Origin of the sequence: Pseudomonas mangiferae, from assembly GCF_007109405.1 — a bacterium.
GTDB lineage: Bacteria > Pseudomonadota > Gammaproteobacteria > Pseudomonadales > Pseudomonadaceae > Pseudomonas_T > Pseudomonas_T mangiferae.
Window position 1 is genome coordinate 1 of record NZ_VJOY01000009.1, and the last position, 57671, is coordinate 57671.

The following is a 57671-nucleotide window of genomic DNA, read 5'->3' on the forward strand; positions in this document are numbered from 1 at the left end:
AGGCCCTGTCGGTGGGCCAGGAGCTGGGCTGGGACGCGGCCAAGGTCAACGTCAACGGCGGCGCCATCGCCCTGGGCCACCCCATCGGGGCGTCCGGCTGCCGGGTGCTGGTGAGCCTGCTCCACGAGATGATCCGCCGCGACGCGAAGAAGGGCCTGGCGACCCTGTGCATCGGCGGCGGCCAGGGCGTGGCCCTGGCCATCGAACGCTGAGTCGCGGCCTGCTAGACTGCGCGGCCCTCCTGCCCGAGCTGCCGCGCATGTCCACGCTCCACCAGGCGCTGCGCGCCGCCCTCCTCGCCCGTCGCCCGCTGCTCGCCGAGCTGCATGGCCAGGGCACCGATTGCTACCGGCTGTTCCATGGCAGCCAGGAGGGCGCGCCGGGCCTGACCGTGGATCGCTACGGCCGGCAACTGCTGGTGCAGAGCTTCCACCAGCCCCTGGAGCCGGACGACCTGGCCGGCGTGGCCAGCCTCTGCGACGAGGCGCTGGGCTTCGCCAGCCTGCTGGTCTACAACGACCGCTCCCGGGGTAATTCCCGCATCGACCGGCGCGATCCGATCCATATGCCATCGGCAGACGCCCTGGCCGACTTGGTGGGCCGGGAGTGGGGCCTGAACTACCGGGTGCGCGGCCGTCACCCCGGCCAGGACCCGCTGCTGTTCCTCGATCTGCGCAACGCCCGCGGCTGGGTGAAGCGGCACAGCGCCGGCCGCCGAGTACTCAACCTGTTCGCCTACACCTGCGGCGTCGGCCTCTGTGCCGCCGCCGGCGGTGCCCAGGAGGTGTGGAACCTGGATTTCGCCGAGGGCAACCTGGCGGTGGGCCGGGAGAACGCCCGCCTGAACCCCGACCTGCCGCCCATGCATTTCGTCCAGTCCGATTACTTCCCGGCGATCCGCCAGCTGGCCGGGCTGCCCATCGCCCGCCGGCACGGGCAGAAGCTTCCTGCCTACCCGCGCCTGGAGCCGAGGGACTTCGACCTGGTGGTGCTGGACCCGCCGGCCTGGGCCAAGAGCGCCTTCGGCACCGTGGATCTGGCCCGGGACTACCAGAGCCTGCTCAAGCCGGCGCTGCTGTGCACGGCCGAGGGCGGCACCCTGGTTTGCTGCAACAACCTGGCGAAGGTGGACCTGGAGACTTGGCGCGAGCAGGTGCTGCGCTGCGCCGAGCGGCTCGGCCGCCCGGTACGGGACGTGCAGGTGCTGGCCCCGGCCGCCGATTTCCCCTCCCAGGACGGCCGCCCGCCCCTGAAGACCCTGGTCCTGCAGCTCTGATGGCCCGGCGCCGCCTCGGCCGCTGACAGCGTGTCGGCGGCGGTGTAGGCTGCCGCCTTTCCCCTCTCGGATGGCCGCCCCGGTGAAACTGTCGCTTCTCTTGAGCCTGCCGCTGTCGCTGGCGGCCTTTTCCGCCCAGGCCTCCTCGACCATGCGCTGCGAGAGCAGGCTGGTCAGCGTCGACGCCACCACCCAGGAAGTGGCCGCCAAGTGCGGCGCACCGGCCAGCCAGCAGTCCCTGGGCTTTCGCCAGGTGGTCGACTACTACGGCATGGTCAGCGACGTTCCGGTGGAGGAATGGGTGTACGGGCCGATGCGCGGTGGCATGACCTATTACCTGCGCTTCGAAGGCGGTCGCCTGGTCAACGTCGACAGCAAGCGCAACTGATCCCGCCACGGAACACGCCCCCATATGGTCATCCTGCCCGCCGAGCAGGCGCTGGACTGGAAGCGCCCGCCTCTGGTCACCCTGCTGCTGATCCTGCTCAACACACTGATCTACCTGGGTTACCAGGGCGGCGACGCGCACCGCCTGGAAAGCGCGGTGCAGGCCTACCTGAACGCCGGCCTGCTGGACCGCGAACGGCCGCTGTACCAGGAACGCCCCGAGGCACCCGCCGGACGAGACATGCCGGCCCGCCTGCCCCGAGAGGCGCAGGCCGCCCTGATCCTCCAGGACCTGGCCTTCGAAGCGCGCCTGCATCGCGACCCGGGTTACCTGGCCGACCCCGCCTGGGGCCAGGCGCGGCAACGGGTGGAACAGGTGCGGGACACCCTCAGCGTGTTCCGCTTCGGCTTCATCCCGGCCCGCTTCACCCTGCAGGGGCTGTTCGGCGCGATGTTCCTCCACGGCAGCTTCGACCACCTGCTGGGCAACATGGTGTTCCTGTTCGTCTGCGGCTTCGCGGTAGAGTTGGCCCTGGGCCGCTGGACCTACCTGGCGCTGTACCTGGGAGGCGGCCTGGCCTCGCACCTGCTGTGGTGGCTGTGCGATCCCTCCTGGCTGCCGGGCATCGGCGCGTCCGGCGCGGTGGCCGGGGTGATGGGCATGTACCTGGGCCTGTACCGGCTGCGGCGTATCCGCTTCTTCTGCTGGCTGGGGCCGATGATCGGCTACTTCCGGGCGCCGGCGCTATGGATTCTCCCGGTGTGGATGGGCAAGGAGCTGTACGGGCTGCTGCGAGCGGCGGATCACGTCAACTACTACGCGCACCTGGGCGGCCTGGCCTTCGGTTGCCTGGCGGTACTGGCCCTGCGCGGCAGCGGCCGCCAGCGGGTGGATGACGCCTACCTGGAGAAGGTCGACCCGGATGCCGCGTTCAAGCGTGAACTGGCCGGCCTCGACGGGCTGATCGGCACGTTCGAACTGGATCGCGCCACCGAGCGCGGCACTGCCCTGCTGGAACGCTATCCCCATCGCCTGCCACTGCTGGAGCGTCTGTACGGAGTCGCCAAGGGTCGGGGCGATCGTGTGCTGATGGGCACCGTGCTGAAGCAGGTGTTCGCACTGGCGCCCAGCGAGGGAGCGACGCTTCTGCGCCGCCTGGCGGATGATGGCGACGGTTCTCAGCAGGCGCTGGCGCGACACCCGGCCATCCAGCAACGACTGTTGCCCGCGCTCCTGCGTCTGGAGGACACCACCCGGGCGCTTTCCGTCTGGCGGCGGCTGGCGAAGCAGCAGCAGTTACCTGCAGACATGCCTCAACTGACCTTGCGCCTGGCGCGCCAGCTGGCGCAGCGGCAAGACGCACGCAGTGTAGCGGAGTTGAATCAATCCATGCGCACCCACTGTCCCGACAGCGAAGCGGCCAACCAGGTGGCGATTCTCCACCAGCACCTGTCGGGATGACGTCTAGCTCCTGAATGTAAAAAGCCCCGGCGATCCTGGCCGGGGCTTTCGTGCGGGGTCGGCGTCCTGCCGGTCCATCATTTCGGCAACACGCTCAGAGTGTGCTGCTGAAATTCCGGACTTCTTCCTTGGCCTTGTCCTTGGTCCAGCCGTAACGCTCCTGAAGCTTGCCTTCCAGATAGTCGGTGTGACCTTCGGCCACGTCGAGATCATCGTTGGTCAGGTCTCCCCAGCGTTCCTTCATCTTGCCGGTGAGCTGCTTCCATTTACCTTTGATCACATCGGAATTCATCGTGTCTTCTCCGTTATCCGCGTTCACGGGCCGCCCTATCCACGGGCTTAGCCTCCTTGAAAAACGCGCTGGGCAGTAGCAGCGATTCCCGGCTCAGCGCGTTTGCAGCGAATCAGTCAGCGGACTTCAGGCCATCGGCGGAAACGGCTTTCACGCCTTTGATGGTCTTGGTCTTGGCAACGGCCAGTTCGCGCTGAGCGTCGGTGGCCACGGTGCCGGACAGGGAAACCACGCCTTTGTTGGTCTCGACCTTGATGTCCAGGGCGCTAAGGTCTTTCTCGGCCAGGAAAGTGGATTTCACTTTGCTGGTGATCCAGGTGTCGGACACAGCTTCTTCAGTCTTGTCGACGGTGTTGGCGGCGACAACCATGGGCGCCTGGGTGTTCTGTTGAGCAGCGAACGCGCCGTTGGCGGAAAGGGTCAGGGCAGCGGCAGTCGCAAGGGCAAAGATGTTGAAGGTCTTAGTCATGGTCGTACTCCTGTGATGTCCTAAGTGCTGCGCCGTCTGGCGGCAGGCTCCCCGGTATGATCGCAAGCGGTGTGCCAGACTCGGTTTAGAAATAAATCCTTTTAAATCAATAGCTTGAAATCGAACTAGCGTTTTACTTTCGTGCAACTTGCATGTTCACGAGGTAAATCGCATGCAAGTTGCACGCTGTAATCAGGTTTCAGGGGCCAAGCGCGTCAGCAGCGCTTCCAGCTGACGCGCCTCTGGGGACTGGACGTTGCGCGGGTAGCGCGCCTGGACAAATGCGAGCAGCTTGCGCGCCTGCTCCACGTCCCCCGGGCCTTCCGCTAATAGGCGCGCGGCCAATAGGTAAGCGCGGGCCAGGAATGGATAGTCCGGGGCGCGCCGGTGCAGGTTGCGCAGCAGGCTGAGGGCCTCGCGGTGCTTGTGCCGCTCGCTCAGGGACACCGCCAGCGCCTCGCAAACCGCCGGGTCGTCCGGCAGGTAGTCGGCCTGCAGCGCCCGGCCATTGAGGAAGGCAGTGGCCGCCTGGGCGGGGTTTGCACGTACCGCCAGGGGCAGGTAGTGAGCCAGGTGGCGCAGGCAACGCTCCCGGGCCCGCAGGGCGAAGAGCAGGCGATGGAAGCGCTCGTTGAGCTGAAAGTCCTCCGGGGTCCGCTCCAGCGCACTGGCCAGCGTGTCCAGCGCACTGTCGCCCTGCCCTTCCTTCAGCCGTACTTCCGCCTCGATTAGCGCCACCCGCCGCCGCCATTCGGCCTCCGGGTAGGCATCTGCCCCGTCTTCGGTGGCGACGATGTAGCCCAGCGGGCCCTGGTACTGGAACACGGCATAGCCCATCAGGGCGCACATCACCACGCTGAAATAGCCGGAGAAGAACAGCATCACCGGCAGCAGCACCGCCTTGGGCACCCCCTCGCCGAGGAAGAAGGCGAGGTAGGCCGGGGATTGCCAGAGGGCGAAGAGAAAGGCGAAGAGGATCAGGTAGCGCCAGCCCATGGCACCGATCACCTGCCCTACCTGCACGGGGCTCAGGGCCGCCGACAGCTCCTTGTCCAGGGCCAGGCGGATGATACTGGCGGGAAGCACCAGCATGATCGCCAGGTCCACGAGCAAGTACAGGGTCTCGCTGCCCCGCGCCAGCCACAGGGGGATGGCGGCGACGAGCAGCACCACCAGTTGCTTGAAGAACAGGCTGTAGCCCTCGCCGAAAAAGGCGCTGGTCAGGCTCGGGGCCCGGCTTTCCGCCTGGCTGCAGGCTTCGATCACGCCGTACAGGTACTTGGTGGCCAGGCTGAACAGCAGGAACCACAGCAGCAGCGAAGACGGCATGAACATCCCGGCCAGCGCCAGCACGGCACACAAACTCAGGGGTCCGGGTTGCAGGCCGTAGCGGAAGAAGCTTGGCAGGCGCTCCCAGAATGGCTGCGCGCTGTTTGCCGCGCCGAGGAAGGTCAGCTCGCGCCGACACAGTGGGCAACCGGGCGTCTGATCGGGCGCGTCGGCATTCAGCGGCACGCAGCAGTCGCCGTATGGCCGCCGGCAGGGTGCGCAGTGCCAGGTAGCCGGCTCGGCAGGGTGATAGTGGCAGTGAGTGATATCCATGACCGGGGGTATCCAGGGCGAACGCGACGAGCGGGCCGGCGGCCCGGGGCGATGGTACGTCACGCGGCGGGGGGACCGCGCGAGGCACCGCCGGAACCGCCGATCCGCGGCACGAACGGCAGTCCCGCGGGCAAAAAAAGAGGGCCCCCGCAGGGGCCCTCCTTGTACGACCGTCGAGGGATCAGACGCCGGAGCTTTCCGCGGCGGCGACGTCCTTGATGGAGAGCTTGATGCGGCCGCGGTTGTCCACGTCCAGCACCAGGACCTTCACTTCCTGGCCTTCCTTGAGCACGTCGGTGACCTTCTCGATGCGTTGGTCGCTGATCTGCGAGATGTGCACCAGGCCGTCCTTGCCCGGCAGGATGTTGACGAACGCGCCGAAGTCGACGATCCGCTCCACCTTGCCGACGTAGATCTTGCCGACCTCGGCTTCGGCGGTGATGCCCAGCACGCGCTGGCGGGCCGCCTCGGCCGCTTCCTTGGTCTCGCCGAAGATCTTGATGCTGCCGTCGTCCTCGATGTCGATGGACGCCTTGGTCTCTTCGCAGATGGAGCGGATGGTGGCGCCACCCTTGCCGATGACGTCGCGGATCTTGTCCTGATCGATGCGCATGGCCAGCATGGTCGGGGCGTTTTCCGACAGCTCGCTGCGGGACTGGGCGATCACCTGGTTCATCTGGCCGAGGATATTCAGACGCGCGTCCAGGGCCTGGTTCAGCGCGATCTCCATGATCTCTTCGGTGATGCCGTTGATCTTGATGTCCATCTGCAGCGCGGTGACGCCCTTGGCGGTACCGGCCACCTTGAAGTCCATGTCGCCCAGGTGGTCTTCGTCACCGAGGATATCGGTGAGGACGGCGAACTTCTCGCCTTCCTTGACCAGGCCCATGGCGATACCGGCCACCGGCGCTTTCATCGGCACGCCGGCGTCCATCAGTGCGAGGGACGCGCCGCACACCGAGGCCATGGAGCTGGAGCCGTTGGACTCGGTGATCTCCGACACCACGCGAACGGTGTAGGGGAATTCGTCGCCGGTCGGCAGCATCGCCTGCACGCCACGACGGGCCAGGCGGCCGTGGCCGATTTCGCGGCGACCGGCGCTGCCCATGCGGCCGCACTCGCCCACCGAGAACGGCGGGAAGTTGTAGTGCAGCATGAAGCCGTCTTTCTTCTCGCCTTCGAGGGTATCCAGCAGTTGCGCGTCGCGGGCGGTGCCCAGGGTGGCGACCACCAGGGCCTGGGTTTCGCCGCGGGTGAACAGCGCGGAACCGTGAGTCTTGGGCAGCACGCCGACTTCGATCTTCAGCGGGCGCACGGTGCGGGTGTCACGGCCGTCGATGCGCGACTTGCCGTTGACGATGTTTTCGCGAACGGTGCGGTACTCGATCTCGCCGAAGGCGTCCTTCACCTCGGCCAGGCTCGGCAGCCCTTCCGGGTTGGCGAACTTGGCGACCACCTGCTCGCGCAGCTCGTCCAGGCGGCCGTAGCGCTCATGCTTGAGAGTGATGGTGTAGGCCTGGGAAATGGCCTCGCCGAACTCGCTCTTGATGGAGGACAGCAGCGCGGTGTTCTCGGCCGGCGCGCTCCAGTTCCAGGTCGGCTTGCCGGCTTCGGCGGCGAGTTCCTTGACGGCCTTGATCACCACCTGGAATTCATCGTGGGCGAACAGCACGGCGCCCAGCATCTGGTCTTCGGTGAGCTCCTTGGCTTCCGATTCCACCATCAGCACGGCGGTCTCGGTACCGGCCACGACCATGTCCAGGCTGGAGGCCTTGAGCTGTTCGTAGGTGGGGTTGAGCAGGTAGCCGGTGCTCTCGTGGAAGGCAACGCGGGCAGCGCCGATGGGGCCTTCGAAGGGAATGCCGGAGATGGCCAGGGCGGCCGAGGTGCCGATCATGGCGGCGATGTCCGGATCGGTCTTCTTGCTGGTGGACAGCACGGTGCAGACCACCTGCACTTCATTCATGAAGCCGGACGGGAACAGCGGGCGGATCGGGCGATCGATCAGGCGGGATGTCAGGGTTTCCTTCTCGGAAGGACGGCCCTCGCGCTTGAAGAAACCGCCGGGGATGCGGCCGGCGGCGTAGGTTTTTTCCTGGTAGTGCACGGACAGGGGGAAGAAGCCCTTGCCCGGGTCGGCCTGCTTGGCGCCGACCACGGTGACCAGCACGCTGACGTCGTTGTCGACGCTGACCAGCACGGCGCCGGATGCCTGGCGGGCGATGCGGCCCGTCTCGAGGGTGACCGTCGACTGGCCGAACTGGAATTTCTTGATGACCGGGTTCACGGTGTCTTTACCTTCTCTGTTGCCTTGGGGAAATGGTCAGGAACGCGGGTATCGGACCCGGGCCTATTCCTGAAAAGCTCGAAGCTGGCAGCCCGACGCGGGGAACCGGTACTTGACCGACTCTCCGCTCCGAACTGCCAGCTTCTCGCTTCAAGCGGCGTGGCGCGAGCGTCTTAGCGACGCAGGCCCAGACGGCCGATGAGGGCGCTGTAACGAGTGGTGTCCTTACCCTTGAGGTAATCCAGCAGCTTGCGGCGCTGGTTGACCATACGGATCAGGCCGCGGCGGGAATGGTGATCCTTGCCGTTGGCCTTGAAGTGATCCTGCAGCTTGTTGATGTTGGCGGACAGCAGTGCAACCTGCACTTCCGGGGAACCGGTGTCGCCTTCGGCTTGCTTGTACTCGTTGACGATCTGGGCTTTTTCTTGAGCGCTGAGTGCCATGGTGGCTTTCCTCTATCGAACAGGCCAGGAATCGCTTCCCGTGTTTGGAGAAGAGGTATGACCGTGCCTGCCGACAGCCACCCTCGTAGCGCGATCCGCGCACCTGCGCGGACCTGCATTCACTGATCGTTGCCGACCGAATTCGTTGTATACCTTACTGCGCCCGAATCAGGCGCTTGGGCGCGACGAGCCCATCCTCGCTGACCTCGCCGATGCCGATGAAGCGGCCTTCATGGTCCTGCACCCGCACCATGCCGAAGCGCGGTGCATCCGGTGCGCGGACCGGCTGGCCGTGCAGCCAGTAGTAGGCGCTGTGTTCGGAGAAGCGCAGCAGGGGCCAGTGCTCCAGGCCGCTGTCCACCGGCAGCAGGAACGGGTCCAGTGCCTCGCAGCCGCCTTCCGCATGGGCCTGCTCCAGAGCCTCGAGGCTCACCGAGCGCGCGATCCCAAAGGGACCGGCCTGCACCCGGCGCAGCTCCGCGACGTGGGCGCCGCAACCGAGTAGCGCGCCGAGGTCCTCCACCAGGGTCCGGATGTAGGTCCCCTTGCTGCAGGCCACGGCCAGCCTGGCCTGGGTCTCGTCCCAGGCCAGCAGTTCCAGGCGCGCAATAGTAACAGAACGCGGCGCCCGCTCCACTACTTCGCCGGCGCGTGCCAGCTTGTACAGCGGCTGCCCGTCCTTCTTCAGCGCCGAGTACATCGGCGGCACCTGCTGGATCTCGCCGCGGAAACGCGGCAGCAGCGCCTCCAGGTCTTCACGACCGACGGTCACCGGGCGCCGCTCCAATATCTCGCCCTCAGCATCGCCGGTGGCGGTGGTGACACCGAGCTGCATCAGGGTCTCGTAGGCCTTGTCCGCGTCCAGCAGGTACTGGGAGAACTTGGTCGCCTCGCCGAAGCACAGCGGCAGCACGCCGGTGGCCAGGGGATCGAGGCTGCCGGTGTGGCCAGCCTTCTCCGCGTTCAGCAGCCAGCGCACCTTCTGCAAGGCCGCGTTGGAGGTCAGTCCCCGGGGCTTGTCCAGCAGCAGCAGGCCATTCACCGGGCGACGAATGCGTTTTACCTGGGCCACGGATCAGTCCTCGGCATCGTTCTGATGCTTGCGGTCTTCGGCCACGGCCCGCTCGATCAGCGCCGACAGCTCGGCGCCGCGGCGGATGCTGGCGTCATAGTGGAAATGCAGGTTCGGCACGCTGCGCAGCTTCATCGACTTGCCCAGTTGCATGCGCAGGAAACCCGCCGCGTCCTGGAGGATGTCCAGGTTCTGGGCGATGTGCTCGCGGTCGTCGTCGCGGCCCATGACGGTGATGTACACCTTGGCATGGGACAGGTCGCGGCTCACGTCGACGGCGGTAATGGTGATCAGGCCCAGACGGGGGTCCTTGATTTCACGCTGGATCAGTTGCGACAGCTCGCGCTGCATCTGATCGCCGATGCGTTGGGTACGGCTGAATTCTTTGGCCATTTCGTCACTCGCTCCGGCCCGCACGAAAAGGGCCGGAAAAGGAAATAAGCAGAAAAGCGAACGGCAAGCCCGGGCGGAACGCTAGCGTTCGCCCGAGGCCTGCCGCCTGGTAGCGTGGAGCGTCGCTTACAGCGAACGCGCCACCTGGACCTTCTCGTAGACTTCGATCTTGTCGCCGACCTTGACGTCGTTGTAGCTCTTCACGCCGATACCGCACTCCATGCCGGCCCGCACTTCGGACATGTCGTCCTTGAAGCGGCGCAGGGATTCCAGTTCGCCTTCGAAGATCACCACGTCCTCGCGCAGCACGCGGATCGGACGGTTGCGGTGGACGATACCCTCGACCACCATGCAACCGGCGATCGCGCCGAACTTCGGCGAACGGAACACGTCGCGGACCTCGGCCACGCCCAGGATGTTCTCCCGCACGTCGCTGCCGAGCATGCCGGTGAGCGCTTTCTTGACGTCTTCGATGATGTCGTAGATGACGTTGTAGTAGCGCATGTCCAGGCCTTCCTGCTCGACGATCTTCCGCGCGCCGGCATCCGCCCGCACGTTGAAGCCGAACAGTACGGCATTGGAGGCCAGGGCCAGGTTGGCGTCGCTCTCGGTGATGCCACCGACCCCGCCGCCGACCACGCGCACCTGCACTTCGTCGTTGCCCAGTCCGGACAGCGAGCCCTGCAGTGCTTCCAGGGAACCCCGCACATCGGACTTGAGCACGATGTTGAGGGTCTTCTTCTCGTCCTGGCCCATGCTCTCGAAGATGTTCTCGAGCTTGCCGGCCTGAGCACGCGCCAGCTTGACCTCGCGGAACTTGCCCTGACGGAACAGCGCGACTTCGCGGGCTTTCTTCTCGTCGGTCACCACGCTCAGCTCGTCACCCGCATCCGGGGTCCCGTCGAGACCGAGGATCTCCACCGGGATCGACGGACCGGCTTCCTTGACCGGCTTGCCGTTCTCGTCGAGCATCGCACGGACACGGCCGTAGTTGACGCCGACCAGCACCATGTCGCCTTGACGCAGGGTACCGTCCTGAACCAGCACGGTGGCCACCGGACCGCGGCCCTTGTCGAGGCGCGACTCCACCACGACGCCGCGACCGGGCGCGGTCGGCATGGCGGTCAGTTCGAGCACCTCGGCCTGCAGCAGCACGGCCTCCAGCAGCTCGTCGATACCGGTCCCCACCTTCGCCGACACCGGGACGAACTGGGTGTTGCCACCCCACTCTTCCGGGATCACGTCGCGTGCGGCCAGGTCGTTCTTGATCCGGTCGAGGTCGGCACCCTGCTTGTCGATCTTGTTGATCGCCACGACCACCGGTACGCCTGCCGCACGAGCGTGCTGGATGGCTTCCTCGGTCTGGGGCATGACGCCGTCGTCGGCCGCCACCACCAGGATGACGATGTCGGTCGCCTTGGCACCCCGGGCACGCATCGCGGTGAACGCGGCGTGACCGGGGGTATCGAGGAAGGTGACCATGCCGCGGTCGGTTTCCACGTGGTAGGCGCCGATGTGCTGGGTGATCCCGCCGGCTTCGCCTGCGGCGACCTTGGCGCGACGGATGTAGTCCAGCAGCGAGGTCTTGCCGTGGTCGACGTGACCCATGACGGTCACCACCGGCGCGCGGTGGATTGCCTCGCCCTCGAACTTCAGGGATTCGGCCAGTTGATCTTCCAGGGCGTTCTCGTTGACCAGCTTGACCTTGTGGCCGAGCTCTTCGGCGACCAGTTGGGCGGTGTCGCGGTCGAGCACCTGGTTGATGGTGACGGGCGTGCCCATCTTGAACATGAATTTGACGACTTCAGCGCCTTTCACTGCCATCTGCTGGGCCAGTTCGGCCACCGTGATGGTTTCGCCAATGCTGACTTCGCGCACGATAGGTCCTGTCGGGTTCTGGAACCCGTGCTGGTTGCGTTTCTTCAGCTTCGATTTGCCGCCACGACCACCGCGGCGGTAGCTGTCGCTCTCGTCCTCGGTGCTGCGCGGGGCCACGCGAGGAGCCGGCGCGCGCTCCTTCTCCTTGACGGAGGGACGGTGCTGGGCATGCTTGCGATCGCGGCGATCGTCTTCGTCGCGGGCCTTGTCGGGACGACGCGGCTCTTCCTTCTTGCGATCGGCAGTGGCCGGCGCAGGGGCGGCAACCGCAGCCTCGGGCGTCTCGACGACGCCGGCCGGAGCAGACTCGACGGCCGGCTTGACGGCCGCAGCCGCGGCTTCCTGGCGCTTGGCGTCTTCCTCGGCACGACGCCGGGCTTCTTCCTCGACCTTCAGCCGCGCCGCTTCCTCGGCCACTCGCTGCTCTTCCAGCTCACGCTGACGCTCGGCCTCGATCTCGTCCGGGCTGCGCTTGACGTAGGTCTTCTTCTTGCGCACTTCGACACTGATGGTCTTGCTGCCAGCCACCCGCAGGGTGGTGGTGGTCTTGCGCTGCAAGGTGATCTTGCGGGGTTCTTCCAATTTCTCGCCGTGGCTGCTCTTCAGGTGGGCCAGCAGCGCCTGTTTCTCGCTATCGGTCACCGCTTGATCGGCGCTCGTATGCGGTAGGCCAGCCTCACGCATCTGCTGCAGCAGGCGCTCCACCGGTGTGTCGACCACTTTGGCCAGTTCTTTCACCGTGACTTGCGTCATCCACTTCTCTCCTCAGGCCGCGATGTTTACTCGAACCAATGGGCTCGGGCGGCCATGATCAGCTTGCCGGCACGCTCTTCATCCATGCCGTCGATGTCGAGCAGGTCGTCGATGGACTGCTCTGCCAGGTCTTCGCGGTTCACCACGCCCCGCACGGCCAGTTCCACGGCCAGGTCCTTGTCCATGCCTTCCAGGGAAAGCAGGTCTTCGGCAGGCTGGGCGTCGGCCAGTTTTTCTTCGGTGGCGATGGCTTTGGTCAACAGACGATCCTTGGCGCGTGCCCGCAGCTCGTTGACGATGTCTTCGTCGAAACCGTCGATGTTGAGCATCTCTTCCATCGGTACGTAGGCGATCTCTTCCAGGCTGGTAAAGCCCTCGTCTACCAGTACCTGGGCCAACTCTTCGTCGACATCCAGCTCGTCGATGAAGCCCTGGAGAATGTCGCCAGTCTCCGCCTGTTGCTTGGCCTGGATGTCCGCCTCGGTCATCACGTTCAGCGTCCAACCGGTCAGCTGGCTGGCCAGGCGCACGTTCTGGCCACCACGGCCGATGGCCTGGGCCAGGTTGTCTTCGCCGACCGCGATGTCCATGGCATGGGCATCCTCGTCGACGATGATCGCCGCCACTTCCGCGGGCGACATGGCATTGATGACGAACTGGGCCGGGTTGTCGTCCCACAGCACGATGTCGACGCGCTCGCCACCCAGTTCACCGGACACGGCCTGGACCCGCGAGCCGCGCATGCCGATGCAGGCGCCCTGGGGGTCGATGCGCTTATCCTTGGACCGCACGGCGATCTTCGCCCGTGAACCCGGGTCGCGGGAGGCAGCCATCACTTCGATGAGCTCTTCGGCGATCTCCGGGACTTCGATGCGGAACAGCTCGATCAGCATCTGCGGCGCGGTGCGCGACAGGATCAACTGCGGGCCGCGGTTCTCGGTGCGGATTTCCTTCAGCAGGGCGCGGACGCGGGCACCGACGCGGAAGGTCTCGCGGGGGATGATGTCTTCCCGGGCCAGCAGCGCCTCGGCATTGTTGCCCAGGTCGACGATCACGCTGTCGCGGGTAACTTTCTTCACTGTGCCGGAAATGATGTCGCCCAGCCGCTCTCGGTAGGCGTCCACCACCTGGGCGCGCTCAGCCTCGCGCACCTTCTGCACGATGACCTGCTTGGCGGTCTGGGCGGCGATGCGACCGAACTCGATGGATTCGATGCGCTCCTCGACCACGTCACCGACCTTCGCACCGTCCTGCTTTTCCTGGGCCTGTTCAACGGTCAGTTGGGCGGCCGGATTCTCGAGGTCGTCCTCGTCCACCACGGTCCAGCAGCGGAAGCTGTCGTAGCTGCCGCTGTTCCGGTTGATCTGCACGCGCAGATCAACGTCGTCTTCGTAACGCTTTTTGGTAGCGGTGGCCAAGGCCAGTTCCAGCGCCTCGAAAATCACGCTGGCCGGTACGCCCTTCTCGTTGGATACCGACTCCACAACCAGCAATACTTCTTTGCTCATCGTACGCCTCGCCTTTCGCAATCCATTGGATCCGCGGGATCCGCGTCTCAGTCAAAACGGGGAATGATGTTGGCTTTGTCGATCGAGTCGATCGGCAACAGGTACTCGTGGTCTTCCATCAGGATCACCACGTCCTGCTCCTCCACCCCGCGGAGAAGGCCCTGGAAATTGCGCCGCCCTTCGTAAGGCGCCCGCAGCTTGATCTTCACTTGCTCACCGATATGGCGAACGAACTGATCGAGCGTGAACAATGGCCGATCCATGCCCGGCGACGACACCTCCAGGGTGTACTCGCTGCTGATCGGATCTTCCACGTCCAGCACGCCACTGACCTGGCGGCTGACTTTCTCGCAGTCCTCCACCAGGATTCCGTTGGCATGATCGATATAGACGCGAAGCAGCGAATGCCGCCCTTGAGACAGGAACTCGACGCCCCAGCATTCGTAGCCAAGGGCCTCGACCACTGGGGCCAGCAAGGCCTGCAACTGTTCTAGCTTGCTCGACACCTGGGACCCCCTCGCGTATGCCGTACAAATAAAAAATGGGCGAAACGCCCATCATCAATGCCAATCGACAGACGTCGTCGGCGACTGTCCAGCCAGCAAAAAGCCCCTAATAAGGGGCTCCGCTAAAACTGGTTGCGGGGGCTGGATTTGAACCAACGACCTTCGGGTTATGAGCCCGACGAGCTACCAAGCTGCTCCACCCCGCGTCAAAGCTGGAGCGGAAGTATACGGCCAGCCCATCCAAGGGGTCAACCGAACGCTTCCTGAAGAAGAAGGCCCGCTAATGCGGGCCTTCTTGTATGGTACCGAGGAGGGGACTCGAACCCCTACAGCCTATGGCCACTACCACCTCAAGGTAGCGTGTCTACCAATTCCACCACCTCGGCAAAACTTGCTCTTTTACTTCTGCTCCGCAGGCGCTTGCGCCGGAGCATCCTGAGGAACATCACCTGCCTTGTCCGCAGGCTTCTGCTCTTCGAGAACAGGCACATCACTTGCTGCCGGCTTGGGCTGCTGGACCTCGATTGCGGCGGGGTCTGGCAAACCAACCTGGCTCATCGCGCTAGATTTCTCTTTAGCGAGGTAGCCTAAACCCAAGCTGGTCAAGAAAAAAACCGTGGCGAGTATAGCAGTAAAACGACTCAGGAAGGTAGAGGAACCTTGGCTTCCGAAGACAGTGGCCGAAGCGCCCGAACCGAACGAGGCCCCTGCGTCCGCACCTTTCCCCTGCTGCAGCAAAACCAGGGCAACGACCCCGATGGCAACCAGCAAGTGGACTACGATAATGACGGTTTCCAGCATCTCAACACCCTGCAGCGCGACAGATCGCACCGAAATCATCTGCGTTCAGAGAGGCACCACCAATCAGCCCCCCATCGATATCTGGCATACCGAACAGCTCCGCGGCGCTGGACGGCTTGACACTACCGCCGTACAGGATCCGCATAGCGCCCGCCACACTTTGGCTCTTCGACGCAAGCTGCGCACGAATGGCCGCATGTACTTCCTGGGCCTGCTCTGCCGTAGCGGAGAGCCCGGACCCAATAGCCCACACCGGCTCGTAAGCGATCACGGCGCGGGCAAAATTCTCGACACCCACTTCATCGAGCACTCGCTCGACCTGGCGACCGACGACGGCCAGGGTCTCGCCAGCTTCACGCTCCTGCAGGGTTTCGCCGACACACAACACCGGCACCAGCCCCCCTTGCAAGGCCGCGGCAAACTTACCCGCGACAACGGCATCAGATTCCCCCAACAGGGAACGACGCTCGGAGTGCCCTACCAGCACCCACCTGCACTGCATGTCCGCCAACTGGCTGGCCGACACCTCACCCGTGCGCGCTGCCTGCCCCGCCTCGACGGAACAATCCTGGGCACCCACTTCGACCCGTGAACCCCGGAGCCCCGCCTCGACTGCTGCGAGATGAACGAAGGACGGCATCACTGCCACTTCTACCGCATCCGACAGCTGCAATTGGCGAAGGCCTTCGACGAGCTCAGCGACGCTGGCGCAGGTACCGTGCATTTTCCAGTTACCGGCAACCAAGGGGCGACGCATGGGATACCTCGTCGATCAAAGTGGGCGCAGATATTACCCAAGGGCCTGAGGACTGGCAAGCCAAATCAAGCACATACCTCAGTCACGACCTTGGCCAGCTCTTCGGCGTACCCGCGCACCTGGGTCTCGTCATCGCCTTCCACCATCACCCGCACCAACGGCTCGGTGCCGGACTTGCGCAGCAGGACGCGACCGCGGCCAGCCATATGGGCATTCACCCGCTCGCAGGCGTCCTGGACGGCCGGATGGGACACGGGATCCCGGCCCCCGGCAAAGCGCACATTGACCAGTACCTGAGGGCACTTGCGCATGCCTTGGCGCGCCTCGGCGAGGCTCTGGCCTCGGCGTTTCAGCGCCATCAGCACCTGCAGTGCCGCGATGATCGCGTCACCGGTGGTGGTGTATTGGCAGCAGACGATATGCCCGGAATTCTCCCCACCCAGCTGCCAGCCTCGGGAAGCCAGCTCGGACATGACGTAACGGTCCCCGACCCGGGCGCGGACGAAGGGAATGTCCAGCTCCTGGAGGGCGAGTTCGAGCCCCAGGTTGCTCATCAGCGTACCGACCACGCCGCCCTTCAGGAGGCCCTGCTCCTGCAGATCCCGGGCAATCAGGAAAAGCAGCTCGTCGCCATCCACCACCGCGCCGGTATGGTCGACCATCAGCACCCGATCGCCATCGCCATCGAACGCGATGCCTAGGTCAGCCTGCTGGGCGATGACCTCCGCCTGCAGGCTTTCCACATGGGTAGAGCCACACTCATCGTTGATGTTGAGCCCGTTAGGCTGGGCGGCCAGCACGGACACCTGGGCACCCAGCTCACGGAAGACGTTGGGCGCTACCTTGTAGGTCGCGCCGTGGGCGCAATCCACCACCAGCTTCAGCCCGGCGAAGCTAGTACTCGACGGCACGCTGCTCTTGCAGAACTCGATGTAGCGGCCCGCAGCATCGTTGATCCGCGACACTTTGCCCAGTTGCGCGGACTCCACCACCGTCATGGACTGGTCGAGTAGCTCCTCGATCATCAGTTCCACTTCGTCCGGGAGCTTGGTGCCCTGGCCCGAGAAGAACTTGATGCCATTGTCGTAGTGAGGATTATGGGACGCGCTGATGACGATCCCCGCCTCGGCGTGGAAGGTGCGCGTGAGGTAAGCGATCGCCGGGGTCGGCATCGGGCCCAGCAACATGACATCCGCACCGGCAGCGGAGAGGCCTGCCTCCAGCGCGGACTCGAACATGTAACCGGAGATACGCGTGTCCTTGCCGACCAGGATGCGGCACTTGCCCTGCTTGCGGAACGCCATACCGGCGGCCCAGCCAAGCTTCAGCATGAAATCGGGGGTAATGGGAAACTGACCGACCTGACCGCGGATGCCGTCGGTACCGAAATACTTCCTACTCATAGCAGACCTTCTATTTCGCCGTCTCGACCGCGGCGATCATTCGAACCACATCGACTGTTTCGGCCACGTCATGCACGCGCAGGATACGGGCCCCTTTGGTAATGGCCAACGCGGCCAGTGCCAGGCTGCCGGAAAGACGCTCATTCACGTCGCGCTGCAGCACCTGGCCGATCATGCTCTTGCGGGAAACGCCGACCAACAAGGGTCGACCGAAGGCCAGCAACTCGGGCATATGCCTGAACAGGCCGAGATTATGCTCCAGGTTCTTGGCGAAGCCGAAACCCGGATCGAGGATTATACGCTCGACGGGCACGCCTGCCGATGCACACGCCTCGACGCGCTCGGCGAGAAAGGCACGAACCTCGCCCAGCAAGTCATCGTAATGGGGATTCTGCTGCATGGTCCCGGGCTCGTCGCGCATATGCATCAGGCAAACCGGAAGCGCGCTCTGCGCCGCCGCCTCCAGCGCGCCGGGCCGTCGCAATGCACGAACATCGTTGATCAGGCCGGCGCCCAGGCGAGCGGTTTCACGCATGACTTCCGGCGTGGAGGTATCCACCGAAACGATCACGTCCAAACGGCTGGCGATCGCCTCGACCACGGGCGCCACACGCTCCAGTTCCTGCTGGGGGGTGACCGGTTGCGCGCCGGGGCGCGTGGACTCCCCCCCTACATCGACGAGCGACGCCCCCGCCGCCCACATGGCCTCTGCATGGCGCAGCGCAGCGTCGCACGCCGCGAAGCGACCGCCATCGGAGAAGGAATCCGGGGTGACATTGAGAATACCCATGACATGGGTATGGGATAAATCAAGAACCCGGTTGCCGCAAGGCAACCGGGTCTGGTCAGGAAGGCAGGACATCCCGGATTCAGTGCTCGCCGGCTGGCCCACCGATAGGCGTTTCGGGGCGTCCCGGGCTTTCGCCAGTGACTGGAGTCCCGTTGCCCGGGCCACCTGAGCCCGACCAATCGCGCGGTTCGCGAGGCTCACGGCCGGCCATGATGTCGCTGATCTGGTCGGCGTCGATGGTTTCGAACTTCATCAGCGCGTCGGCCATCATGTCCAGCTTGTCGCGATTCTCGACCAGAATCTTCTTCGCCGTCTCGTAGCAGTGATCGATGATGCTGCGCACTTCCTCGTCGATCAGCTTCGCCGTTTCGGCCGACACGTTGGAATGCTGGCCGCCCGCGCTACGACCGAGGAAGACTTCACCCTCTTCTTCCGCGTACATCAGCGGGCCGAGCTTTTCCGACAGGCCCCACTTGGTCACCATGTTCCGGGCGATCTGGGTCGCCCGCATGATGTCGTTGGAAGCCCCGGTAGTGACACCGTCGAAGCCCAGGGTCATCTCTTCCGCGATGCGCCCGCCAAAAAGCGAACATACCTGGCTGATCAGGGCGCGCTTGGACAGGCTGTAGCGGTCCTCTTCCGGCAGGAACATGGTCACGCCCAACGCGCGGCCGCGAGGAATGATGGAAACCTTGTAGACGGGATCATGCTCCGGAACCAGGCGTCCTACGATGGCGTGGCCCGCCTCGTGGTAAGCCGTGTTCAGCTTCTCCTTCTCGGACATGACCATGGTCTTGCGCTCGGCGCCCATCATGATCTTGTCCTTGGCCAGCTCGAACTCGCGCATCTCGACGATGCGCTTGTTCGCACGGGCTGCGAACAGGGAAGCTTCGTTGACCAGGTTCGCCAGATCAGCACCGGAAAATCCCGGCGTACCGCGGGCGATCACGGCCGGCTCGACGTTGTCGCTGACCGGCACCTTGCGCATGTGGACCTTGAGAATCTGCTCGCGACCCCGGATATCCGGCAGACCGACCACGACCTGGCGGTCGAAACGGCCCGGACGCAACAAGGCCGGGTCCAGCACATCGGGACGGTTGGTAGCGGCGATGACGATGATGCCGTCATTCATCTCGAAGCCATCCATCTCCACCAGTAGCTGGTTGAGGGTCTGCTCACGCTCGTCATGACCGCCGCCAAGGCCGGCGCCACGATGGCGGCCCACGGCGTCGATCTCGTCGATAAAGATGATGCAGGGTGCGTGCTTCTTGGCCTGCTCGAACATATCGCGGACACGGCTGGCACCGACGCCCACGAACATTTCCACGAAATCGGAACCGGAGATGGTGAAGAACGGTACTTTGGCTTCGCCAGCGATGGCTTTCGCCAGGAGCGTCTTGCCGGTCCCGGGTGGGCCGACCATCAGCACGCCGCGAGGAATCCGGCCACCCAACCGCTGGAACTTGCCAGGATCGCGCAGGAATTCGACCAGTTCGCCGACCTCTTCCTTCGCCTCGTCGCAACCCGCTACGTCGGCCAGAGTCGTCTTGACCTGGTCCTCGGACAGCAGGCGCGCCTTGCTCTTGCCGAAGCTCATGGGCCCGCCGCGACCGCCGGAGCCTCCTTGCATCTGGCGCATGAAGAACATGAACACCGCGATGATCACGAGAATCGGGAAGCTGGCCACCAGCAACTGGGTCCAGATGCTCTGCTGTTCGGGTTTCTTGCCTTCGACGATGACCTTGTTGTCGATCAGGTCGCCCATCAGGCCACGATCCTCGATCATCGGCCGGACCGTGGTGAAGGTGGTGCCGTCGGAACGCTTGCCGGCGATGGTGTAGCCTTCGACCGAGACGCGCTCGACACGCCCTTCCTTGACCTGCTCGATGAACTCGGAATAGTTCAGCGCCTGCGACTCGCTCGGGCTGGAGAAGTTGTTCATCACGGTGACCAGAACCGCCGCGATGATCAGCCACAGGATCAGGTTCTTTGCCATATCGTTCAATTAGCTACCCTCTGAAGCAGACCCCGTCCCGGAACGTGCTTCGCATACGGCTGGTTGAATACCGGCCTAACTTACTACACAAGCCCCTGCCCCTGGCAGGCGCCGTCTGTAACCCTTTGCTACCCTTGTGACTTCATTCCTGCAGTGTAGCCCCGCGGAATCCGCGTGCGAGCAGGTACTGCTCCCGGGAGCGATCCCGCGACGACTGGGGCTTGCGCATCAGCACCTTGTCGTACTGCTCGCGGACCAGCTTGTGGTACTCGTCGAAGCCTTCGCCCTGGAAGATCTTGATCAGGAAATCGCCACCGGGCTTCAACACCCGACCCGCAAGATCCAGCGCCAGTTCACACAGATACATGGCGCGCGGCTGATCGGCCGATTTCACCCCACTCATATTGGGGGCCATGTCGGAAATCACAAGGTCTACCGGCTTGTCGCCGATGGCCGCCAGAATCTGCTCGAACACCGCATCCTCGGTGAAATCGCCCTGGATGAAGGTCACGTCTGGAATGCTGTCCATCGGCAGGATGTCGGACGCGATCAAACGCCCCTTGTCGCCGATCAGACGGCTGGTCACCTGGGACCAGCCGCCCGGCGCGGACCCCAGGTCCACCACGGTCATCCCGGGGCGCAGGATGCGATCCCGCTCCTGAAGCTCCAGCAGCTTGTAGCTGGCGCGCGAGCGGTAACCGTCCTTCTGCGCCATTTTGACGTAGGGGTCATCGAAATGTTCTTTCAGCCATCGCGGGCTGGTCTTGGAACGGGCCACAGGTACCTCGGATAACGGTCGGGATTGGCTGGGCGCGGCTTGAAACGCCGAGTAAACTACGCCACTTTTTTCAAACGGATCGGACAGGGGTCGGATTATGGCGCTCAATCAAGAGCAGAAGAAGCAGTACAAATCTATCGGCCACCACCTGAAGCCCGTATTGATCGTGGCCGAGAACGGCCTGACCGAGGGGGTGCTGGCCGAACTGGATCGTGCGCTGAACGACCACGAGCTGATCAAGGTGCAGTTCCGCGTGACCGAACGGGACGATCGCCGCGCCCTGATCGAGGCGCTCTGCAACAGCGCTCGCTGCGAACTGATCCAGACCATCGGCAAGATGGCCCTGGTGTATCGCAAGAACCCCAAGCCGAACAAGAATCTGTCTAACATCAGCCGCTTCAGCGGGCTTTGATGCCTTCGGCCCCGGTCCGCGCCGAACCCGGCTCGGCACCGGGCGTCTCGCGGATCGCCAGCAGCGCACCGGCGAACGCCGCCACCAGATAGCAGAAGCGGGTCGCGTATTCGGCGCCCGGAAGCACCTGCCGCACGGCGAAGAACACCAACACGGCCGCCAGGCAGATCATCACCAGTTGCCCGCGGGAATCCTGCCACAGGGCGCGTCGTCCCCCGAGCAGTACCAGCAGGCCGCCCTGCACCACGGCACAGGCACCGGCGAACGCCATCAGCAGCGGCCGCAGACCGCCAGCGATATCGTCCACCAGCAACGATGCCAGGCCGAAGCGCTCCAACCCCGGCAGCACGACGAAGTGCAGCAACCAGAGGCCGCCGACCCAGAACACCAGGGCCAGCCGCCAGGCGCATGCCACCAGGGATGGGCGGCAGTCAGATGTGACGGACTTCGACAATCTCGTACTCGACCAGTCCGCTGGGGGTCTTCACCGGCACCACGTCACCCTCTTCCTTGCCGATCAGGGCACGGGCGATGGGCGAATTGACGGATAGCTTGCCTCGCTTGATATCGGCCTCGTCGTCACCAACGATCTGGTAGGTCACGCTTTCGTCGGTCTCGACGTTGGCGATCTCCACGGTGGTGCCGAAGATCACTTTCCCCGTATGAGGGATGCTGGTGACGTCGATGATCTGGGCGTTCTGCAGACGACCCTCGATGTCGCGGATACGCGCCTCGACCATCCCCTGCTGCTCGCGCGCGGCGTGGTATTCGGCGTTTTCCTTGAGGTCGCCCAATTCACGTGCGGTGCCGATGTCCTGGCTCAACTTGGGCCGGACCACCTTGGTCAGATGAGCGTGTTCTTCCTCGAGGGCGCGGGCGCCCTGGACGGTCATGGGGTATTTAGTCATGCCTCGATTCCTGCATGGAGATCCTGCAACCGGCGCACGGTCTTCTCGGGGCCGTATTTGAGCGCTTCGCAGATCGCCTGGCCACCCGCGATGGTGGTGGTGCAGCAGATCTTGTGTTGCAGAGCGTTACGACGGATGGAATAAGAGTCGGCAATGGACTGCCGGCCCTCGGTGGTGTTGATGATCAGGGTGACCTCGTCGTTCTTGATCATGTCGACCACATGAGGACGCCCCTCGGTCACCTTGTTGACGCGACGCACCGGCAGGCCGGCCGCTTCGATCACCTTGGCGGTACCCACCGTGGCTACCACTTCGAAGCCCAGGCCTACCAGGTCGCGGGCGATGTCGGCGGCGAACGGCTTGTCGTCTTCACGCACGCTGATGAACGCGCAGCCGGCAATGGGCAGGATTTCGCTGGCGCCCAGCTGGGCCTTGGCGAAGGCCTCGGCAAAGCTGTCGCCCACGCCCATCACCTCGCCGGTGGATTTCATCTCCGGGCCAAGGATCGGGTCGACGCCGGGGAACTTGGCGAACGGGAACACCGCTTCCTTGACGCTGAAGTACGGCGGGATCACTTCCCGGGTCAGACCGGTTTCCTTGAGGGTCTTGCCGGCCATGACCCGCGCCGCCACCTTCGCCAGGGACTGGCCGATGCACTTGGAGACGAAAGGCACGGTACGCGAGGCGCGCGGGTTCACTTCCAGGACGTAGATGTCCTCGCCCTGCACCGCCATCTGCACGTTCATCAGGCCGACGACGCCCAGCTCCAGGGCCATCTTCTTCACCTGGGCGCGGATTTCATCCTGGATCGCCATGGGCAGCGAATAGGGCGGCAGGGAGCACGCCGAGTCACCGGAGTGCACGCCAGCCTGCTCGATGTGCTGCATGATCGCGCCGATCACCACGTCCTCGCCGTCGCACACCGCATCCACGTCCACCTCGATGGCGCAGTTGAGAAAGTGGTCCAGCAGCACCGGACTGTCGTTGGAGACCTGCACCGCTTCGCGCATGTAGCGCTTGAGTTCGTCCTCTTCGTAGACGATCTCCATGGCGCGCCCGCCCAGCACGTAGGACGGGCGCACCACCAGGGGGTAGCCGATGCGCTTGGCGCCGGCGATGGCTTCTTCCTCGCTGCGCGCCGTGGCGTTCGGCGGCTGGCGCAGGTTCAGGCGCTCGACCATTTGCTGGAAGCGCTCGCGGTCTTCGGCGCGGTCGATGGCGTCGGGGCTGGTGCCGATGATGGGCACGCCGGCCTCTTCCAGGGCGCGGCAGATCTTCAGCGGGGTCTGCCCGCCGTACTGGACGATGACACCCTTGGGCTGCTCGACGCGGACGATCTCCAGCACATCCTCCAGGGTGACCGGCTCGAAATACAGGCGGTCGGAGGTGTCGTAGTCGGTGGAGACGGTCTCCGGGTTGCAGTTGACCATGATGGTCTCGTAGCCGTCTTCGCGCATGGCCAGCGCCGCGTGTACGCAGCAGTAGTCGAACTCGATGCCCTGACCGATGCGGTTGGGCCCGCCGCCAAGGATCATGATCTTGTCGCGGCCGGACGGATTGGCCTCGCACTCTTCCTCGTAGGTGGAATAGAGGTAGGCGGTATCGGTGGCGAATTCCGCGGCGCAGGTGTCGACGCGCTTGTACACCGGCAGCACCTTGAGCTTGTGCCGGTGGCTGCGCAGGTTCTTCTCGGTGACGCCCAGCAGCTTGGCCAGGCGCGCGTCGGAGAAGCCCTTGCGCTTCAGGCGGCGCATTAGGTCGTAGTCGACGCCGGACAGGCCGAGGGTCTTGATCTGCTCCTCTTCCTTGATCAGGTCTTCGATCTGCACCAGGAACCAGGGGTCGATGCGGGTCAGCTCGAACACCTGCTCGATGCTGTAGCCGCTGCGGAAGGCATCGCCGACGAACCAGATGCGATCGGCTCCCGGCACGGTGAGCTCGCGCTTGAGGGCGCTTTCCGCCTCCGGGTTGCCCGGGTCCAGCTTCGGATCGAAGCCGGTGGCGCCGACCTCGAGCCCGCGCAGGGCCTTCTGCACCGACTCCTGGAAGGTCCGGCCGATGGCCATGACCTCACCCACGGACTTCATCTGGGTGGTCAGGCGCGCGTCGGCCTTGGGGAATTTCTCGAAGGCGAAGCGTGGGATCTTGGTGACGACGTAGTCGATGGCCGGCTCGAAGGACGCCGGGGTGCGGCCACCGGTGATGTCGTTCTGCAGCTCGTCCAGGGTGTAGCCGACGGCCAGCTTGGCAGCGATCTTGGCGATGGGGAAGCCGGTGGCCTTGGAGGCCAGGGCGGACGACCGGGAGACCCGCGGGTTCATCTCGATCACCACCATGCGCCCGGTGTCCGGGCAGATACCGAACTGCACGTTGGAGCCGCCGGTTTCCACGCCGATCTCGCGCAGCACCGCCAGGGAGGCGTTGCGCAGGATCTGGTATTCCTTGTCGGTGAGGGTCTGGGCCGGAGCCACGGTGATGGAGTCACCGGTGTGCACGCCCATGGGGTCGAAGTTCTCGATGGAGCAGACGATGATGCAGTTGTCCTTCTTGTCGCGGACCACCTCCATCTCGTATTCCTTCCAGCCGATCAGGGATTCGTCGATCAGCAGCTCGTTGGTCGGCGACAGGTCCAGCCCGCGGGCGCAGATTTCCTCGAACTCCTCGCGGTTGTAGGCGATGCCGCCACCGGTGCCGCCCATGGTGAAGGACGGCCGGATGATGCACGGGAAACCCACCTTCTCCAGCACGCCGTAGGCATCTTCCATGCTATGGGCGATGCCCGAGACCGGGCAGGCCAGGCCGATGTCCTTCATCGCCTTGTCGAAGCGCGAGCGGTCTTCGGCCTTGTCGATGGTGTCGGCATTGGCGCCGATCATTTCCACGCCGAACTTTTCCAGAACGCCATGGCGCTCCAGGTCCAGGGCGCAGTTCAGCGCGGTCTGCCCGCCCATGGTGGGCAGCAGCGCGTCAGGGCGCTCCTTCTCGATGATCTTGGCCACCGTGGACCACTTGATCGGCTCGATGTAGGTGGCATCGGCCATGGCCGGGTCGGTCATGATGGTGGCCGGGTTGGAATTCACCAGAATGACGCGGAAACCCTCTTCCTTGAGGGCCTTGCAGGCTTGGGCGCCGGAATAGTCGAACTCGCAGGCCTGGCCGATGACGATGGGGCCTGCACCGAGGATCAGGATGCTCTTTATGTCTGTACGCTTGGGCATGGGACTCTCGTTGCGATATCGGACGTGTCAGGAAAGGGTGGCGGTCGCCAGCTTGACGCCAAAGCCGACGAACAGCGCCCCGACGCCGGTGGTGGCCCCGGCGGTCAGGCGACGGCGCCGGCGGAACCACTCCGCCAGGCGCGCGCCGGTGAAAATCAGGAAGCTCAGGTATAAGGCACTCACGACTTCGAGGATGCTCCCCAGCACCAGGAACGACAGGCCCGTGTGCGCATAGGCCGGGTCGACGAACTGAATGAAGAAGGAGATGAAGAACAGAATCGCCTTGGGGTTCGACAGGCTGAGCAGCAGCGCCTTGCGGAACGGCTGGTGGATGTCGTCGCGCGTGACGCTCGCCGTCTCCGGTTGCGGGTTCCGCAGGTTGTGCCAGGCGCCGCGGAGCATGCCGATGCCCAGGTAGAACAGGTAGGCCGCCCCCAGGTACTTGAGCCCGACGAACAGCATCGGCTCGGCCTTGAGCAGCGAGGCGATGCCCAGGGCGGACAGCAGCATCAGCACCGCGTCGCCGAGGAAGACCCCGCAGGCGGCGCGATAGCCGGGCACCACGCCGCGCTGGGCGGCGGTGGCCAGGACGAACAGCGAATTCGGCCCCGGCAGCAGCACCACGAACAGCACACCCAGGACATAGGTCCAGAGGTCGACTACACCTACGCTCGTCATCGACGCCACCTCAGCGGCGCGCGGCCATCGCCGCGATGAACCGGTCGAACAACGGGGCGACGTCGTGAGGGCCCGGACTGGCCTCGGGGTGGCCCTGGAAGCTGAAGGCCGCCTTGTCGGTGCGCTCAATGCCTTGCAGGGTGCCATCGAACAGCGACTTGTGGGTGGCGCGGACATTCGCCGGCAGGCTCGCCTCGTCTACCGCGAAGCCATGGTTCTGGCTGGTGATCATCACCACGCCGGTCTGCAGGTCCTGCACCGGATGGTTGGCGCCGTGGTGGCCGTTGGGCATCTTCACCGTCTTGGCGCCCGAGGCCAGGGCCAGCAGCTGGTGGCCGAGGCAGATGCCGAAGACCGGCACCTCGGTTTCCAGCACCTGCTGGATCGCCTCGATGGCGTAGTCGCACGGCTCCGGGTCCCCCGGGCCGTTGGCCAGGAACACCCCATCCGGGTTCAGCGCCAGGACTTCGCTGGCAGGGGCCTGGGCCGGCAGCACGGTGATCCGGCAACCGCGCGCCACCAGCATGCGCAGGATGTTGGTTTTCACGCCGTAGTCGTAGGCCACCACGTGGTAGGGCAACTGCTCGGCGGGGATTTCCGGGTGGCTGTCGCTCGCCAGGTCCCAGACGCTGGACCGCCACTCGTAGCGATCCTTGACGCTGACCACCTTCGCCAGGTCCATCCCCTTGAGGCCGGGGAAGCCTCGCGCCAACTCCAGGGCACGCGCCTCGGTGGCGTCTTCGCCAGCGAGGATGCAGCCATTCTGGGCGCCTTTCTCGCGCAGGATGCGGGTCAGTCGGCGGGTATCGATACCGGCGATGGCGACGGTACCGTTGGCCTTCAGATAATCAGGGAGGGACTGCTTGTTGCGCCAGTTGCTGGCAAGCAGCGGCAGGTCGCGGATCACCAGGCCGGCGGCCCATACTTGGCGGGCCTCGGCGTCTTCCGGCGTGGTGCCGGTGTTGCCGATGTGGGGGTAGGTCAGGGTGACGATCTGCTGGGCGTAGGAAGGATCGGTGAGGATTTCCTGGTAGCCGGTCATGGCGGTGTTGAACACCACCTCGCCAACGGTATGACCGTCGGCTCCAATGGCTTCGCCGCGAAAAATGCTGCCATCGGCAAGGGCGAGTATGGCTGGCTTGGTCAAGCAGGACCTCCCGTAGATCAAGGCTGAAGCAAACGCAGGTTGTAAAAAAGCGGGATGACGTTCGAACCGTCACCCCGCTTTTTTATTAGGCCATTCTGCGTAACTTTTAGTGGACACACTAAAGCTGCATCATACAGGAACGGAACTTTACGGTCCACCACCACCCCCACTGAGCAGACCGGAAAGCGGACCGATGTCCACGATCAGCGCAGGCCGAGCACGTCCTGCATGTCGTAGAGGCCAGGCGCCTTCCCTTCCAGCCAGAGCGCCGCGCGGACCGCGCCCCGGGCGAAGGTCATGCGGCTCGACGCCTTGTGGGTGATCTCCACCCGCTCGCCGTCGGCGGCGAACAGCACGGTGTGATCGCCCACCACGTCGCCGGCCCGCACGGTGGCGAAGCCGATGGTGTCCCGCGCACGGGCGCCGGTCTGGCCCTCACGGCCATAGACGGCGACCTGCCGGAGGTCGCGCCCCAGCGCATCGGCGATCACTTCACCCATACGCAGCGCGGTACCAGACGGTGCGTCCACCTTGTGCCGGTGGTGCGCCTCGATGATCTCGATGTCCACCTCGTCGCCCAGGACCCGAGCGGCGGTATCCAGCAGCCTCAGGCAGAGGTTGACGCCGACGCTGAAGTTGGCGGCGAAGACGATGGGGATCTGCCGGGCCGCTTCGGCCAGACGCTGCTTTTCCTCGGCGGAAAACCCGGTGGTACCGATCACCATGGCGCGACCGGCCTGGCGGCAGACCTCCAGGTTCTTCAGGGTCACCGACGGGTGGGTGAAGTCGATCAGGACGTCGAATTCGTCCAGCACCCGCCCCAGGTCGCCGGACAGCGGCACACCGATCCGGCCGAGGGCGGCCAGCTCTCCTGCATCGGCTCCCACCAGGGTGCTGTCCGGGCGATCCACCGCGGCGGTGAGGCCGGCGCCCGGCGCCTGCTGAACCGCCTCGATCAGGGTTTTTCCCATGCGCCCGGCGGCGCCCATCACTGCTATACGTCGCATACACTCAGCTCCAAGCCGCAAGGGCTTCGGGCGGCGCGCCGCACGGGTCATGCCGCGCAGGTCGCGCCACGGTCACTCAAAGATCGCCGAAGAAGCGCTTCATCCCCTCGAACCAGTTGCTCGCCTTGGGCGAATGGGACCCGTCGCTCTGCAGGGTCCGGCGAAACTCCTCGAGGAGCTCGCGCTGGCGCTTATCCAGGTTGACCGGGGTTTCCACCGCGACCCGGCACATCAAGTCGCCGGCGCCACCGCCGCGCACCGGCGCCACACCCTTGCCGCGCAGGCGGAACAGCTTGCCGGTCTGGGTCGCCTCGGGAATCTTCAGCTTGACCCGACCATCCAGGGTCGGCACTTCCAGCTCGCCGCCCAGCGCCGCGTCGGCGAAGCTGATGGGCACCTCGCAGTACAGGTGCTTGCCGTCACGCTGGAAGATCGGGTGTTCGCGGACGTTCACCACCACGTACAGGTCGCCCGGCGGGCCGCCCAGGGTGCCGGCCTCGCCCTCGCCGGACAGACGGATGCGGTCGCCGGTGTCCACGCCCGCCGGCACCTTCACCGACAGGGTCTTGTGTTCCTCGACGCGCCCCTGGCCGTGGCAAGTACCACAGGGGTCGGCGATCATCTTGCCGGTACCGTGGCAGCGCGGGCAGGTCTGCTGCACGGAGAAGAAGCCCTGCTGCATGCGCACTTGGCCGATGCCACCGCAGGTGGTGCAGGTGACCGGCGCGGTGCCCTTCTTCGCCCCGCTGCCGTCGCAGGTCTTGCAGGCCACCAGGGTCGGCACGCGGATGGTGACGGTGGTGCCGCGCACCGCTTCTTCCAGGTCCAGCTCAAGGGTGTAGCGCAGGTCGCTGCCCCGCTGGGCACCACCCCGGGAACCGCCACGAGCACCCCCGAAGAAGTCGCTGAAGACGTCGCCGAAGATATCCGAGAAGCTCGCGCCACCCCCGCCGAAGCCCGCTCCGCCGCCGCCCATGCTGGGGTCGACGCCGGCATGGCCGTACTGGTCGTAGGCCGCGCGCTTGCTGGCGTCGGACAGCACTTCGTAGGCCTCGTTGGCCTCCTTGAACTGTTCCTCGGCGGACTTATCGTCGGGGTTGCGATCGGGGTGGTACTTCATGGCCAGGCGTCGGTAGGCCTTCTTCAGCTCCGACTCGCTGGCGCCGCGCTCCACACCGAGCACTTCGTAATAGTCACGTTTAGCCATTCGCTTCATTCACTCTCAAATTCATACCCTCCAGACACGCCGACGCGGGAGCAAGCCCCCGCGTGACGGTCAGGCCCGTCGCGGACGGACCGTGACGGGCTGGAGCGGAAGCAAGCGTGACGCTTACTTGTTGTCCTTGACCTCTTCGAACTCGGCGTCGACCACATCGTCGGCGCCGCCCTTGGCTTCGCTAGCGCCTTGGGCATGGGCATCGCCACCCTGCTGGGCCTGCGGCTGCTCGGCGTACATCTTCTGAGCCAGCGGGGCCGAAGCCTGGCTCACGGCAGTGACCTTGGCCTCGATCTCGGCCTTGTCGTCACCCTTGAGCGCCGCTTCCAGCTCACCCAGCGCCTTCTCGATGGCGGCCTTCTCTTCCGCGGTGGCCTTGTCGCCCGCCTCGGTGATCATCTTGCGGGTCGCGTGGACCAGCGCATCACCCTGGTTGCGGGCGGCGGCCAGCTCCTCGAACTTGCGATCCTCCTCGGCATTCGCCTCGGCGTCGCGGACCATCTGCTGGATTTCCTCCTCGGACAGACCCGAGTTGGCTTTGATCACGATGGACTGCTGCTTGCCGGTGGCCTTGTCCTTGGCGGAGACGTGCAGGATGCCGTTGGCGTCGATGTCGAAGGTCACCTCGATCTGCGGCACGCCACGGGGCGCCGGCGGAATCTCGGCCAGGTCGAACTTGCCCAGGGACTTGTTCTGCGTGGCCTGCTTGCGCTCGCCTTGCAGCACATGGATGGTCACCGCCGACTGGTTGTCGTCCGCCGTGGAGAACACCTGGGACTTCTTGGTCGGGATGGTGGTGTTCTTCTCGATCAGCGAAGTCATGACGCCACCCAGGGTCTCGATGCCCAGGGTCAGCGGGGAAACGTCCAGCAGCAGCACATCCTTCACGTCACCGGCCAGCACGGCACCCTGGATGGCAGCGCCGATGGCGACGGCCTCGTCCGGGTTGACGTCCTTACGCGCTTCCTTGCCGAAGAAGTCGGCGACTTTCTTCTGCACCAGCGGCATGCGGGTCTGGCCACCCACCAGGATCACCTCGTCGATGCTGGACACGTCGATGCCGGCATCCTTCAGGGCCACGCGGCAAGGCTCGATGGTGCGCTCCACCAGGTCTTCCACCAAGGATTCCAGCTTGGCGCGGGAAATCTTCACATTCAGGTGCTTCGGACCGGTCTGGTCGGCCGTGATGTACGGCAGGTTGACGTCGGTCTGCTGGCTGGAGGACAGCTCGATCTTGGCCTTCTCGGCGGCTTCCTTCAGGCGCTGCATGGCCAGGGGGTCGCCCTTGAGGTCCATGCCGGTCTCTTTCTTGAACTCGTCGACGAGGTAGTCGATCAGGCGGATGTCGAAGTCCTCGCCACCCAGGAAGGTGTCGCCGTTGGTGGCCAGCACTTCGAACTGGTGCTCGCCGTCCACTTCGGCGATCTCGATCACCGACACGTCGAAGGTACCGCCACCCAGGTCATAGACGATGACGGTGTGGTCGCCCTTGGCCTTGTCCATGCCATACGCCAGCGCAGCCGCGGTCGGCTCGTTGATGATGCGCTTGACGTCGAGGCCGGCGATGCGGCCGGCGTCCTTGGTGGCCTGGCGCTGGCTGTCGTTGAAGTAGGCCGGCACGGTGATCACCGCCTCGGTGACTGCCTCGCCCAGGTAGTCCTCGGCGGTCTTCTTCATCTTCTTCAGCACTTCCGCGGAAATCTGCGGCGGTGCCATCTTCTGACCCTTCACGTCCACCCAGGCGTCACCGTTGTCGGCCTTGGCGATTTTGTAGGGGACCATCTTGATGTCTTTCTGCACGACGTCTTCTTCGAAGCGCCGACCGATCAGGCGCTTAACCGCGTACAGGGTGTTGTGGGGGTTGGTCACCGCCTGGCGCTTGGCGGACTGGCCCACCAGGGTCTCGCCGTCGTTGGTATAGGCGATGATCGAGGGGGTGGTACGCGCGCCTTCGGCATTCTCGATGACCTTGACGTTGCCGTTTTCCAGGATGGCGACGCAGGAGTTGGTGGTTCCCAGGTCGATACCAATGATTTTGCCCATGCTTCTATCTCTCCCGAAACTTTGAATTCGTCGAAGCCCGCCTTACGCGCTTCGGCAGCTTATGTACGCTTGACTCAACAGATGGGGACGCGTCGTCCGTTTTCAAGCCTGCTCGTCGATGCTGGGCGGCGCTTCCGCCGGCGCTTTGCTGACCACCACCATGGCCGGACGCAGCAGTCGGCCGTTGAGCAGGTAGCCTTTCTGGAACACCTTCAGCACGCTGCCAGGCTCGACATGGGTGCTCTCCTCCATGGCCATGGCCTGGTGGTGCTCCGGGTTGAACGGCGCGCCGTGGGGATCGACCTGCTCCAGCTGATGACGCTTGAGGGTGTCGAGGAACAGCTTGAGGGTGAGTTCCATGCCCTCGCGAATGGCCTTGCTGGAGGCATCGTCGGAGCTGGTGACCTCCAGGCCGCGCTCCAGGCTGTCCACCACCGCCAACAGGTCGCCGGCGAATTTCTCCAGGGCGAACTTGTGGGCCTTTTCCACGTCCTGCTCGGCGCGCCGGCGGATGTTCTGCAGCTCGGCGGCGACGCGCAGGGACTGGTCCTGGGCCGCCGCCAGTTGCTCCTCGAGCACCTGCACGCGGGTCGCCAGATCGTCGCTCGCACCGGTGTCCGGGGTCGCCTCGGGGTTCTGGTTGTCCAGGATCTGTTCGTCAGCCATGCCTTCCTCCTCTCGAACGGGTGCGGCGCGCTCCGCCGCTTCTGCCCGCCTATATGGGGACGAATCCACAGGCTTCAAGGGGCCTTGCACAGCACCCAGGCCAGGGGCGAGCGACAACGGGACCGGGCGTTCCGTCGGGGGCGGTTGACGACGCCAGGCAACACTGTATAAATACCCAGCAACACGCGAAATGGAGTGCCGTCATGCTGGTTCATCTCTCCGTTCACAACTACGCCATCGTCGAGCACCTGGACCTGGAGCTGTCCAGCGGCATGACGGTGATCACCGGCGAGACCGGCGCGGGCAAGTCCATCATGCTCGACGCCCTCGGGCTGACCCTCGGCGGCCGCGCCGACAGCGGCGCGGTCCGCCCCGGCGCCGACAAGGCGGACATCCTGGCCAGCTTCGACCTGAGCGCCATCCCCGAGGCCCGGGCCTGGCTGAGCGAACGCGACCTGGATGGCGACGGCCCGTGCATCCTGCGCCGGGTGATCACCGCGGAAGGGCGCTCCCGCGCCTACATCAATGGCGCCCCCTGCCCCCAGGGCGACCTTCGCAGCCTCGGCGAGCTGCTCATCGATATCCACAGCCAGCATGAACACCAGTCGCTGCTCAAGCCGGAGACCCACCGGCGCCTGCTGGACGAATTCGCCGGCGCCAGCGAACTCGCCCGCCAGGTCCACCTGGCGGCACAGCGCTGGCGCCAGACCCGCCAGGAGCTGGAGCGCCTGTCCAGCGCGGGCGACGAGCAGCGCGCCCGCCACCAGTTGCTCAGCTACCAACTGGACGAGCTGGAGAACCTGGGCCTGGGCGAGAACGAACTGGTTCGTCTGGAACAGGAACACAAGACCCTCACCCAGTCCGGCCAGGTACTCGGTGCCTGCCGGCAGGTATTGGACCTGTGCAGCGAGAGCGACGCGGGCAATGTCCTGTCGGTGCTTGGCTCCAGCCTGCAGCGCCTGAGCACCTTCCAGGACCAGCCCGGCGCGCTCGGCGAGGCCTTCGGCCTGCTCACCAGCGCGCAGATCCAGGTGGAGGAAGCCGTCAGCGAGCTCAATCGCTTCGTCGACGGCTTCGAGGCCGACCCCCAGCGCCAGATGCAGGTGGAGGAACGCCTCGACGCCCTCTATACCCTCGCCCGCAAGCATCGCGTCCAGCCCGACGAGCTGGGGGAATTGCAGAAACGCCTGCAGGCCGAACTGGAAACCCTGAACGCCGACGACCAGGCCGCCGAACGCCTGGCCGACGAACTCATCGCCTACGAACGCCACTACCGGGAAAAAGCCGGCGAACTCAGCGCCCTGCGCCAGGAGGCCGCGGCTCGGCTGGCCTCCGCCGTGGAGCAGGAAATGCAACACCTGGGCATGCCGGGCGGCCGCCTGAGCATCGAGCTGCGTGAACTGCCGGGCGGCGATCCCCAGCCCCAGGGCCTGGAGAACGTCGAGTTCCTGGTCAGCGCCAACCCCGGGCAACCCCTCAAGGGGCTGGCCAAGGTCGCGTCGGGAGGCGAGCTGTCGCGCATCAGCCTGGCCATCCAGGTGATCACCGCGCAGACCTCCCGGGTTCCGACCCTGGTGTTCGACGAGGTGGACGTCGGCATCGGCGGGCCGACCGCCGAGGTGGTCGGGCAACTGCTGCGCCGCCTGGGCGAACGCGGCCAGGTGCTCACCGTGACCCACCTGCCCCAGGTCGCCGCACAGGGCCATCACCACCTGTTCGTGCACAAGGAGCGTGGCAGCGCGGAGACCCGCACTGCTGTCGCGTCGCTCAAGGACGGGGCACGGGTGGAAGAGATCGCCCGCATGCTCGGTGGCGTGGACATGACCCGCGAATCCCTGGCCCACGCCCGCAAGATGGTGGCCAGCGCCAGCATTTGAATGGGCAATCGCGCATGAAAAACGGCGACCGAGGTCGCCGTTTTTCATGATCCGAAGGAAAGCATCACTTGCGCTTGCGGACGTACAGCACGAGATTGTGATCCACCAGCTCGAAGCCGTGCTCCTTGACGATTTCCCGCTGGCGCTTTTCGATCTCCGTGTCGAAGAATTCGATCACCTCGCCACTGTCGACGCACACCATATGGTCGTGGTGGCCGCCGTCCGCCAGCTCGAACACCGCGTGGCCGCCATCGAAGTTGTGACGAACCACCAGGCCGGCTGCCTCGAATTGGGTGAGCACCCGGTAGACGGTGGCCAAGCCCACGTCCTCGCCCGCATCCATCAGCGCCTTGTAGACGTCCTCCGCGCTCATGTGGCGTTGTTCGGTGGAGTCCAGCATCTGCAGGATCTTGACCCGTGGCAGGGTCACCTTGAGGCCGGCTTTACGCAGTTCGTTATTTTCAACCATGGTCAGCTTTCTCATGGAAGGCGGCTTTCGCAGCTTCCCTCAATACGGGTATGATCGGGCTTTAATTTGCCCAGCCAAGATAGTGGAAGTCACCCACCGATGCAAAACACCAAGCTCCTGCTGGCCAGCCTGACCTTCACCGGTCTGGTCGCACTTGCCGGTTGCTCGTTCCCCGGCGTTTACAAGATCGACATCCAGCAGGGCAACGTCGTGACGCAGGACATGATAGACCAGTTGAAGCCTGGAATGACCCGCCGGCAAGTGCGGTTTATCATGGGCAACCCGCTGATCACCGACACCTTCCACGCCAACCGCTGGGACTACCTCTACAGCATCCAGCCGGGTGGCGGTAAGCGGCAGCAGGAACGCGTCAGCCTGATGTTCGACGGAAACGACCAGTTGGTCGGCCTCAATGGCGATTTCATGCCAGGCGTCAGCCGCGACGAAGCGATCCTCGGCGAAGACAATGGCACCAGCGTGTCCCCGCCGCAGCATCAGGATCAGCAGAAGCCCGAAGAGCCCGCCAAGCCTGGCTCGTTGCTGGACCAGATCCAGCGCGATGTGGACGACGTGAAGCCGGTGCCGATCCCGACGCCCGAGCCACTGGAAACCAGCCCGCAGTAAACAGAAAACCCGGCCACTCGCCGGGTTTTTCGTTTCCACCATCCGCCAGGTTCGCTGCGAACCGCGTCGTTACCGCCTGGCCTCGGCCGCTCGCGCGGCGCGCTGCTTGCGCACGTCCTTGGGATCCGCGAGCAGTGGCCGGTACAGCTCTACCCGTTCCCCTGCCTGCAGCACCCGCTCCTCCGGCTTGGCCACACGCTTGCCATGGATGCCGAGAGGGCATGCCGAAGGGTCGAGATCGGGCGCCTGCATTGTCAGTCCGGCGAGCACGGCCGCCTGCCGCGCGGTGGTACCGGGCGGGACGTCGAGGGCGACCAGCCACTGGCGATCCGGCAGGGCATAGGCCACCTCGATGGCCAGCCCGGGCTTAGCCATAGAGCTGCTTGGCCCGCTGGCAGAAGGCGTCGACCATGGTATTGGCGGCCTGGGTGAACAACGGCCCGAGGGTCGCCTTGACCAGGGTCCCGGCGTAATCGAAATCCAGATCGAGGCTGATCTTGCAGGCTTTCTCGCCCAGGGACTTGAACTGCCACTGCCCCTGGAAGTGGGTGAACGGGCCTTCGTCCAGGTTTAGGGTGATGGCGCTGCCCGGCACGAGGGTGTTGCGGGTGATGAAACGCTGGCTGATCCCGGCCTTGCCCACGGTGAGGCTGGCGCGCATGTGCTCGGGGCTCGACTCCAGCACTTCGCTGGCGGAACACCAGGGCAGGAATTCCGGGTAGCGCGCCACGTCGTTGACCAGGTCGTACAGCGCTTGCGCCGGATAGGGCAGCAGCGCCGAACGCTGGATATGCGTGCTCATAAGGCTTCTCCTCGCTCGTGCGGCGCGCGCCGGAGCGGCGGGACGACCGCAGCCCGCGAGCTGCTACCCGCCAACGCAAAGCAGGCATTGTCCGGGATTCACCGGACGCGCTCAAGGTATAACGCCACCGTAGCCGCGTCGCAGGCGACTCCCTATAATGCGGCGCCTATGGCCAAGCAAAAGAAAGCCCCGCAGGGCAACATCGCGCAAAACAAGAAAGCGCTGCATGACTACTTCGTCGAGCAGAAATTCGAGGCGGGCATGGCCCTGGCCGGCTGGGAAGTGAAAAGCCTCCGCGCCGGCAAGGCACAGCTGGTGGACAGCTACGTCCTGCTCAAGGACGGCGAAGCCTGGCTCATGGGCTGCCACATCACGCCCCTGACCACCGCCAGCACCCACGTCATCGCCGACCCCATCCGCACCCGCAAGCTGCTGCTCAACAAGCGCGAACTGGGCAAGCTATTCGGCGCCGTGCAGCAGAAGGGCTACACCTGCATCGCCCTATCGCTGTACTGGAAGAAGCACCTGATCAAGTGCGAGATCGCCCTGGGCAAGGGCAAGAAGGAATTCGACAAGCGTCACACCGAGAAAGAGCGTGACGCCGACCGCGAAGTCCAGCGCGCCATGCGCAAGGAAAAGGCCTGATCCTTCCGCGGCCGCCCTCACGCGACCGCCGCCCCTGGCGTCAGAGCCCCTGACGCCGCTGGGAGCGTGCCATCCGCAGCGCCTCCTCCTGCACCTCCGCCAACACCTCCTGCACGTAGTCGATGTGACGCTGGGAAATCACTCGCGCCTCTTCCGCCCGCCCCTCGATGATGGCGTCGAACAGCGCCCGGTGCTGGCGCAGCAGCATGTCCCGGGTCTCGCTGCGCTGCTCGTACATGCCGCCGATATTGGTCACCACGTTGCGCTTGAGCAGGTCGAACAACCCGCGGATGGTGTGCAGCAGCACCGCGTTGTGGCTGGCCTCGGCGATGGCCAGGTGGAAGCGAGCATCGGCCGCGCCCTCCTCCGCCCGGGTGACCTCGCCCTGCCGCTCGTAACAGGCCTGCAACGCCTCGAAGGCCTCGCGCAGGCGCTGGTGGTCCACCGGCGTCGCCCGCAAGGCGGCGTAGTAGGCGCAGGACCCCTCCAGGGTATGGCGAAATTCCAGCAGGTCGCGCTGAGCCTCCGGGCTGCCTTCCAGCAAGTGCAGCAGCGGGTCGCTGAAGCTGGCCCCCAGGGAGGCGGCGACGTAGTTGCCCCCGCCCTGCCGGCTGACCAGCAACCCCTTGGCCACCAGTTTCTGGATCGCCTCCCGCAGCGACGGCCGCGAGACGCCGAACTGTTCCGCCAGCGCTCGCTCCGCCGGTAGCCGCTCGCCGGGCTTCAGCGTGCCCTCGAGGATCATCGCTTCTAGCTGCGTAACGATGTCATCCGACAGACGGCGCTGACGAATCTGGTCGAACCCCATGCGTATTCCTCTTCCCTGCGCGAACCCCGCGCCCCTCTCTGGATTGGTCTTCTCGGCCCCCGTCAGCCAGCACTGTCTGCGCACACCCCAGCCCTCAAGGGAACGGGCGTGAGACCAAAGTCGTAGTGCGGCAATTTGACAGCCATGGACCTGACTCTTACTCTGAGCCGTCGCCATTGTAAATTGGTCTTACCAATTTATTCAATAGCCGGATGGCACACGATGCCGTCCCGACAGGCATTCCAACAACAATCAGGAGCCTCCCTCCATGCAAGCCTGGCAACAGTTGTATGCACCGCTTGGCAGCCTCGGCCTCTCCGCACTGGTCGCCGTCATCCCGATCGTCTTCTTCTTCCTGGCGCTGGCGGTGTTCCGCATGAAGGGCTACCTCGCCGGCACCCTGACTCTGGCACTGGCCCTGGGCGTCGCCATCGTCGCCTTCGGCATGCCGGCCGACATGGCGCTGGCGGCCGCCGGCTACGGCTTCGCCTACGGCCTGTGGCCCATCGCGTGGATCATCGTCGCCGCGGTGTTCCTCTACAAACTCACGGTCAAGAGCGGCCAGTTCGAAGTGATCCGCAGCTCGGTGCTGTCCATCACCGGCGACCAGCGCCTGCAGGTGCTGCTGATCGGCTTTTCCTTCGGCGCTTTCCTCGAAGGTGCGGCCGGCTTCGGCGCCCCCGTGGCGATCACCGCCGCGCTGCTGGTGGGCCTGGGCTTCAACCCGCTGTACGCGGCCGGGCTCTGTCTGATCGCCAATACCGCGCCGGTGGCCTTCGGCGCCCTGGGCATCCCGATCATCGTCGCCGGCCAGGTGACCGGCATCGACGCCTTCAAGATCGGCGCCATGACCGGTCGCCAGTTGCCGCTGCTGTCGATCATCGTGCCGTTCTGGCTGGTCGCCATGATGGACGGCTGGCGCGGCGTGCGGGAGACCTGGCCGGCCGCCCTGGTGGCGGGCGCCAGCTTCGCGGTGACCCAGTACTTCACCTCCAACTTCATCGGCCCGGAACTGCCGGACATCACCTCGGCCCTGGTCAGCCTGATCTGCCTGGCGCTGTTCCTGAAGGTCTGGCAACCGGCCACCTCCCGCGCCGCCCAGGGCGCCGGCGAAGCCGCGGTGGTCACCGGCGCCACGGCGACACCCTACAGCGTCGGGCAGATCCTCAAGGCCTGGTCGCCGTTCCTGGTGCTCACCGTGCTGGTCATGGTCTGGACCCTGAAGCCGTTCAAGGCGTTGTTCGCCCCCGGCGGCGCGCTGGAGAGCTGGGTGTTCATGTTCGCCATCCCGCACCTGGACCAGTTGGTGCTGAAGGTCGCGCCCATCGCCGCCGCTCCGACGCCCATCGCCGCGGTCTTCAAACTGGACCCGGTCTCCGCCACCGGCACCGCGATCTTCTTATCCGCGGTGGTCTCGATGCTGATCCTGCGCATCACGCCGAAGATTGGTCTGACCACCTTCCGCGACACCCTGGTGGAGCTGAAGCTGCCGATCCTGTCCATCGGCATGGTGCTGGCCTTCGCCTTCGTCACCAACTATTCGGGCATGTCCACCACCCTGGCGCTGGTCCTGGCCGGAACCGGCGTGGCCTTCCCGTTCTTCTCGCCGTTCCTTGGCTGGCTGGGGGTGTTCCTGACCGGATCGGATACCTCGTCCAACGCCCTGTTCAGCTCCCTGCAGGCGACCACCGCGCACCAGATCGGGGTCAACGACACCCTGCTGGTGGCCGCCAACACCAGCGGTGGCGTGACCGGCAAGATGATCTCCCCGCAGTCCATCGCCGTGGCCTGCGCCGCCACCGGCATGGTGGGCAAGGAATCGGACCTGTTCCGCTTCACCCTCAAGCACAGCCTGCTGTTCGCCGCCATGGTGGGCCTGATTACCCTGGCCCAGGCCTACGTGTTCACCGGCATGCTGGTGCATTGAGTCGCCGGCCGGGCACCCCCGCCACGGGTGCCCGGTCGAACCGTTTTCGCCGGCGCCGCCCCGCGGCGCTTCGTTCAACCCGAGCCGCCCCGGGCCGCTCCTCCACTCGGTGTGAATCCCATGATCATCTCGGCCTCTACCGACTACCGCGCCGCTGCGCAGCGCAAGCTGCCGCCGTTCCTGTTCCACTACATCGACGGCGGCGCCTACGCCGAGTACACCCTGCGCCGCAACGTCGAGGACCTGGCCGGCATCGCTTTGCGCCAGCGGGTGCTGCGCAACATGTCGGAGCTGAGCCTGCAGACCCGGCTGTTCGACGAGATCCTGTCGATGCCGGTGGCCCTGGCCCCGGTAGGCCTGACCGGCATGTACGCCCGTCGCGGCGAGGTGCAGGCGGCCAGAGCGGCGGCGGCCAAGGGGATTCCCTTCACCCTGTCCACCGTCTCGGTCTGCCCCATTGAGGAAGTGGCCCCCGCCATCGACCGGCCCATGTGGTTCCAGCTCTACGTGCTCAAGGACCGCGGCTTCATGCGCAACGCCCTGGAGCGGGCCAAGGCCGCCGGGGTGACCACCCTGGTGTTCACCGTGGACATGCCCACCCCCGGTGCCCGCTACCGCGACGCGCATTCCGGCATGAGTGGCCCGAATGCCGCCATGCGCCGCATGCTGCAGGCGATGACACATCCGGCCTGGGCCTGGGATGTGGGCCTGCTGGGGCGCCCCCACGACCTGGGCAACATCTCCACCTACCGCGGCAACCCCACTGGCCTCGAGGACTACATTGGCTGGCTGGCGACCAACTTCGACCCGTCCATTTCCTGGAAGGATCTGGAGTGGATCCGCGACTTCTGGCAGGGGCCGATGGTCATCAAGGGCATCCTCGACCCCGAGGACGCCCGGGACGCGGTGAAATTCGGCGCCGACGGCATCGTGGTCTCCAACCACGGCGGCCGCCAGCTGGACGGCGTGCTGTCCAGCGCCCGGGCGCTGCCGGCCATCGCCGACGCGGTGAAGGGCGACCTGAAGATCCTCGCTGACTCGGGCATCCGCACCGGCCTGGACGTGGTGCGGATGATCGCCCTGGGCGCCGATACCGTGCTGCTGGGCCGTGCGTTCGTCTACGCCCTGGCTGCGGCCGGCGGCGCCGGCGTGGCCAACCTGCTGGACCTGATCGAGAAGGAAATGCGCGTGGCCATGGTGCTCACCGGCGCCAAGTCCATCGCCGAGATCAGCGCCGAATCGCTGGTCCGCGAACTGCCCGTCGCCCAGCCCGCCTAGGGCGACCCGAGACACCCCCGACGGGCCGCTCGAACGGCCCGCGGCAACCGATGATGACTGGAGCCCGCATGAGCCTGCCCGCCGCCTTCCTGCTGGCCGTCGAACGCCTGATCCCGCGCGAGCGGCGCTTCGATGACCCCTTGTCCACCCTGGCCTTCGGCACCGACGCCAGCTTCTACCGGCTGATCCCGAAACTGGTGGTGCGGGTGGAGTCCGAGGCGGAAGTGGCCGAGCTGCTGAGCCTGGCCCACGCCGAGCGCGTGCCGGTGACCTTCCGCGCCGCCGGCACCAGCCTCTCCGGCCAGGCCATCAGCGACTCGGTACTGATCGTCCTGGGCGACGCCTGGAACGGCCGCGACATCCGCGATGACGGCGCGCGCATCCGCCTGCAGTCCGGGGTCATCGGCGCCCAGGCCAATGCCTGGCTCGCCCCCTACGGCCGCAAGATCGGGCCGGACCCGGCCTCCATCAACGCGGCGAAGATCGGCGGCATCGTCGCCAACAACTCCAGCGGCATGTGCTGCGGCACGGCGCAGAACACCTACCACACCCTGGCCGGCATGCGCCTACTGCTGGCCGACGGCACCCTGCTGGACACCGAGGACCGCGCCAGCGTGACGGCCTTCCGCGCCCGCCATGGCGCCCTGCTGGCGCAGCTGGCCGCCCTCGGCCGGCAGACCCGCGCCGACGAGGCCCTGGCCCAGCGCATCCGCCACAAGTACCGGCTGAAGAACACCACCGGCCTGTCCCTGAACGCCCTGGTGGACTACGAGGAGCCCCTGGACATCCTCACCCACCTGATGGTGGGCTCCGAGGGCACCCTGGGCTTCATCAGCGCGGTGACCTACGACACCGTGCCAGAGCATCCTCACAAAGCCACCGCCCTGGTGGTGTTCCCCGACGTGGAGACCTGCTGCCAGGCGGTGCCGGTGCTCAAGCGCCAGCCAGTGTCGGCAGTGGAGCTGCTGGACCGCCGCAGCCTGCGCTCGGTGCAGGCCATGCAGGGCATGCCGGCCTGGGTGCGGGAACTGTCGGCGGGCGCCTGCGCCCTGCTGATCGAGTCCCGGGCCGCCACGGCCGACGACCTGGATGCCCAGCTGGCGGCCATCCGCGCCAGCCTGGCGGCGTTCCCGGTGGAGAAGCAGGTGGACTTCAGCCAGGACCCGGCGGTGTACAACCAGCTCTGGCGGATTCGCAAGGACACCTTTCCGGCGGTGGGCGCGGTGCGCGAGACCGGCACCACGGTGATCATCGAGGACGTGACCTTCCCGGTGGAGCGACTGGCCGACGGCGTCAACCGGCTGATCGAGCTGTTCGAGCGGCATCGCTACGACGAGGCGATCATTTTCGGCCACGCCCTGGAAGGCAACCTGCACTTCGTCTTCACCCAGGGCTTCGACAGCCCGGAGCAGGTACGGCGCTACCAGGCCTTCATGGACGACGTGGCGCAGCTGGTAGCGGTGGAGTTCGGCGGCTCGCTGAAGGCCGAGCACGGCACCGGGCGCAACATGGCGCCCTTCGTCGAGCTGGAGTGGGGCCATGACGCCTACCAGCTGATGTGGACCCTCAAGCGCCTCCTGGACCCGCGCGGCATCCTCAACCCGGACGTGGTGCTCTCGGAAGACCCGCAGATCCACCTGAAGAACCTCAAGCCATTGCCGGCCGCCGACCCCATCGTCGACAAGTGCATCGAGTGCGGCTTCTGCGAGCCGGTCTGCCCGTCCAACGGGCTGACCCTGACGCCGCGCCAGCGCATCGTCATGTGGCGCGACCTGCAGGCGCGCACCCGTCGCGGCGAGGACACCGGCGCGCTGCACGAGGCCTACCGCTACCAGGGCCTGGAGACCTGCGCCGCCACCGGCCTGTGCGCCCAGCGCTGCCCGGTGGGCATCAACACCGGCGAACTGGTGCGCAAGCTGCGCGGCCAGGACGCCCACCACGCCGGCGCCGCCGACTGGTTCGCCGGGCACTTCGCCACGACCCTGCGCGGCGCCCGCCTGACCCTGCGCGCCGCCGACAGCGCCCGGCGGCTCCTGGGCGCCCCCCGCCTGGCGCGCACCAGCGCGGCGTTGCGGCGACTCTCCGGCAACCGCCTGCCCCAGTGGTCGCCGGCCATGCCCCAGGCCACCCAGCCGCTGCGTCTCCAGCCTCTACCGGCCACCGATGCGCGGCCGCGGGTGGTCTACCTGGCCGCCTGCGTGTCCCGGGCCATGGGCCCCGCCGCCGGCGACGCGGAGCGGATGCCGCTGATGGAGAAGACCCGCGCGCTGCTGGAGAAAGGCGGTTACCAGGTGGTGGTGCCGGCCGCCGGCGACGCCCTCTGCTGCGGCCAGCCCTTCGCCTCCAAGGGTTACGCCGACCAGGCCGCGGCCAAGCGCCAGGAACTCGTCGATGCCCTGCTGGAGGCCAGCCGCGGTGGCCTCGACCCGATCTACTGCGACACCAGCCCGTGCACCCTGCGCCTGCTGCAGGAAGGCCTGGACCCGCGGCTGGACCTGTACGACCCGGTGCGGTTCATCCGCACCCATCTGCTGGAGCGCCTGGAGATCGTTCCCGAGGATCGCCCGGTGGCGGTGCACGTCACCTGCAGCACCCAGCACCTGGGCGAAAGCCAGGCGCTGATCGACCTGGCGCGGCGCTGCAGCACCCAGGTAGTGGTCCCGGAAGGCATCCACTGCTGCGGCTTCGCCGGCGACAAGGGGTTCACCACGCCCGAGCTGAACGCCCATGCCCTGCGACGCCTGCGCCAGGCGGTGCAGCACTGCGACGAAGGCATCTCCACCAGCCGCACCTGCGAGATCGGCCTCAGCCAGCACGGCGGCATCGACTACCACGGGCTGGTCTACCTGGTGGATCGGGTCAGCCGCCCCAAAGTGCCAGCATTCGACTGAACCCTCGCCGACGCACGGAAGTCCATTCCAGTAAGCCCGCCCATGCGGCGGGCCCATTCGACTCGGAGGTTTGCGTGCCCTCAGTCCACCGAGAGGACATCCGAGAGCCTGAGGATGAAAAGAGGATCCATGCGATGAAACGTACCGCCCTGCTGATCACCGCCGCGTTGATGGTTTCCCCGGTCTTCGCCGCCGAAGACCTGTGCCGCGTCAACCTGCAGAAGATCGAAGACAACAAGGCCACCAACCCGATCCTGGGTGACCCGCTCAAGCAACAGGTCGCCGATCTGGAAAGCGAGGCCAAGAAATACCAGGCCGCCGGCGACCTGGAGAAATGCGCCAGCTCCGCTCAGCAAGCGCTGACCCTGCTGGAGAAGCAGAACACCGAGGGCGGTGGCGAAGGGACCCAGTAATCGGTTCGTTCGACCCTGCATTCCCGGTTATGAAAAAGGCCAGCCCCTCAGGCTGGCCTTTTTCATTGGGCCGTTTTTTTAAAAAACCGAGCCTGACGGCAATAACGACCGCGAAGCTGTTCGAGCGGGTTAGCCCTTTCCCCGCGCGCCTCGACTCCAATCCCAATCGCCCAGATCAGGCCCGACGTGCCGCTTGGTCTCCCAGCACATGGAGCAAGGCGAAAACGCCGGTCGAGTCGAGGCACAGCCGCACCAGGCGCACATCGCTCCGCCGCGCTACGCCAGTGGTCGATGAAGCCACCGCCCATCACGCACCGCTCGCACGACCTCGACAGTGGGAAGCACGCCCATGTGCGACCGACCCCTCAGGCGAAGCCAACGGGCCTCCCTGCCCTCACCAGGCGCTACCCAGCAGCGACAGCACCAGGCGTCGTATCTGGGCGTGGTCCACCGGCTTGCTCAGGCAGGCGGTGGCGCCCCGCTCCCGGGCCTCGGCGAAGATGTCCTGGGACAGGCTCGAACCGATGACCACCACCGGGATCGACTGGGTGCGCGGCTCCTGGCGCAACCCGTCCAGCAGCGCCAGCGCATCGCCATCCAGCAGGTCCAGGTCCAGCAGCACCAGGTCCGGCGTCAACAGCTGGAGTTCGGTACGGGCGCGGGTGGCACCATCCACGGCGTGCACGTTCACCTGCTCCCGCAGACCCTCCCGCAGGGACTGGGCGCAGGCCAGGCCCGGCTCGACGCACAGCAGGTCGGGCAGGCGCTCCGGCCGCAGGGCGCCGGCCTCGTCGGGTTCCGGGCGCGCCGCGCCCGGCAGCTCGATCCAGAAACGGCTGCCCACGTGGGCGGTGCTGCTGTAGCCCATCTCGCCGCCCATCAGGTCCGCCAGCTCCCGGCAGAGCACCAGGCCGATGCCGGTACCCGGGATGGTGGAGTTCTCTCGCCCGAGGCGCTGGAACGGCTGGAACAGTTGGGCCTGCTGCTCGGCGCTGAGGCCGCTGCCGGTGTCCTCCACCCACAGGCGCACGCCGCTGGGTCGCAGCTCGTAGCCCAGCCGCACCAGCCCCTGCGGGCTGTTGTACTTGATGGCGTTGGACAGCAGGTTCAGTACCACCTGGCGCAGGCGGCGGGCATCGGCCAGGACGTACAGCGGCGGCTCCGGCAGCTCGGTCATCTGCAGGTCGAGCTGGCGCGACTGCAACTCCGGCTGGATCAGCTCGGCGCAGCCGCTGAGCACCGCGCCGATGTCCACCGGCTCCAGCTGCAGCTTCTGCCGGCGGTTCTCGATGCTCGACAGATCGAGGATATCGTCCACCAGCGAAGTCAGGTGGCGGCTGGCCTTGACGATCTCCCGGGCGTATTCCAGCTCCACGCACTCCGCCTGGGGATCGTGCTCCTCGGCCTCCAGGGCGATGAGCTGGGCGAAGCCGTGGATGGCGTTGAGCGGCGTACGCAGCTCGTGGCTCATGCTGGAGAGGAAGCGGCTCTTCGCCTGGCTGGCGGCCTGGGCCTCGCGGGTCGCGCGGCGCAGTTCTTCCTCCACCTGCTTCAGGCGTGTGATGTCCACGTGGGTGCCGGCCACCCGCAGCGCCCGGCCGTAGGCATCCCGCTCCAGCACCTTGCCGCGGCTCAGCAGCCAGGCATAGCGGCCCTGGGCGTCGGCGAAGCGGTATTCCACGTCGAAGTTGCCGTCGCTGCTCTCCATGAACAGCTGCCGCAGGCGACGCACCCGGTCCAGGTCGTCCGGGTGCACCCGCTGGTTGAAGTCATTGAAGGTCAGGGTATCGCTGCCCAGGCCGAAGCGCTTGACGAAGCGCCCGCTGATCTTGAACGCCAGGGTGTTGGCGTCCACCTCCCAGATACTCTCGGTGGTGCTCTCCAGCACCAGTTCCAGGCTGCGTTGCGCCTCGTGCCGCTTCAGCTCGCTGGCTTCGAGCTGCGCACCCGCCAGTTGCACCGCCTCGGCCATGCTGCTCAGTTCATTGATCCGGGTCTGCGGCGCCACCGGCCGGTACTGCCCCTCGCCGATCTGCCGCATCATTTCCACGATCCCGGCGATGGGGTGGGCCAAGGCATCGCTCAGGTGGCGCGAGCGCGCCCACATCCAGGCGAAGAACAGCGCATAGAACAGCACCAGGCCGGCGATCAGCACATAGCCGATCTGCTGGTAGCGCAGCGCCAGGGTGTTGGTCTCGTGGAAGATGTCCGCCTCGTCCACCACCATCAGCAGGCGCCAGCCGGTCTGAGGAATTTCGCTCCAGGCCACCAGTTGCTTGCGCCCGCCGAGCATCACTTCCTGCACATTGTTGTCGCGCTTGGCGGCCATCGCCTGCAGCAAGGGCTGCATACCCTGGCGCCGGCCCAGGTTGAAGTCCTCGGGCTTGAGCACTTCGCGGCGCACCGCCTCGGCGTAGGAATAACTGGTCAGCTCCCGCAGCGCGAAGTCCTGCTCGCCCGCCTCCGGCAGGGCCATGATGTTGTTGTCCCGGCTCACCAGCATCGCGTAGCCCTGCCAGGGCACCGCCAGGTGGCTGATCTCGCTGAGCATCTGCCCGACGGTCAGGTCGAGGCCGGCCACGCCTTCGAGAAAGTCGCCGCGGTAGATCGGCGCGATGGCCGACATCATCCAGCCCTGGCCGGCCGGATCGAGATAGACGTCGGTCCAGACCAGGGAACGCTGCGGGTTGTGCTGGGCGTCAGCGAGATAATAGAAGTTGTAGTTCGGTATCACCATGTCGTGGGGATACTGTTCCAGCGGCGCGAAGAACGGGTAGATGCGGTTGTAGCTGTCCCAGCTGTTGTAATACACCGCCGCCACCAGCGGGTTGGCCGTGCGGATCGAGCGCATCAGCGGGTCCACCTGGGATAGGCGCATGGCCTTGGCGTGGTCCTGCTGGTCCAGGGGTGTGCTGTTGGAATAGAAGGAGGCGGCACGGCCGTCGTCGCTGCGGCTGTAGAACACGCCGTCCGGGCTCTGGGTATGGCGGTAACGCTCGGTCTCGTCAGGCTCGAAACGATGATCCGCCAGGGCCGTGGCGGTGGCATCGCGGTAGATGCGCAGCTGCGCCTCGATGCTCGCCAGCCGCCCGGCGATCACCTGGCCTTCCCGATGCACGGCACCGGCCAGGTCCTGCACGGCGTTGCGCTGCAGGTACTCCAGCTGGGCGTCGCGGATCGCGCCGTTGCTCAGCAGGTAGACGGCGATCAGCACCGATTCCACCAGCACCAAGGGAATCAGCGCACTCTGAACGAAGGCACGCCAGATCCATTGACGCAAAGCTTTACCCGACTTGCGCGGCATCGAAAACGCTCCCCAAGGGCTCGCGAAACAGACCGCAATCATATAGACCAGCGCGGGGAAAGGCAGGGTCGACGTCAGCCTCTCCTTTCGGTACACTCGGGACCGATACGGCCGGAAAAGCCGTGTCGCGGGGCCGATCAGGATTCGACGCCGGTAACAAAACTTGAGGGGCATGCCGAGCTGGTAGCAGAACTCGTAAATTAGCTGCTGCAAACTTATAGTTGCCAACGACGACAACTACGCTCTAGCAGCCTAAGTGCCGCTAGCTGACCCTAGGGGATGCCTGTAAACCCGAAGATCTGGTCAGTCATATAGAACAGGATCGCCGCCAAGTTCGCTGTAGACGTAACGGCTAAAACTCATACAGCTCGCTCCAAGCGCCCTGCCACTCGGGCCGCGAGGAGTTAACTCAATAGAGATGGCTATGCATGTAGAACCAATAGCGGAGAGCTGGCGGACGGGGGTTCAAATCCCCCCGGCTCCACCAAATAAACCCCTAATTTTCCTAGCGAAAATCAGGGGTTTTTCTTTGGGTGTCGAAAAATCGTTTGGCGATGGACGGCTGCTGTATATCCAACACCTCCGCCAGCATTTTCCTGTGACAGCCCACGGGCCTGACGAAGCTCATTCAGGGGCATTTCTGCGAGCAGCTCTTGGGCTTTGGCTTTTACCTTGGCCAGATGGAAGCCTTTGCCGACTGGTGCCGCTCCGAGCAAGGCCCGGGCATCAACGATGCAGGGCAGGTCGACAGGCAAACCCTGCTCGATCACGTCAAGCACCTGCAACAGAAAGTGAGCCAGCGCGACTTGGCCATTGCCACCGCGTAGAACCGGCTTTCCAACGTGAACCGCACCCTGGAGACGATACATGGTGATCGTCAGGTCAGGCTATCCAGCCCGAGCCAGGCGCTGTGCATGCAGGTTGAACGGTAAGAACCGAGCCGCCGATAGGCCAGGATCGTGAGCAACTGCGACCATTACTCCAGGCACTGGATGATCAACAGCAACAGCGTGTCAGCGCCATTCTGATGCTAGCCCGTGAGACCGGCATGCGCCTTCGCGAAGCGATCCTTGCCGACCTGCCCCGCTTGTTTCGCGAGGCGGATCGACACGGGGCGATCAATATTCAGGATGGCACCAAGGGCGGTCGATCAGGGCCTACGCGCCGCGCTGGATCACCGTGACGGATTAGGTTAGAGAAGCACTCAGTGCTGCATGCCCGAGCCTCCCCCACTGGCAGACGCAACTTGCTGAGCCGCGACGAGGAATACAAAACCTTCCTGCAGCAGACCGTAAGCCGGCCCGAGAAACCCTGCACGCCCATGAACTGAAAGGGTTTCGCGAGCTACGGGCGGCCTATGCCTGCGAACGTTACGAGCAACTCACAAGCTACGCCGCCCCGGTAAATGGTGGCGATGGCTATCAGCAAAATCGCGACCTCGATCGCGCTGCCCGCCAACAGATCAGCCTGGAGTTGAGCCACAACCGCATCGACGTCGTCTCGGCCTACATCGGAGGCAGACGATAAGAAAACCCTTCGACATGGAGCTATTTCTGCAGGGCGTACTGACCGGTTCGCACGCCACACGGCAGCGGCATATCAGGCAGGCGAAGGTGATGCAGGCGATTCAGAAACGGTTTGGACGAGACAACCCTTGCCGCTGGCAGCCCAAGCATTTCCGATGGTTCGAGCAGTACTATCTGAAAAATTGCAGCGCGGCGACTAATATTACTACGAACTTACGGTGCGCATCATACAAAGCAGATCAGGTAGGTCTGTACAGGGAGCATAAAAACAGTTCAGCCTCAAATACATGTAGTAATCGTGCCCCTTCAGTAAGTACTGCTTACATCAGCAGAGCGCTCCATAAATGGCTGACTGCCATCTCCACTTACATGAGAGTGCCGATCTCGAATAGCCGAGTAGTTAATTTTTTTGAAAATTAGTCCATGACTAGCTTATAAATATATAGCGAGCTCAGTTCGGATTGCGAAGTTACGACACCTCAAGCTTGGCTAAGGGACTGGCTTTAGCCAGTCCCAGTGAGCGAAGTTAGCGCTTCGTGCGATTTTTATACTGCCGAGCATCTGCGCTGTAGCTTGGAGCAAAATTTAAATTGCGGCTAAGAAAGCACCGGCGGCATTCCATTTTGATTGTGCCGAGAAAGTGGATTACATATCCCATCCACCCAAACTTACCGATGCATAGTTTGGTTTTTCTACCCCGCTTCTTAGCCTCACGCTCACGAATTCTAATTGCTTTTTCATGGCTGACTTTTATAACACTGGCGCGCAGCCAGCTTGCTGCGGAAATCAACCCAATAAAAATTGACGTTACTTTTTAAATAAAAAGAAAGAGTTTCCATGGCTCCGCATTCCTAATGGGCTGTGTATAACTTTTAGATAAGGGGCGCTGCGCTGAGCTTTATCGCGCAGCGTCCAGCCCGAAGGGAGCGGCCTTGACCGCAGTGTTAGGCGTTTGCTTTTTTCGATACAGTTGAGTTGTGAATGGCCAACATCAAAGATTGGAGAAAACCGATATTTGATTGAGTGCTTCTCCCCTCGTGGAAATAGCGCCATTGCTCAAATACTAATTTGTTGTTTTCTAAAAGCATAGAGAAATCTATGTCTTCAGCATCGCCAATAAATTCTAGTGTTTTTGATTCGATTTCTTTTTGAATGTCTGGCGGTAGCTTGCTTAACAATTTGGCTAGGTCGTGACCGCGTGGAGCCTGATCAACTCCAGTGCTAACTATTAGCGTCTTCAGCCCCATTTCAACGGCAAATGCTGTCCAAGCAGGGAGAGCCATAAATGCAATTGCTGCATAATCGGCGTTAATTTCAATAGTCACCGAACTGCACGTTTGGTCTTGAATTCTCGCTTTGGTGGCGGCCTCAGCAACTTGTTTTAGTACAAGCGCGGAAGCAGTGAAAGTCCTAAAGGTATTCTTAATCACAATGAATAATCCGATAGCAAAATGAATGCATAACTATAAATAGAAACCAAGTGGCGGAGAGCTCCCAGGACGGGCGTGGTGTATAATATTCTTTGTTCCTTTGGCTAACCGTGTTTATGCTGAGGCTTTCAGCGTGCAGATGAGCGTATAAAGGAGTTATACACCATGGATGGGCAGCCCCGGTTACTCGACCAAACGTGGGAGCAAATTCGCCTCCGACACTACTCGATCCTCACGGAGCGTGTCTATTGCAGGTTGGTTAAGTCGTGCAGCAGGAATAGGTCCGCTGAGGTCGAGGCAGCTCATGCGAATTTCGCAGTGTGTGGCTACGTCTTAACCAGTACTCAGCACTAGGCGCCACCTGGTCTGATCCTGATCGTCAGCTTTTGGTGGCGGAGCATCTGAGACTCAACGCCTCAGAGTGAACTGTTACCGTCACATTCGCCTCGTGAATTTGGGCTTTCGATATTCCAATTGGTATTCCAGAACCCTTTTTTAAGCAGAGCTTTTTCAACAAAAATAGTGACTTAGCAGATCAATTCAGATCACCCGGCCACAAAAAGCCTTTACAGATTAGTCGCCTAAAGTTTACCGCAAATGCCTTTTGGGCTGTTTCGGCTGGGAATGACAGCTTAACGACAGCCCTCATCATCACTCCCAGGCTCTAGCAGTCCTCTCAAAGAATCAGGACGGCCCAGGCGCCTCGATCCAACCCTGGTCTCTCTGCTTTAGGTATCGGAATGCCTTCATTCCGATTGCATAGGGCGATATTCAGAGCGGGTTCTGCGCACCAGTGCTTCGCCGGTTTGTCGGGTAAGTACCGTACTGACCCGAGGAATGCGCGTTAGAGATCTAGCGTTCCCACACGCCTGCCCTCTTTGACTTTACGCGTCATGTCAAGCAAAGTTGACACCTCCGAACTGCCCCCCGCCAAGCGCTGAGGAGTGTGCCGTGTTCCCCATCGATGTGTTCCTGGCCTATACGGCCGCTTGCATCCTGTTCGTGCTGGCGCCGGGTCCCGATAATTTGCTGGCTGTTGGTCGGGGACTCAGCCAGGGGAGATGGGCCGCGGTCGTGTCCGGCACGGCCTCCGGCGCGGGCATTCTGTTTCACGTGGCAGCGGCGGCGTTGGGTCTGACGCTGTTGATGCAGACGTCGGCGCTGGCGTTCTGGGCAGTGAAAATCGTCGGGGCCGCGTACCTGCTGTGGTTGGGTATAAAAGTCCTGCGCTCGCGCAATCTGATCACCTTCAAGCCCGCGACTCGCCAACCGTTGCCAAGTATTTTCATGACCGGCTTCCTGTCGGCGGCGCTCAATCCGAAGCCCGGCTTTTTCGTGTTGGCCTTCATCCCTCAATTCGTCGATCCCCATCGGGGCTCCGTAACCGTTCAAATGGTCGGATACGGGGTCTGGTTCGCCTTGATGACCGCGACAGGCTTTGCCCTCATGGGGGTGTTCGCTTCTGGACTGTCGCGTTACCTGCAGCGCAGCCCGCGGCTGGTGAATGGCTTGAACGTCGGCGCGGGCTTCACGTTTGTTGCATCTGGCGTATCGGTAGCCGCGCTGAGTCAGCGATAACGGGGCGGATGTGTGAGCGTGCGACTGCCCCTCCCGGGAAGCCCCATGACGTACAGCTGGATCGCGATCATCCTGATCCTTTGCGCCTGCGCCAGCGGTCCCAGCCCTGAACAACGGGCGGAGCAGCGCGTGTGGAAACAGCAGGTGTTCAGCCACCTGAGCCGGCTCAAGTCCTACCCCCGGCAAGCACGAGCGCAGGGGTTGGCGGGTCAGGTGGAGGTGGAGTTCACCGTCGACGCGCAGGGTCGGGTGGTGCGCCAGCGCATCCTCCGCAATACGGGCTCGGCGCTGTTCGTGCAGGCGGTCCAGACCTGGCTGTCCAGCGCCTCGCCCCTGCCCGCGCCGCCGCCCTGGCTGCTCGAAGGGGGAGAAGCCCGCGTTCGCGCGCCCTTCGTGTTCTGCCCGGAGCGACACTGCCCGGAATAGGCCCTGCATCGCCTCCACCGCGCCACGGGCAGGTGAAGCAGATTGCCTCCTGATCGCGCGCGCCTCGGCGCGGGAACGTGAACTCGTATCGAGGGCACGAAAGCGGGCGCCACCGGAACCTCGGAATGAACGAGGCTCGGCCATCGCCTCGTCGAGGAGGCTTCGCCTGGCGAGAAGTGAGGCGAGCAGGCGCCTAGGTCGATAGACTGCGATTCGCCAACCCCCCGGCTGGAGGACAGCCATGATCGTTCCTATCGCCCTGGCCATCGTGTTGGGCCTGACGCTGTGCGCGGTGATCGCCCGGCTGCCGACCCGGCGACTGCGCCTGGCAGTTTCCCTCGTCGTGCTCACCGTGGGGGCGGGGTGGGCGATCCTGTCGCACAGCAACACTGCCTTCGCGCTCGGCATGGCGATGCTCGGTGCGGGGCTCGGCTCGTTGGCGCCTGAGCGGCCCGAGCATCAGAAGGCACCCGAGCCTGACGACGAGCCCGAGTGACCACGACGCGTCGCCGCACTGGCACCCTCCGCTTCCACGCCCCCAGGCTATGACCCGGGACAGGTGATCGAACGCCTGCCGGCCTCGTGCGTGGGCTTGAGCCCTACCCCACCCCGGTCGGCCCATCCAGCACGATCCGCACCTTCTTGGCGAGGTCGGCGGGCATGTAGGGCTTGGAGATGGTGTCGAACTCCGAGCCGCCCAGGTCGGTGCGCTCGATGGAGTTTTCCGCGTAGCCGGTGGTGAGCAGCACCTTCAGCTGGGGACGGCGGCGGCGGGCTTCGCGGGCCAGCATCACGCCGTTCATGCCGCCGGGCATGATGAGGTCGGTGAACAGCAGGTCGAACTCGGCGCCGGTCGCCATGGCGTCCAGGGCCTCCTTGGCGTTGAGGGCGATCTCGGCCACGTAGCCGTAGTCCTCCAGCACCATCCGCGCCAGCTCGGCCACGTCGGGCCGGTCTTCCACCACCAGGATGCGTTCCTTGCCGGCGTGCACCGTCGACGCGGACTCGGGGGCCGTCGCCGCCAGCACGCTGTCGTCCGCCGGGAAGTACAGGCGCAGGGTGGTGCCCACGCCCTCCTCCGAGTAGATGCGCGCCGAGCCGCCCGACTGCTTCACGAAGCCGTAGACCATGGACAGGCCAAGCCCGGTGCCCTTGCCTTCCTCCTTGGTGGTGAAGAACGGGTCCATCACCCGGTCGCGGATGCTGGCCGGCATGCCAGCGCCGTTGTCGGTGATGGCCACGCTCACGTAGCGGCCCGGCATCAGGCCGTCGTAGGACATGGTGGCGAGCGGCTGCACGGTGATGTTGCGCGTCTCGATGCCGACGCTGGGGTTGTCCCGCCCCTGCAGCGCATCGCGGGCATTGAGGAAGATGTTGAGGAGCGCCACTTCCGCCTGGGTGGGGTCGATGCGGCAGTTCCACAGCTCCGGCGCCAGGTCCATCTTCACCTCGATGTCGCCGAGGGTGCGCTCGGCCAGTTCGTCGACGGTGCGCATCAGGGCGTTGAGGTTGAGGACACGCCCCTGGAGCTTCTGCTTGCGGGAGAAGGCCAGCAGCTGCTGGGTCAGGGTACTGGCCCGGTCCGCCGCCGCCCGGGCGTGGGCCGCGCTGCGGCTGATGCGCTCCTGGTCGTAGTGGGGATTGGTGGCGGTGCGCTGGATGATGTCGATGTAGCCCAGCATCACCTGCAGGAGGTTGTTGAAGTCGTGGGCGATGCCCCCGGTAAGCTGGCCCAGGGCTTCCATCTTCTGCGCCTGGCGCAGGGCTTCCTCGGCATCCCGGCGCCGGCTGACGTCCAGCTGCGAGGCGAAGTAGTAGATCAGGTCGCCGCTGTCGTTGTAGACCGGCGAGATGAACAGGGCATTCCAGAAGGAGGAACCGTCCTTGCGGTAGTTGATGATCTCCACCGCGACTTCGACCTGGTTCTCGATGTTTTCCCGGACCACCTTCACCACTTCGGGATCGGTTTCCGGGCCCTGCAGGAAGCGGCAGTTCTTGCCGATGATTTCCTCGGCGGTGTAGCCGGTCATTTCCAGGAACGCGGTGTTGGCGAAGATGATCGGGTTGTCCCACTGGTTGGGGTCCGTGACGATCATCGGCATCCGGGTCATCGCGACGGCTGCGAAGAAGATGTTCTTGCCGGGGTTGGACAGGTTCGCCGTGGCGCTGTCGTCCACGCGGGCGTTTTCGTTTTTCGGGGAATTCGGCACGGAGCACCTGGCAAGCCGCGGGATCGGAAACGAATCTGACCACAGCTTCCGCAAAAAAAGCGAGCGACCTTCGCGGCAATCCCGGGGCAGCCCGCTGGAGCAGTCGCGGCGCCCGCAGGCTTGCCGGAAAGGCCGCTCCGCCCGCCGCCCGGCCCCGTCCGGGCAGGCGGGCGTACAGGCCCTCAGAACACGTTGAGGGGGTATTCGATGATCACCCGCACCTCGTCGTGGTCCGGCCAGCGGGTGCCGCTGGAGGACCGGTGGGTGGACTGGCGGATGCGCAGGCTGAGGTCCTTGGCCTGGCCGGACTGCACCACGTAGCCGACCTCCAGGTTGCGCTCCCATTCCTTGTTGCTGTCGGCGTCCTCGTCGTACTGGCCGATGCGGGTGTAGTACGGGTTGCGGCTGTTGGAGTTGTCCATGCCGTCGCCACGGATGTAGCGCGCCATGAAGCTCAGGCCGGGCACCCCGTAGGCCGCCATGTTGAGGTCGTAGCGCAGTTGCCAGGAGCGTTCGTTGGGTTCGCTGAACGGCACCACCGCGCCAGCGTTGCCCAAATAGAGCGCGCCGCTCTGGGTGCCCTCGAACGCGACCCAGTCGAACGGCTCGTCGCCGTCGATCATCTGGTAGCCCACCGATACCTTGTGACCGCCGAAGGCGTAGCCGGAGAGCAGCGACCAGGCGGTGTTGTCGATGGGCCCGCCCTTGGAGGCGCCATAGTCGTGGGTGTCGAACAGGTTGAAGTTGAATTGCAGCGACTGGTGCGCATCCAGGGGCAGCACGTAGGTGGCGTTGCCGTAGTACTGGCGCCAGATGTCCTTGAGCTGGTCGGCATAGACGGTGAAGCTCAGGCGTTCGTCGACGCGATAGGTGCCGCCCGCGTAGTCGATGGCGCGTGCCGCCGGCAGCACCGTGTAGTCGGTGGTGATCTCACCGTCGCGGTTGGTCGAGTCGGTGCTGGTCACCGAGGTGAAGTGCCCGGCCTGCAGGTTCAGCCCGTCGATCTCGTCGCTGACCAGGCTGAAGCCGGTGGCGGTGGAGGGCAGCAGGCGCACCTGGTTGGAGGCGAACACCGGCACGCTGGGCACCTGCTGCCCGTATTTGAGCACGGTGTTGGAGAAGCGCAGCTTCACCGCGCCGCCGAACTTGGAGTATTCACGCTCCGGGTGCCCGTCGCCGTCCCAGGGCAGCAGGCTGGTGCCGGTGCTGCCACCGCCGCCGTCCAGGCGGACGCCGAGCATGCCGAAGGCATCGACGCCGACGCCGACGGTGCCCTGGGTGTACCCCGAGGTGTAGAAGGCCATCAGGCCCTGGGCCCACTCCTCCCGGTACCCGTTGCGCGCCGAAACCGGCTTGTGGCCGTTGGCGCCCAGGTTGTTGCGCGCGCCGTTGCGCAGGTCCCGGTAGAAATAGAAGTTGCGGTTGAGCAGGTTCAGGTGGCTGTCCTCGATGAACCCCTTGGCGTCCTCCTGGGCAGCGTAGGCGCTGCTGGCGAAGGCCAGGCCGAGGGTGCAGGCGAAGCTGCCGAGGGTACGTCTGGCACAGGTGGGTGCAGCGTGTCGCTGGTGGTTGTTGCGCATGGCCCGTTCACTCTTATTGTTGTTGTGGCTGGGAAAACGCTTCGGTACGGCGGCGTGCGGGTCTTCGGCGGTGCGTGCTCCTTCCGCGGCGGCGGCATGGGGGCGGACGCGAGGGCGCCCGCGGGTTTTTCCGGACGCACGAACCCCGGGCAGCGCGAACGCCGCCGGCAGCGGGGCCGTGACAGGCCGGTGGGAATGGCCCGGCGACCCCGTCGGGGCCAGCCGGGCTAGCGATCAGTAGGCGCGCGGGGCGCGCTGCTCGGCCTCGACGACGTCCAGGCTCATCTCGCCCACCGAGTCGATGGCGATGGTCACCCGGTCGCCCGGGGCGATGGGGCCGACGCCCTCGGGCGTGCCAGTGGCGATGACGTCGCCCGGGCTCAGGGTCAGCACCGAGGACACCAGTTCAATCAGCTCGGCGATGTCGACGATCATGTCGCGGGTGTTGGCGTCCTGCTTCAGCTCGCCGTTGACCCACAGCCGGTTGCCCAGGGCCTGGGGATCGGCGACCTCGTCGGCGGTCACCAGGTAGGGCCCGAGGGGCGTGAAGGTGGCGAAGGACTTGCGCATGGAGCGCTCCTCCTCGGCCACGCCCGGCTCGATGCGCAGGGTGGCGTCGATCAGGCAGGCGTAGCCGAACACGTACTCCATGGCCTGCGCCCGGGGCACGTCGCGGGCGGTGCGGCCGATGATCACCGCCAGCTCGGACTCATGGTCGAAGCGGCGGGTCGAGCCCCGCGGCAGCACGATGCGCTGGCCGGCGCCTACCAAAGAGCCCGGCGCCTTGAGGAAGAAGCCCTGCTCCCGGGCGGTACGGCCCTTGCTGACCGAACGCGCGCCCAGCTCGCCGACGTGCTTGCGGTAGTTGGCCGGCGCAGCGAACAGGTGCGACGGATGCGGGCTGGGCGGCAGCAGCGAGACCTGCGCCACGGGAATCGGCGTGGCATCGCGGCGGCAGGCTTCGACGGCCGGGCGCAGCGCGTCCCACTGGGCGATCAGGTTGTTCATGCGCTGCCGTGGCAGGGCCTGCAGCGTTTCCGGCAAGGCGTCGGTGACGTCGTAGAGGTGCTCGCCCTCCACCACGGCGAGCCGGTAGTCATCGAATACTGCGAGTTTCATTGGTTGTCCCCGTCGGCCCGCAGGCCCTCGTCCGCTTGGAATTCTTCCCGGTAGTAGCCGAGCGCCCGCAGTGCCGGTGCGTCGTCCACCACGAACAGCACCGCGTCCTCGCTGGAGTCGTTGTGGTGCGCGTGCCAGGCCCAGGGCTTCACCGCCAGGAAGTCCCCGGGGCCCCAGTCGTAGCGCTGGCCGTCCACCTCGCTGTAGCCGTGGCCGCGCAGCACGCAATACAGCTTGCTGCCGGTGTGGCGACGGGCGCGGCCATGGAAACCGGGGCGCAGCTTCTGCAGCTGGGTGCCCAGGGTCTTCATCGCCGGGCCGCCTTCCACCGGGTTCTGGTACTCCAGGATCACGTCGTCCCAGGGGTCGCGCTCCAGGCCTTCGGCCCGCTCCAGGGCCTCTTCGGCGGCCGGCCAGGGGTAGGCCAGCAGCGGGTTGATGCCCGGCCGGTGGCGCGCCCGTGGGCTGCGCAGGGTGCCGCTGCCGAAGGCCCGGTAGGAGAACTCCGGCACCGCGCCCACCGGCTGCATCTCGCCCTGGTCGTAGGGCTCGAAGAAAGTGGCGTGCAGCGAGCGGGACAGGCTGATGTCCAGCACGTCGAGCCAGATCATCGGCT

The 57671-nt window shown here is 65.0% G+C and carries 49 protein-coding genes, 2 tRNA genes, 1 other RNA gene and 2 pseudogenes (1 of these 54 running past the window's edge); 17 read left to right on the top strand and 37 right to left on the bottom strand.

From position 1 onward, the window contains the following. From FM069_RS13240 to FM069_RS13255, 4 genes and pseudogenes are all read left to right on the top strand, one after another. Nucleotides 1–212: pseudogene (locus FM069_RS13240) on the top strand (acetyl-CoA C-acetyltransferase); the annotation flags it as partial. A gap of 47 nt (nt 213–259) precedes the next feature. Then, the gene (locus tag FM069_RS13245) at nt 260–1276 is read left to right on the top strand and encodes a class I SAM-dependent rRNA methyltransferase (protein WP_143488839.1); all 1017 of its coding nucleotides are present in this window, start codon (nt 260–262) and stop codon (nt 1274–1276) included. Between the two features lie 82 nt (nt 1277–1358). Continuing rightward, nucleotides 1359–1664, top strand: coding sequence for a DUF2845 domain-containing protein (locus tag FM069_RS13250; protein ID WP_233282037.1), 306 nt, complete (start codon nt 1359–1361; stop codon nt 1662–1664). 24 nt (nt 1665–1688) lie between these two features. Next, a complete protein-coding gene (locus FM069_RS13255; RefSeq protein WP_143488841.1) occupies nt 1689–3125 on the top strand; it encodes a rhomboid family intramembrane serine protease in 1437 nt (478 codons plus the stop codon). Nucleotides 3126–3219: 94 nt separating this feature from the next. Here FM069_RS13255 and FM069_RS13260 read toward each other — a convergent pair whose 3' ends face one another. The 18 genes from FM069_RS13260 to rlmE form a co-directional block, all read right to left on the bottom strand. After that, nucleotides 3220–3417, bottom strand: coding sequence for a CsbD family protein (locus FM069_RS13260; RefSeq protein ID WP_143488842.1), 198 nt, complete (start codon nt 3415–3417; stop codon nt 3220–3222). Nucleotides 3418–3529: 112 nt separating this feature from the next. Further along, on the bottom strand, nt 3530–3886 hold the full coding sequence (locus tag FM069_RS13265) for a BON domain-containing protein (protein WP_143488843.1): 357 nt from the start codon (nt 3884–3886) through the stop codon (nt 3530–3532). A 192-nt stretch (nt 3887–4078) separates the two neighbouring features. Beyond that, on the bottom strand, nt 4079–5488 hold the full coding sequence (locus FM069_RS13270) for a tetratricopeptide repeat protein (RefSeq protein WP_143488844.1): 1410 nt from the start codon (nt 5486–5488) through the stop codon (nt 4079–4081). A gap of 181 nt (nt 5489–5669) precedes the next feature. Next, nucleotides 5670–7775 (bottom strand): polyribonucleotide nucleotidyltransferase, encoded by a 2106-nt coding sequence (gene pnp, locus FM069_RS13275; RefSeq protein WP_143488845.1) that lies wholly within the window; start codon nt 7773–7775, stop codon nt 5670–5672. A gap of 173 nt (nt 7776–7948) precedes the next feature. Continuing rightward, nucleotides 7949–8218, bottom strand: a complete 270-nt coding sequence (rpsO, locus tag FM069_RS13280) for a 30S ribosomal protein S15 (protein ID WP_143488846.1) — start codon at nt 8216–8218, stop codon at nt 7949–7951. A 154-nt stretch (nt 8219–8372) separates the two neighbouring features. Beyond that, nucleotides 8373–9290 carry a tRNA pseudouridine(55) synthase TruB gene (truB, locus tag FM069_RS13285; protein ID WP_143488847.1) on the bottom strand — a complete coding sequence of 306 codons (918 nt, stop codon included), beginning with the start codon at nt 9288–9290 and terminating at the stop codon, nt 8373–8375. Between the two features lie 3 nt (nt 9291–9293). Further along, the gene (rbfA, locus tag FM069_RS13290; protein ID WP_143488848.1) at nt 9294–9683 is read right to left on the bottom strand and encodes a 30S ribosome-binding factor RbfA; all 390 of its coding nucleotides are present in this window, start codon (nt 9681–9683) and stop codon (nt 9294–9296) included. 126 nt (nt 9684–9809) lie between these two features. Beyond that, nucleotides 9810–12314 (bottom strand): translation initiation factor IF-2, encoded by a 2505-nt coding sequence (infB, locus tag FM069_RS13295; protein ID WP_143488849.1) that lies wholly within the window; start codon nt 12312–12314, stop codon nt 9810–9812. A gap of 26 nt (nt 12315–12340) precedes the next feature. Then, nucleotides 12341–13822, bottom strand: a complete 1482-nt coding sequence (gene nusA / locus FM069_RS13300; protein WP_143488850.1) for a transcription termination factor NusA — start codon at nt 13820–13822, stop codon at nt 12341–12343. A gap of 47 nt (nt 13823–13869) precedes the next feature. Then, nucleotides 13870–14328 (bottom strand): ribosome maturation factor RimP, encoded by a 459-nt coding sequence (rimP, locus tag FM069_RS13305; protein WP_143488851.1) that lies wholly within the window; start codon nt 14326–14328, stop codon nt 13870–13872. 129 nt (nt 14329–14457) lie between these two features. Continuing rightward, nucleotides 14458–14534: transfer RNA gene (locus tag FM069_RS13310), tRNA-Met, on the bottom strand. Between the two features lie 94 nt (nt 14535–14628). After that, a tRNA-Leu gene (locus FM069_RS13315) sits at nt 14629–14714 on the bottom strand. A gap of 13 nt (nt 14715–14727) precedes the next feature. Beyond that, on the bottom strand, nt 14728–15129 hold the full coding sequence (gene secG, locus FM069_RS13320; RefSeq protein ID WP_143488852.1) for a preprotein translocase subunit SecG: 402 nt from the start codon (nt 15127–15129) through the stop codon (nt 14728–14730). A 1-nt stretch (nt 15130) separates the two neighbouring features. Next, the gene (gene tpiA, locus FM069_RS13325) at nt 15131–15886 is read right to left on the bottom strand and encodes a triose-phosphate isomerase (protein WP_143488853.1); all 756 of its coding nucleotides are present in this window, start codon (nt 15884–15886) and stop codon (nt 15131–15133) included. 65 nt (nt 15887–15951) lie between these two features. Further along, the gene (glmM, locus tag FM069_RS13330) at nt 15952–17289 is read right to left on the bottom strand and encodes a phosphoglucosamine mutase (protein WP_143488854.1); all 1338 of its coding nucleotides are present in this window, start codon (nt 17287–17289) and stop codon (nt 15952–15954) included. 10 nt (nt 17290–17299) lie between these two features. Then, complete coding sequence (folP, locus tag FM069_RS13335) at nt 17300–18151, bottom strand: dihydropteroate synthase (RefSeq protein ID WP_143488855.1); 852 nt, start codon at nt 18149–18151, stop codon at nt 17300–17302. 7 nt (nt 18152–18158) lie between these two features. Next, nucleotides 18159–20075: an ATP-dependent zinc metalloprotease FtsH gene (gene ftsH / locus FM069_RS13340; RefSeq protein WP_143488856.1), complete on the bottom strand. Its 1917-nt coding sequence runs from the start codon at nt 20073–20075 to the stop codon at nt 18159–18161. Nucleotides 20076–20217: 142 nt separating this feature from the next. After that, nucleotides 20218–20853, bottom strand: a complete 636-nt coding sequence (gene rlmE, locus FM069_RS13345) for a 23S rRNA (uridine(2552)-2'-O)-methyltransferase RlmE (RefSeq protein ID WP_143488857.1) — start codon at nt 20851–20853, stop codon at nt 20218–20220. A gap of 97 nt (nt 20854–20950) precedes the next feature. Here rlmE and yhbY point away from each other — a divergent pair, with 97 nt between their 5' ends. Then, on the top strand, nt 20951–21265 hold the full coding sequence (yhbY, locus tag FM069_RS13350) for a ribosome assembly RNA-binding protein YhbY (protein WP_143488858.1): 315 nt from the start codon (nt 20951–20953) through the stop codon (nt 21263–21265). On the opposite strand, the gene FM069_RS13355 is transcribed toward yhbY, so the two are convergent. The 9 genes from FM069_RS13355 to grpE all read right to left on the bottom strand — a co-directional run bounded on the left by FM069_RS13355 (nt 21252) and on the right by grpE (nt 32148). Continuing rightward, on the bottom strand, nt 21252–21719 hold the full coding sequence (locus tag FM069_RS13355; protein WP_233282038.1) for a DUF4149 domain-containing protein: 468 nt from the start codon (nt 21717–21719) through the stop codon (nt 21252–21254). The two genes, yhbY and FM069_RS13355, sit on opposite strands and share 14 nt — an antisense overlap. Continuing rightward, nucleotides 21697–22173: a transcription elongation factor GreA gene (gene greA, locus FM069_RS13360; protein WP_143488859.1), complete on the bottom strand. Its 477-nt coding sequence runs from the start codon at nt 22171–22173 to the stop codon at nt 21697–21699. Before greA ends, FM069_RS13355 begins: the two co-directional genes overlap by 23 nt. After that, nucleotides 22170–25391 carry a carbamoyl-phosphate synthase large subunit gene (carB, locus tag FM069_RS13365; protein WP_143488860.1) on the bottom strand — a complete coding sequence of 1074 codons (3222 nt, stop codon included), beginning with the start codon at nt 25389–25391 and terminating at the stop codon, nt 22170–22172. The genes greA and carB overlap by 4 nt, the downstream gene beginning before the upstream one ends. 27 nt (nt 25392–25418) lie before the next feature. Beyond that, a complete protein-coding gene (leuE, locus tag FM069_RS13370; protein WP_143488861.1) occupies nt 25419–26069 on the bottom strand; it encodes a leucine efflux protein LeuE in 651 nt (216 codons plus the stop codon). A gap of 10 nt (nt 26070–26079) precedes the next feature. Beyond that, nucleotides 26080–27216, bottom strand: coding sequence for a glutamine-hydrolyzing carbamoyl-phosphate synthase small subunit (gene carA / locus FM069_RS13375; protein WP_143488862.1), 1137 nt, complete (start codon nt 27214–27216; stop codon nt 26080–26082). 203 nt (nt 27217–27419) lie between these two features. After that, a complete protein-coding gene (gene dapB / locus FM069_RS13380) occupies nt 27420–28223 on the bottom strand; it encodes a 4-hydroxy-tetrahydrodipicolinate reductase (protein ID WP_143488863.1) in 804 nt (267 codons plus the stop codon). Nucleotides 28224–28299: 76 nt separating this feature from the next. After that, on the bottom strand, nt 28300–29430 hold the full coding sequence (gene dnaJ, locus FM069_RS13385) for a molecular chaperone DnaJ (RefSeq protein WP_143488864.1): 1131 nt from the start codon (nt 29428–29430) through the stop codon (nt 28300–28302). Nucleotides 29431–29553: 123 nt separating this feature from the next. Further along, entirely contained in the window at nt 29554–31482 is a 1929-nt protein-coding gene (dnaK, locus tag FM069_RS13390; protein WP_143488865.1) for a molecular chaperone DnaK, read from the bottom strand. Between the two features lie 102 nt (nt 31483–31584). Then, nucleotides 31585–32148 carry a nucleotide exchange factor GrpE gene (gene grpE / locus FM069_RS13395; RefSeq protein ID WP_143488866.1) on the bottom strand — a complete coding sequence of 188 codons (564 nt, stop codon included), beginning with the start codon at nt 32146–32148 and terminating at the stop codon, nt 31585–31587. A 203-nt stretch (nt 32149–32351) separates the two neighbouring features. Between grpE and recN the strand changes: the two genes are divergently transcribed. Next, a complete protein-coding gene (gene recN / locus FM069_RS13400) occupies nt 32352–34025 on the top strand; it encodes a DNA repair protein RecN (RefSeq protein ID WP_143488867.1) in 1674 nt (557 codons plus the stop codon). A gap of 64 nt (nt 34026–34089) precedes the next feature. Here recN and fur read toward each other — a convergent pair whose 3' ends face one another. Further along, a complete protein-coding gene (gene fur, locus FM069_RS13405) occupies nt 34090–34494 on the bottom strand; it encodes a ferric iron uptake transcriptional regulator (RefSeq protein ID WP_143488868.1) in 405 nt (134 codons plus the stop codon). A gap of 99 nt (nt 34495–34593) precedes the next feature. Between fur and FM069_RS13410 the strand changes: the two genes are divergently transcribed. Beyond that, nucleotides 34594–35118 (top strand): outer membrane protein assembly factor BamE, encoded by a 525-nt coding sequence (locus FM069_RS13410; RefSeq protein WP_143488869.1) that lies wholly within the window; start codon nt 34594–34596, stop codon nt 35116–35118. Between the two features lie 69 nt (nt 35119–35187). Here FM069_RS13410 and FM069_RS13415 read toward each other — a convergent pair whose 3' ends face one another. Further along, nucleotides 35188–35493: an RnfH family protein gene (locus FM069_RS13415; protein ID WP_143488870.1), complete on the bottom strand. Its 306-nt coding sequence runs from the start codon at nt 35491–35493 to the stop codon at nt 35188–35190. After that, nucleotides 35486–35920, bottom strand: a complete 435-nt coding sequence (locus FM069_RS13420) for a type II toxin-antitoxin system RatA family toxin (RefSeq protein ID WP_143488871.1) — start codon at nt 35918–35920, stop codon at nt 35486–35488. Before FM069_RS13420 ends, FM069_RS13415 begins: the two co-directional genes overlap by 8 nt. Before the next feature lie 168 nt (nt 35921–36088). On the opposite strand from FM069_RS13420, the gene smpB reads away from it, so the two are divergent. Beyond that, a complete protein-coding gene (gene smpB / locus FM069_RS13425) occupies nt 36089–36565 on the top strand; it encodes an SsrA-binding protein SmpB (protein ID WP_143488872.1) in 477 nt (158 codons plus the stop codon). 40 nt (nt 36566–36605) lie between these two features. On the opposite strand, the gene FM069_RS13430 is transcribed toward smpB, so the two are convergent. Then, the gene (locus FM069_RS13430; RefSeq protein ID WP_143488873.1) at nt 36606–37373 is read right to left on the bottom strand and encodes an FCD domain-containing protein; all 768 of its coding nucleotides are present in this window, start codon (nt 37371–37373) and stop codon (nt 36606–36608) included. 268 nt (nt 37374–37641) lie between these two features. Here FM069_RS13430 and FM069_RS13435 point away from each other — a divergent pair, with 268 nt between their 5' ends. From FM069_RS13435 to FM069_RS13450, 4 genes are all read left to right on the top strand, one after another. Then, a complete protein-coding gene (locus tag FM069_RS13435; protein ID WP_143488874.1) occupies nt 37642–39300 on the top strand; it encodes a lactate permease LctP family transporter in 1659 nt (552 codons plus the stop codon). Between the two features lie 120 nt (nt 39301–39420). After that, nucleotides 39421–40578 (top strand): FMN-dependent L-lactate dehydrogenase LldD, encoded by a 1158-nt coding sequence (gene lldD / locus FM069_RS13440; protein ID WP_143488875.1) that lies wholly within the window; start codon nt 39421–39423, stop codon nt 40576–40578. Between the two features lie 68 nt (nt 40579–40646). Next, nucleotides 40647–43469 carry an FAD-binding and (Fe-S)-binding domain-containing protein gene (locus FM069_RS13445; protein ID WP_143488876.1) on the top strand — a complete coding sequence of 941 codons (2823 nt, stop codon included), beginning with the start codon at nt 40647–40649 and terminating at the stop codon, nt 43467–43469. 134 nt (nt 43470–43603) lie between these two features. Further along, entirely contained in the window at nt 43604–43882 is a 279-nt protein-coding gene (locus FM069_RS13450) for a hypothetical protein (protein ID WP_143488877.1), read from the top strand. Between the two features lie 394 nt (nt 43883–44276). Here FM069_RS13450 and FM069_RS13455 read toward each other — a convergent pair whose 3' ends face one another. Further along, nucleotides 44277–47186 carry an ATP-binding protein gene (locus tag FM069_RS13455; RefSeq protein WP_143488878.1) on the bottom strand — a complete coding sequence of 970 codons (2910 nt, stop codon included), beginning with the start codon at nt 47184–47186 and terminating at the stop codon, nt 44277–44279. A 129-nt stretch (nt 47187–47315) separates the two neighbouring features. Here FM069_RS13455 and ssrA point away from each other — a divergent pair. Further along, nucleotides 47316–47673, top strand: a transfer-messenger RNA (tmRNA) gene (gene ssrA, locus FM069_RS13460). A 196-nt stretch (nt 47674–47869) separates the two neighbouring features. Then, a pseudogene (locus FM069_RS13470) lies at nt 47870–48713 on the top strand (integrase domain-containing protein); the annotation flags it as partial. Between the two features lie 943 nt (nt 48714–49656). Here FM069_RS13470 and FM069_RS13480 read toward each other — a convergent pair. Beyond that, nucleotides 49657–50142, bottom strand: coding sequence for a HEPN domain-containing protein (locus FM069_RS13480; protein ID WP_143488879.1), 486 nt, complete (start codon nt 50140–50142; stop codon nt 49657–49659). Between the two features lie 951 nt (nt 50143–51093). Between FM069_RS13480 and FM069_RS13485 the strand changes: the two genes are divergently transcribed. The 3 genes from FM069_RS13485 to FM069_RS13495 all read left to right on the top strand — a co-directional run bounded on the left by FM069_RS13485 (nt 51094) and on the right by FM069_RS13495 (nt 52642). After that, a complete protein-coding gene (locus tag FM069_RS13485) occupies nt 51094–51720 on the top strand; it encodes a LysE family translocator (protein WP_143488880.1) in 627 nt (208 codons plus the stop codon). Between the two features lie 45 nt (nt 51721–51765). Then, entirely contained in the window at nt 51766–52146 is a 381-nt protein-coding gene (locus tag FM069_RS13490) for an energy transducer TonB (protein ID WP_143488881.1), read from the top strand. A gap of 241 nt (nt 52147–52387) precedes the next feature. Then, the gene (locus FM069_RS13495) at nt 52388–52642 is read left to right on the top strand and encodes a hypothetical protein (protein ID WP_143488882.1); all 255 of its coding nucleotides are present in this window, start codon (nt 52388–52390) and stop codon (nt 52640–52642) included. Between the two features lie 103 nt (nt 52643–52745). Here FM069_RS13495 and FM069_RS13500 read toward each other — a convergent pair whose 3' ends face one another. From FM069_RS13500 to FM069_RS22075, 4 genes are all read right to left on the bottom strand, one after another. Further along, on the bottom strand, nt 52746–54356 hold the full coding sequence (locus tag FM069_RS13500) for a histidine kinase famiy protein (protein WP_143488883.1): 1611 nt from the start codon (nt 54354–54356) through the stop codon (nt 52746–52748). A 182-nt stretch (nt 54357–54538) separates the two neighbouring features. Continuing rightward, nucleotides 54539–55936, bottom strand: coding sequence for an OprD family porin (locus FM069_RS13505; RefSeq protein ID WP_143488884.1), 1398 nt, complete (start codon nt 55934–55936; stop codon nt 54539–54541). Between the two features lie 234 nt (nt 55937–56170). After that, nucleotides 56171–57055, bottom strand: coding sequence for a fumarylacetoacetate hydrolase family protein (locus FM069_RS13510; protein ID WP_143488885.1), 885 nt, complete (start codon nt 57053–57055; stop codon nt 56171–56173). After that, nucleotides 57052–57671: the 3' portion of a cupin domain-containing protein gene (locus tag FM069_RS22075; RefSeq protein WP_143488886.1), read on the bottom strand. The gene runs 448 nt beyond the window's last position; 620 of the gene's 1068 nt are visible here — the last part of the coding sequence; its start codon lies off the right edge, out of view — the gene reads right to left on this strand; it ends in the stop codon at nt 57052–57054. Before FM069_RS22075 ends, FM069_RS13510 begins: the two co-directional genes overlap by 4 nt.

Bases quoted from the DNA above. Each gene is read 5' to 3' on its own strand.
- FM069_RS13245 (WP_143488839.1), top strand. From the start codon at position 260: ATGTCCACGCTCCACCAGGCGCTGCGCGCCGCCCTCCTCGCCCGTCGC.
- FM069_RS13255 (WP_143488841.1), top strand. From the start codon at position 1,689: ATGGTCATCCTGCCCGCCGAGCAGGCGCTGGACTGGAAGCGCCCGCCT.
- FM069_RS13260 (WP_143488842.1), bottom strand. From the start codon at position 3,417: ATGAATTCCGATGTGATCAAAGGTAAATGGAAGCAGCTCACCGGCAAG.
- FM069_RS13265 (WP_143488843.1), bottom strand. From the start codon at position 3,886: ATGACTAAGACCTTCAACATCTTTGCCCTTGCGACTGCCGCTGCCCTG.
- FM069_RS13270 (WP_143488844.1), bottom strand. From the start codon at position 5,488: ATGGATATCACTCACTGCCACTATCACCCTGCCGAGCCGGCTACCTGG.
- rpsO (WP_143488846.1), bottom strand. From the start codon at position 8,218: ATGGCACTCAGCGCTCAAGAAAAAGCCCAGATCGTCAACGAGTACAAG.
- rbfA (WP_143488848.1), bottom strand. From the start codon at position 9,683: ATGGCCAAAGAATTCAGCCGTACCCAACGCATCGGCGATCAGATGCAG.
- infB (WP_143488849.1), bottom strand. From the start codon at position 12,314: ATGACGCAAGTCACGGTGAAAGAACTGGCCAAAGTGGTCGACACACCG.
- nusA (WP_143488850.1), bottom strand. From the start codon at position 13,822: ATGAGCAAAGAAGTATTGCTGGTTGTGGAGTCGGTATCCAACGAGAAG.
- secG (WP_143488852.1), bottom strand. From the start codon at position 15,129: ATGCTGGAAACCGTCATTATCGTAGTCCACTTGCTGGTTGCCATCGGG.
- tpiA (WP_143488853.1), bottom strand. From the start codon at position 15,886: ATGCGTCGCCCCTTGGTTGCCGGTAACTGGAAAATGCACGGTACCTGC.
- glmM (WP_143488854.1), bottom strand. From the start codon at position 17,289: ATGAGTAGGAAGTATTTCGGTACCGACGGCATCCGCGGTCAGGTCGGT.
- folP (WP_143488855.1), bottom strand. From the start codon at position 18,151: ATGTCCTGCCTTCCTGACCAGACCCGGTTGCCTTGCGGCAACCGGGTT.
- ftsH (WP_143488856.1), bottom strand. From the start codon at position 20,075: ATGGCAAAGAACCTGATCCTGTGGCTGATCATCGCGGCGGTTCTGGTC.
- yhbY (WP_143488858.1), top strand. From the start codon at position 20,951: ATGGCGCTCAATCAAGAGCAGAAGAAGCAGTACAAATCTATCGGCCAC.
- greA (WP_143488859.1), bottom strand. From the start codon at position 22,173: ATGACTAAATACCCCATGACCGTCCAGGGCGCCCGCGCCCTCGAGGAA.
- carB (WP_143488860.1), bottom strand. From the start codon at position 25,391: ATGCCCAAGCGTACAGACATAAAGAGCATCCTGATCCTCGGTGCAGGC.
- leuE (WP_143488861.1), bottom strand. From the start codon at position 26,069: ATGACGAGCGTAGGTGTAGTCGACCTCTGGACCTATGTCCTGGGTGTG.
- dapB (WP_143488863.1), bottom strand. From the start codon at position 28,223: ATGCGACGTATAGCAGTGATGGGCGCCGCCGGGCGCATGGGAAAAACC.
- dnaJ (WP_143488864.1), bottom strand. From the start codon at position 29,430: ATGGCTAAACGTGACTATTACGAAGTGCTCGGTGTGGAGCGCGGCGCC.
- dnaK (WP_143488865.1), bottom strand. From the start codon at position 31,482: ATGGGCAAAATCATTGGTATCGACCTGGGAACCACCAACTCCTGCGTC.
- grpE (WP_143488866.1), bottom strand. From the start codon at position 32,148: ATGGCTGACGAACAGATCCTGGACAACCAGAACCCCGAGGCGACCCCG.
- recN (WP_143488867.1), top strand. From the start codon at position 32,352: ATGCTGGTTCATCTCTCCGTTCACAACTACGCCATCGTCGAGCACCTG.
- fur (WP_143488868.1), bottom strand. From the start codon at position 34,494: ATGGTTGAAAATAACGAACTGCGTAAAGCCGGCCTCAAGGTGACCCTG.
- FM069_RS13410 (WP_143488869.1), top strand. From the start codon at position 34,594: ATGCAAAACACCAAGCTCCTGCTGGCCAGCCTGACCTTCACCGGTCTG.
- FM069_RS13415 (WP_143488870.1), bottom strand. From the start codon at position 35,493: ATGGCTAAGCCCGGGCTGGCCATCGAGGTGGCCTATGCCCTGCCGGAT.
- FM069_RS13420 (WP_143488871.1), bottom strand. From the start codon at position 35,920: ATGAGCACGCATATCCAGCGTTCGGCGCTGCTGCCCTATCCGGCGCAA.
- smpB (WP_143488872.1), top strand. From the start codon at position 36,089: ATGGCCAAGCAAAAGAAAGCCCCGCAGGGCAACATCGCGCAAAACAAG.
- FM069_RS13430 (WP_143488873.1), bottom strand. From the start codon at position 37,373: ATGGGGTTCGACCAGATTCGTCAGCGCCGTCTGTCGGATGACATCGTT.
- FM069_RS13435 (WP_143488874.1), top strand. From the start codon at position 37,642: ATGCAAGCCTGGCAACAGTTGTATGCACCGCTTGGCAGCCTCGGCCTC.
- lldD (WP_143488875.1), top strand. From the start codon at position 39,421: ATGATCATCTCGGCCTCTACCGACTACCGCGCCGCTGCGCAGCGCAAG.
- FM069_RS13445 (WP_143488876.1), top strand. From the start codon at position 40,647: ATGAGCCTGCCCGCCGCCTTCCTGCTGGCCGTCGAACGCCTGATCCCG.
- FM069_RS13450 (WP_143488877.1), top strand. From the start codon at position 43,604: ATGAAACGTACCGCCCTGCTGATCACCGCCGCGTTGATGGTTTCCCCG.
- FM069_RS13455 (WP_143488878.1), bottom strand. From the start codon at position 47,186: ATGCCGCGCAAGTCGGGTAAAGCTTTGCGTCAATGGATCTGGCGTGCC.
- FM069_RS13490 (WP_143488881.1), top strand. From the start codon at position 51,766: ATGACGTACAGCTGGATCGCGATCATCCTGATCCTTTGCGCCTGCGCC.
- FM069_RS13495 (WP_143488882.1), top strand. From the start codon at position 52,388: ATGATCGTTCCTATCGCCCTGGCCATCGTGTTGGGCCTGACGCTGTGC.
- FM069_RS13505 (WP_143488884.1), bottom strand. From the start codon at position 55,936: ATGCGCAACAACCACCAGCGACACGCTGCACCCACCTGTGCCAGACGT.
- FM069_RS13510 (WP_143488885.1), bottom strand. From the start codon at position 57,055: ATGAAACTCGCAGTATTCGATGACTACCGGCTCGCCGTGGTGGAGGGC.